Origin of the sequence: Roseivirga sp. BDSF3-8 (genome assembly GCF_041449215.1) — a bacterium.
GTDB lineage: Bacteria > Bacteroidota > Bacteroidia > Cytophagales > Cyclobacteriaceae > JBGNFV01.
In genome coordinates this window covers 57,672-115,342 of record NZ_JBGNFV010000001.1, presented here as the reverse complement: position 1 = coordinate 115,342, position 57,671 = coordinate 57,672, and the positions used below count along the sequence as shown (strand labels likewise).

The 57,671-nt window shown below is 47.5% G+C and carries 10 protein-coding genes (2 of these 10 cut by a window edge); all 10 read left to right on the top strand.

Going from position 1 to position 57,671, the window contains the following annotated elements:
• Positions 1-5,122 carry the 3' portion of an amino acid adenylation domain-containing protein gene (locus AB9P05_RS00210; protein ID WP_371906803.1) on the top strand. The gene continues 3,545 nt to the left of window position 1, outside the view, so only the last 5,122 of its 8,667 coding nucleotides appear in the window; its start codon lies beyond the left edge, outside the window; the stop codon is at positions 5,120-5,122.
• Positions 5,110-10,563, top strand: coding sequence for a MupA/Atu3671 family FMN-dependent luciferase-like monooxygenase (locus tag AB9P05_RS00205; protein WP_371906802.1), 5,454 nt, complete (start codon positions 5,110-5,112; stop codon positions 10,561-10,563). Before AB9P05_RS00210 ends, AB9P05_RS00205 begins: the two co-directional genes overlap by 13 nt.
• Before the next feature lie 4 nt (positions 10,564-10,567).
• Positions 10,568-13,801 carry a beta-ketoacyl synthase N-terminal-like domain-containing protein gene (locus AB9P05_RS00200; protein WP_371906801.1) on the top strand — a complete coding sequence of 1,078 codons (3,234 nt, stop codon included), beginning with the start codon at positions 10,568-10,570 and terminating at the stop codon, positions 13,799-13,801.
• Positions 13,798-32,724, top strand: a complete 18,927-nt coding sequence (locus tag AB9P05_RS00195; RefSeq protein ID WP_371906800.1) for a non-ribosomal peptide synthase/polyketide synthase — start codon at positions 13,798-13,800, stop codon at positions 32,722-32,724. The genes AB9P05_RS00200 and AB9P05_RS00195 overlap by 4 nt, the downstream gene beginning before the upstream one ends.
• A gap of 102 nt (positions 32,725-32,826) precedes the next feature.
• Complete coding sequence (locus AB9P05_RS00190) at positions 32,827-34,431, top strand: MBL fold metallo-hydrolase (protein ID WP_371906799.1); 1,605 nt, start codon at positions 32,827-32,829, stop codon at positions 34,429-34,431.
• Between the two features lie 20 nt (positions 34,432-34,451).
• Entirely contained in the window at positions 34,452-40,898 is a 6,447-nt protein-coding gene (locus AB9P05_RS00185) for an amino acid adenylation domain-containing protein (protein ID WP_371906798.1), read from the top strand.
• A gap of 12 nt (positions 40,899-40,910) precedes the next feature.
• Positions 40,911-50,582, top strand: coding sequence for an amino acid adenylation domain-containing protein (locus AB9P05_RS00180; RefSeq protein WP_371906797.1), 9,672 nt, complete (start codon positions 40,911-40,913; stop codon positions 50,580-50,582).
• Positions 50,579-53,959: an amino acid adenylation domain-containing protein gene (locus AB9P05_RS00175; RefSeq protein WP_371906796.1), complete on the top strand. Its 3,381-nt coding sequence runs from the start codon at positions 50,579-50,581 to the stop codon at positions 53,957-53,959. The genes AB9P05_RS00180 and AB9P05_RS00175 overlap by 4 nt, the downstream gene beginning before the upstream one ends.
• A gap of 125 nt (positions 53,960-54,084) precedes the next feature.
• On the top strand, positions 54,085-57,471 hold the full coding sequence (locus AB9P05_RS00170) for an amino acid adenylation domain-containing protein (RefSeq protein WP_371906795.1): 3,387 nt from the start codon (positions 54,085-54,087) through the stop codon (positions 57,469-57,471).
• A protein-coding gene (locus AB9P05_RS00165; RefSeq protein ID WP_371906794.1) for an amino acid adenylation domain-containing protein crosses the window boundary here: on the top strand, positions 57,468-57,671 show its 5' end (the start). It continues 10,893 nt past the right edge of the window; only the first 204 of its 11,097 coding nucleotides appear in the window; the start codon lies at positions 57,468-57,470; its stop codon lies off the right edge, out of view. Before AB9P05_RS00170 ends, AB9P05_RS00165 begins: the two co-directional genes overlap by 4 nt.

Sequence of the window (57,671 nt, the reverse complement as noted above, 5' to 3'; positions counted from 1 at the left end):
TTTCATATCTCCATACGATATACCGCAGGACACGGCACAGTTCGATATTTCTTTTGCGTTTACAGAAAAAGAAGGCCTTACTCTTCGCCTTACCTACAATTCAGATATCTATAGTGCATCCTTTATAGAGCGGCTGCCTGCACATTTGGAAAACATGTTGCTAGGAGGTATGAATGTACCCAGCCGTGAAATTTCAGATATTAACTTGCTTAGCCAGTCTGAAGAGCAGCAGTTGCTTGATGAGTTTAACCGCACTACGGTGGACTACCCTGCAGAGGATACTTTGCTAAGCCTGTTCCATGCTCAGGCAGGCAAGAGCCCTGAAGCTGTGGCCGTTTTAGCCGAAGAGCGTGCTCTGACCTACCGGGAACTGGACGAAGCGTCCAACCGACTGGCCCGTTACCTGATTACTGAGTACGGTTTAGTTTCCGAAGACCTGGTAGGCGTAAAGCTTGAGCGCAGCGAGTGGCTTCTCATTTCCCTGCTGGCCGTACTGAAAACAGGTGCGGCGTATGTGCCTATCGATCCTAACTACCCCGAGTCACGCATCGCCTTTATGGAGGCAGACAGCAACCGCAAACTTACGATAGACCAGAGCCTTCTGAATGACTTTCATGCTTCTTCCCCGTCTTCAGTACATCCCGGCAAGACTATTAGTCCCGGCGATCTGGCCTACGTCCTGTATACTTCCGGCTCTACGGGCCAGCCCAAAGGCGTGATGATCGAGCATAGGAATGTAGTCGCCTTGCTGCACTGGGCGGTAAAAGAATTTAGCCGGACAGGCGCCGAGACGGTTTACGCCGTAACCTCCCATTGCTTTGATCTGTCGGTGTTCGAATTATTCTACCCTCTTATTACCGGTAAGAAAGTCAGAATACTGAAGGACGGCCTTTCCATTGCCGGGCATCTGTCCGAAGACAGGGCGGTTTTGATCAATACCGTTCCCAGCGTAATGCACAGCCTGTTGCAGACCGGTCTGGATTTGCAAAACATCGTGGCGATAAACCTTGCCGGGGAGCCTTTTCCGCTAAGCATAGCCGACCACTTAAAAGATTCCGGCATAGAGGTACGTAATTTGTACGGTCCGTCGGAAGACACGACCTACAGTACTAGTTACCGCCTGGATGGCACCTACGATACTACTGTACCGATAGGCCGACCGGTGAGCAATACGCAGGCTTACGTACTTTCAGAAGCCATGCAGCTTCAGCCGGTAGGGGTAAGCGGACAGCTTTATCTTGGGGGCAGTGGACTTGCCCGTGGTTACCTGAACCGTGAGGAGCTAACGGGGGAGAAGTTTATAGCCAGTCCTTTCAATCCTGGGGAAAGACTGTACAAAACCGGCGACCTGTGCCGCTGGCTGCCGGGTACTATACTGGAGTACCAGGGCCGTATAGATGACCAGGTCAAGGTACGAGGACATCGCATAGAACTAGGCGAGATTGAGCATACCCTTTTATCCCACCCAGGGGTGAATGAAGCCGTAGTTGTCGTTCGGACAGAGCACTCAGAAGCAAGCCTTATAGCCTATTTAGTAGTATCCGACGACCTGGATAAAGCAGAGGTAAAGGATTACCTGAGCAGCAAACTGCCCGCCTACATGGTTCCTGCCTACTTTATAGATCTGGAGGCTATTCCTATGACTGCTAACGGTAAGGTGGATAAGAAAGCATTACCGGCAGTAAGTTCAGAAGATGTAGTAGTACGACAATATGAAACTCCGCGCAGTAAGCTTGAAGCTGAACTGGTTCAGATTTGGGAAGAAGTTCTTAATGTAGAAGGCGTTGGTATAACCGATAGCTTCTTTGAGTTAGGAGGCCACAGTCTCAGGGCCGTGCGGCTGGTAAATAAGGTACAGCAGTCATTAGGGCTTTCTATGGAAGTTAGGGACCTATTTCAGTATCCTACTATTAAGGTCATCGCCCCCCGGCTAGTGTCCAGAGACAGTAGTAATATTGAGGCAGCTCCTAAAAAGGAACGCTACCGTGCCACACCTTCACAGCACAGGTTATGGGTGCTCAGTCAGTTTGAGGAAGGAAATATATCCTACAATATCCCAGGAGCCTACCAACTGGCAGGAAATATAGACCGGGAAATGATCCAGTGTGCATATAATGCCCTGCTGGCACGTTACGAAAGTCTGCGCACCTCTTTCCGAGAGGAAAAAGGAGTATTGTATCAGTATATCTCCGGCACGGAGGAGATAAACTCAGATATAGCATATTATGATCTTCGGGAAAACTATGCTACAGAAGAAAGCGTGACTCCTCTGCTTAATAAGATTTACCGCCACACATTTGAGTTGAGCCAAGCACCCCTTTTCAAAGTAGCGTTGATCAGAACCCACTCAGACGAATACTTAATGGTGTTCAACATCCACCATATAATAAGTGACGGGTGGTCTATGGAGATCCTGGTTAAAGAATTTTCGCATCTTTATACCGGTATGGTGCGGGACGCTCAGCCTGCACTTCCCGAACTGCAGATCCAGTTCAGAGACTATTCCGAATGGCTGCTAAGCGAAGCCCGGCAGGCAGAGCTGAATGAATCTGAGAAATATTGGACGCAGCAGTTTAGTGGTGATTTACCCGTTCTTGAACTTCCCTCATTTCAGGCCCGTCCTCAAGTAAAAACTTATAAGGGTTCATCTTATACCCATTCATTCAGCAGTTCGTTGACCAGGCTACTGCATGATTTCGGCCACAAGCAGAAAGCCAGCCTGTTCATGCTGCTTATGAGTGGCATTAATGGCCTTTTTAGCCGATATACTAACACAGAAGATATCATAATAGGCACCCCTGTGGCCGGTCGTGACCATGTCGAACTCGAAAACCAGGTAGGTCTGTTCCTGAATACGCTCGCCATTAGAACCAGGTTTGATAAAAATGCCAATTTTGCTGGCTTGCTTGACATTCAGAAGAAAACATTACTGGACGCTTACGCACACCAGCAGTATTCTTTTGATAAACTAGTTGCCCACCTTGACCTGCAAAGAGATACCAGCCGTTCGGCGCTATTCGATGTTTTAGTCGTATTACAGAATCAGCAGGGGCTATTAGGACAAAATGAAATCTCTGAGGGAGAGATCAGCATGACCCCTTACAGGGATTATACCCGTACAGTCAGCCAGTTCGATATCAGCCTTATATTTTCGGAAAAGGAAGGCTGCCTGAGCCTCTACCTGGAATATAATACCGATATATATTCCGCAGATTTCATCAGGCAGTTAGCTATGCATCTGGAAGGGTTTCTGGTAGCAGGTATAGAAAACCCTGAACAGCCGATTGCCACAATAAATTACCTGGGCCAGTCTGAAGAGCAGCAGTTGCTTGATGAGTTTAACCGCACTACGGTGGACTACCCTGCAGAGGATACTTTGCTAAGCCTGTTCCATGCTCAGGCAGGCAAGAGCCCTGAAGCTGTGGCCGTTTTAGCCGAAGAGCGTGCTCTGACCTACCGGGAACTGGACGAAGCGTCCAACCGACTGGCCCGTTACCTGATTACTGAGTACGGTTTAGTTTCCGAAGACCTGGTAGGCGTAAAGCTTGAGCGCAGCGAGTGGCTTCTCATTTCCCTGCTGGCCGTACTGAAAACAGGTGCGGCGTATGTGCCTATCGATCCTAACTACCCCGAGTCACGCATCGCCTTTATGGAGGCAGACAGCAACCGCAAACTTACGATAGACCAGAGCCTTCTGAATGACTTTCATGCTTCTTCCCCGTCTTCAGTACATCCCGGCAAGACTATTAGTCCCGGCGATCTGGCCTACGTCCTGTATACTTCCGGCTCTACGGGCCAGCCCAAAGGCGTGATGATCGAGCATAGGAATGTAGTCGCCTTGCTGCACTGGGCGGTAAAAGAATTTAGCCGGACAGGCGCCGAGACGGTTTACGCCGTAACCTCCCATTGCTTTGATCTGTCGGTGTTCGAATTATTCTACCCTCTTATTACCGGTAAGAAAGTCAGAATACTGAAGGACGGCCTTTCCATTGCCGGGCATCTGTCCGAAGACAGGGCGGTTTTGATCAATACCGTTCCCAGCGTAATGCACAGCCTGTTGCAGACCGGTCTGGATTTGCAAAACATCGTGGCGATAAACCTTGCCGGGGAGCCTTTTCCGCTAAGCATAGCCGACCACTTAAAAGATTCCGGCATAGAGGTACGTAATTTGTACGGTCCGTCGGAAGACACGACCTACAGTACTAGTTACCGCCTGGATGGCACCTACGATACTACTGTACCGATAGGCCGACCGGTGAGCAATACGCAGGCTTACGTACTTTCAGAAGCCATGCAGCTTCAGCCGGTAGGGGTAAGCGGACAGCTTTATCTTGGGGGCAGTGGACTTGCCCGTGGTTACCTGAACCGTGAGGAGCTAACGGGGGAGAAGTTTATAGCCAGTCCTTTCAATCCTGGGGAAAGACTGTACAAAACCGGCGACCTGTGCCGCTGGCTGCCGGGTACTATACTGGAGTACCAGGGCCGTATAGATGACCAGGTCAAGGTACGAGGACATCGCATAGAACTAGGCGAGATTGAGCATATTATATCCCTTGAATCTGCAGTAAGTAAAGTGGTGGTAACTGTGCATAAAGAAGAAGCGGGACATAACCTTGCCGCCTACATAGTGTCTACTGACCAACTGGACAAAACAGCACTGAAGACTAGGCTGGCCGCCAGCCTACCCGGCTATATGGTCCCCGCATACTACGTGAAAGTCGATACTATACCTGTAACTGCTAATGGCAAGGTGGACAGAAAAGCACTACCTGAAATCACACAGGATGATTTACTTGTGAACGAATATATCGCTCCGTCTACCTCTATAGAAACCACTTTGGCAGAGATGTGGAAGAAGGTGCTGCAGGTAGATAAAGTCGGAGTAATGGACGACTTCTTTGAACTGGGCGGACACTCGTTACATATAACCAGAATGCTGTATGAGATCAACGCCATTTTTGACATCAAACTGGAAATTAAACACGTTTTTGCTGCCAGAAATATAAGTACGTTAGCTCAGCTAATAGAAAATGAAGTGGCTTTTAATGAAGTCATAACTGGAAGTGAGAGTAAGGTAGAATCAGCAGAAGAGAGCCAAAATACGGAAGTATGGGAGATTTAACCATAAAGAACAGACTTACCCAGATTATAAGGGCAGGTATACGCTTTGAAGTTTCTGATGAAAAGCTCCGGGTCAAGGGAGATTTGAAGGTACTGACAGATGAGGACAAGCAATTTCTGAAGGCGAACAAGGAAGCCATTATCGGATTATTGCAATCCCGGGACCAGGAACTTCCGCTTATAAAAAGGGCTGATAACGGAGATAATAAAACCCTGTCATTCTCTCAGCAAAGCCTGTGGCTACTGGACAGGATTAACAACGGAAGCCAACATTACAATCTTACTTCCACGCTGAAACTTAAAGGAAAGCTTGATTATGATGCCCTTAATAAGACCTTCCGTACCATACTGCAACGGCATGAAAGCCTTAGAAGCGTATTTTCCACAGATGACTCTGGTAATCCGGTTCAGACTATACAATCAGTAGATTCTTTCCAGGCAAGAACTGACGAAATAGATGCCGCCGAACCTGATGTTACCCGGCTGATTCAGGAAAAAGTACGGGAGGAAGCACAGAAGAGATTTGACCTGTCCGGCGACTTACTGCTTAGTGTACGCCTGATAAAACTACAGGCGGAAGAGCACATCCTTGTTGTAACCATGCATCACATTGCATCTGATGGCTGGTCTATAGGCATCCTCATTAATGAGTTCAGCGTCTTGTACAGCAGCTACATGAAAGGTGAGGGCAACCCTCTGCCGAAACTGGAGTTGCAGTATGCCGACTATGCCCGCTGGCAAAGAGATTACATGGCTGGCGACGTGCTGGAAAAGCACAAAAAGTATTGGAAGGGGCAGTTATCCGACCTCCCCGTACTGCACAGCTTACCGCTGGACTATGCCCGCCCCAATACACAAAGCTTTAAAGGTGATGTGCATCGCTCGCAGCTAGAAAAGGGTGTCGTATCTGCACTGACAAAAATATGCAGGGAAGAATCTGCCTCACTGTTCATGGGACTTCATTCGGCATTCAGTAGTTTGCTGTCACGCTACAGTAATGAGACTGATATAGTAGTAGGCAGCCCTGTAGCAAACAGAAGTCAGGCAGAGACGGCTAACCTGGTAGGCTTTTTCATGAACATCCTGGTGCTACGTACCGATCTGTCCAAAGCCCCCAGTCTTAAAGGCCTGATCCGGCAAAGCAAAGAGGTGTTGGAAGGTGCTTATGAGCATCAGCAAATGCCTTTTGAAAAAGTAATAGAGTCCCTGGATATAAAGAGAAGCCTAAGCCATAGTCCTCTTTTCCAGGTGCTGCTTACCCTTCATAACACCCAGGAGGGGGAACTGGCTATGCCCGGCCTGGTCATGGAAAAAGCGGACTACTCGGAAAGCAAAAGTGCAAGGTATGATCTGAGTCTGGATGTGATTCAAAGATCCGAAGGTATGGACCTAACCTGGGAATACAATACCGACCTTTTTAAAGAAGATACTATAGCACGCCTCGCCGGTGATTTTAACACCCTTTTATCATCATTAGTGGCCCACCCGGATAAAAATATTTTCGAAGTAAATATGGTAGGGGATGAAAAAGAATCCTTGTATGCTTCTCTCAAAGGAGATACTGTATCGCTCGAAGCCAAAGACGGGGCTATCGCATCCTTTATTACAAATACAGAAGAAAAACCGCAGCGGCAGGCAGTAATATGTAATGATGTTCCCTGTACCTATGAAGCCCTCGGAAAGAGGGTGGATGCTATTGCCGAGGCGTTGCTGGCCCAGGGAGTAGCGAGCGGCGACAAGGTAGGCCTTTGCCTGCTTCGTAATGAGGCTTTAGTAGCGGCTATCTTTGCCTGCTTTAAAATAGGGGCTACCTACATCCCCCTCGATCCTGTATACCCGAAAGACAGAATTGGGCAGATCCTGGATGATGCGGACCCTAAATGCGTCGTCACACTAAGTCCATTACGCAACCAGTATCTTAGTAGGGTACCCGCAAATTATATTGTGTGCCTTGATCTACTACCAGAAAGCCCCTCTGGTAATAAATTACGGGTGGCTTCTTATGGAGACGATAATGTTGCTTACATTATTTTTACCTCCGGATCTACAGGCAGACCTAAAGGAATAGAAGTAACACATGGCAACCTGAAAAACCTGCTGAAAGGGTTTGATGTCTCTTTTGGTACCGGGGATCATCAGCGCTGGCTGGCGCAGACCAGTGTGAACTTCGATATATCTGTGCTGGAGCTCATCTGGACAATTTCACGTGGCCAAACCATTGTGCTGCAGCAGACGAATCCATTCAAATTGCTTCCTCCGGAAAAGCTGAAACCAGCAGCCAGGCTGGATTTTAGTGTGATGTTTTTTGGGGCAGACAAAAGCCATGAACAGAAATACGACCTCTTGCTTGACACGGCAAAATATGCCGATGCCCATGGTTTTACGGCCATATGGACACCTGAACGTCACTTTGGTGAATTCGGAGGTGCTTTTCCAAACCCTTCTGTCATAAGTTCTGCACTATCTCTCATTACCAAGAACCTTCAGTTGCGGTCAGGGAGTGTAGTGCTTCCCCTGCATGATCCTGTAAAGTTGGCAGAAGACTGGTCGCTGGTAGATAACCTTAGCAAGGGCCGGATAGGTATGAGTATCGCATCAGGCTGGCAGCCAGATGACTTTGTACTGAATAATGAACACTACCATGACCGCCGCGAAGAGATGCGGGATAAGATCGAAGTTCTGAAAAAATTATGGAAAGGTGAAGGTATTTTGCGTAAAAACGGTATCGGTAAAGACTTTGAGATCAGGATCAGGCCAAGGCCCGTACAGAATGAATTGCCGCTGTGGATCACGGCCGCCGGAAACCCTGATACCTTTAAGTATGCCGGTGAAATTGGGGCTAATGTTCTGACCCACATGCTGGGGCAGTCACTGGAACGCCTGGAAGAGAACATAAAGGTGTATCACCAGGCCCTTAATGAAAGTGGACACAAGGCTGAGGACAAGGTCATAACTCTGATGCTCCATACCTACATTGACGAAACAGAACAATTGGCACTCGGCATCAGCGAGAAGCCCTTTAAAGAATACCTGGGATCTTCTATTAAACTGATGGAGCCTTTGGCAAATGAATTAGGGCTGGACGTAAATACCCAGGCGGAGGAACTGATTGATCTGGCTTTCCAAAAATTCAGTCGCGAAAATACCTTGTTTGGTTCACCTGAGTCAGTGCAGGGAATGCTGCAGGCTGTGAGTGAGATAGGCGTTACCGAACTGGCCTGCCTGGTCGACTTTGGCGTGGAAGTACCCAAGGTTCTGGAAAACCTGGGCAAGATTGTAGAGACCAGGGAGCTATTCGAATCGGGTTCAGCATTTGCCGAAATGCTTAATATCGACAATCAGAAAACCGAGCTGGATCTGATAGACGAATACAGCATCACGCATGTACAGATGACACCGTCTCAGTCAAAACTGACGATGGATCTGTACAAACAGACACCCGGTAAAAAACTGACCTCTGTAAAACACTGGTTCATTGGGGGAGAAGCACTTAATGAAACAGTTGTGGAAGAAGTTGCTTCTATCGCTGAATGCAAGGTTTATAATATGTATGGCCCTACGGAAACTACCGTATGGTCGGCCTGGAGGGAAGTCCGCCCCGGGGATATCCGTATAGGTGGCCCTGTAATTAATACTGACCTGCTATTGCTTAATACATATGGACAAGCTGTTCCGGTTGGTGTAGTAGGCGAACTGTATATCGGTGGCGAAGGCGTTACCAAAGGGTATTATAATAATGAAAAGCTTACTCATAATGCCTATGCCGTAATTGACCATCCTTACTTTGGTAAAAAAAGGTTTTACCGCACTGGAGACCTGATGAAATATAACGGTGATGGTACTTTTGACTATGTGAGCAGGAAGGATAACCAGGTAAAAGTCAATGGTTACCGGGTGGAACTTGAAGACATAGAAAAGACAATTGGTAAGGTGCCCGGTGTTAAAAACTGTAAAGTGGTACCTGCAATCAGTAATAACACCACTTTTCTTTCTGCCTATGTGGTAAAAGAGGCAGTCGTACACGGCAACTATACAGAGCTACCCTTCGAAAAGCAGGCCAGACCATTCTATTTTCCTGATGGCAGCACTATCTACCATCAGTCCGACCGGCAGTTAGGTATGCTTTACAAAGAAATCATCGAAGATGGTATCTACTTCAAGCATGGTATTTCCGTACCTGAAGATGGCCTCGTAATGGATGTGGGGTCTAACATCGGTACATTTAGTATCGATGTCAGCAGAAGGCAGCCCTCTGCCACCGTGGTAGCTTTCGAGCCCATACCTCAGATTTTCAGCGCTCTGAAGAAGAACTTCGAACACCATCAGATTAAAGGGCGCGTACTGAACTACGGGGTATCCGATAAGAAGGAAAATGCTACCTTTTATTATTATCCTGAAATGGCCGGTATGTCTGGAAGATTTGCCGACCAGGAACAGATAGTGGATGCGGTCAGGCAGTACATCGCCAACGACCAGAAGAAGCTTGATGATGGTAAAGAACAACTGTCAGACGAAGAGTATGCCGGCAGACAGGCACTGTACGAAAGGGTAGAAGAAAACAAGGGGCTTACTAAAGAAATGGAGCAATACCTCTCATCTATCTACGCTGCAGAAGAAGTAGACTGTAAGCTTACCACTATTTCAGACGTAATAGACGAGATGGGCATCAGGACCGTAGACCTGCTAAAGGTGGATGTGGAGAAGAGTGAGTGCCTGGTACTGGAAGGTATCCGGTCTGAACACTGGTCTATGATCCGGCATATGGCCCTGGAAGTAGATGGTGATAAAAACTTGGGTATAATAACAAAAAAGCTTCGAGAACATGGCTATGAAGTAAACGTCGAGGACTTGGTGCTGAGCGATGCAGATGTACCAAGGGAAGAAAATACCTATATGCTATATGCTACTAATAATGCATATGGTGTAATGCCTAATAACGGGGCATTATATAATATACAAGCGCAGGCGAATGAAAATGCTATTCGTGAGTATCTGAAATCTGCACTGCCTGAATACATGGTCCCCAAAGATATCAACTTTGTGCCCGCTATTCCGCTTATGGAAAATGGAAAGGTTGATATGGTGAAACTTAAGGCGACAAAGTCCACGGAAACCCAACCGGCACAGAAGGTAAAACTGGCGAACCAAACCGAGCAGGACATCTACGCCCTGTGGTGTGAAGTACTCAAGAAAGATAGTATCCCTTATCACGTAAGCATTTTTGAAGCAGGTGGCAATTCTATAGAGATCGTCCGGCTGCACGAGAAAATGCAAAAGAAATTTGATAAGACCTTCTCCCTTATCGAACTGTTCAGGAACCCTACTATAGCCCAGCAGGCTAAGCTGATACAGAATGCCGGTGGCAGCACTGCAAAGAGTGCCAGTAAGGCTAAGGATAAAGGGGCCGCCAGGAGGAACAGGCGTATAAATAAAATGAAGTAATCAGATGCAAGGAGTTTCAGATAATGATATTGCCATCATTGGCATGGCAGGAAGATTTCCTAAAGCAGGCAATATTTCAGAATACTGGCAAAACCTTGTCAATGGGGTCAATAGTGTAGAGAAGGCGAGTGAGGAGAAAATAGCTGCTTCAGGCATGCCTGAATCTGTATACAATCACAAAAGGTTTGTCAACGCCAGTTCTGTATTGGAAAACGGCAGGTACTTTGATGGTGACTTCTTCAGGCTTTCAAAAACTGAAGCTACCCTGCTGGATCCGCAGATCAGGTTACTTCTCCAGGCCAGCTACCATGCAATAGAGGATGCAGGGTATGACCTTAACAGGTTGGATGTAGCCGTTGGGAACTTTTGCGGTATGTCTACCAACTCTTACCTTATTGAAATTCTGGATACCAATGCTTTAGGTGAGCAAATAGATCCACTTCTTTACAGGATTTTAAATGACAAGGATTTTCTTGCTACCTGGATATCGTATAAACTGAACCTTACAGGACCGGCGATGAGTCTGCAGACTGCCTGCTCTACTTCCCTGCTGGCCGTGCACCAGGCCTGTCAGAGCCTTTTGAACTTTGAGTGTGATATGGCCCTGGCCGGCGGGTCGGCCTATAATGCTTCTGAGACCCTTGGTTATGTCCATGTACCGGAGTCTATTTTCTCTAAAGACGGTATGTGCCGGCCTTTTGATAAGAATGCCAGCGGAACCATAATGGGTGATGGTGTAGGCACTGTATTGCTCAAAAGAGCTGCGGATGCATTGGCCGATAACGACAATATCTATGCACTAATCAAGGGTACAGCTGTAAACAATGACGGAGCTAACAAGCAGGGATATACCACGCCTAGTGTAAACTATCAGCGTGACATGATCCTGGAAGCTATTAGTGTGGCAGATATCAGCCCGGACACTATTGGAATGATAGAGGCGCATGGCACCGGTACCCTGATCGGCGACCCGATAGAAATTTCTGCTCTCAGTGAGGCTTATCGCGAGCATACAGATAAGCTTCAGTACTGTGCTATCGGGTCAGTAAAAGGTAATATAGGCCATTTGGATGCTGCCGCAGGCATAGCTTCCCTCATCAAGACGGCACTGTGTGTAAAATACGGGGAACTTGTACCTAATATTAACTTTAGCGAAGCAAACCCAGCCTTAAACCTTGGGTCTTCGCCATTTTACATAAGTGAGGCCCATACTGCCTGGCCTGACCATTTTGGCATTCGTAGGGCAGGTATCAGTTCCCTGGGGGTAGGCGGGACTAATGTGCATGTGATCGTAGAGCAGCCGCCACAGCGAGAAAGCACTACTGCTCGGGATGACCGCCCTTATGTGGTGGGGCTGTCCTCTATGACTGCCGCTAACCTGCAGCAACAAAAGGTCCGGCTGGCAGACTTCCTGAAGCACCATACGGAAATATCCCTTGCGGATATAGAGAATACCACATTATATGGCAGACAAATGTTTGCTCAGCGTTTCAGTACAGTATGCACCAGCCGCAAGGAACTGATCTCGCAACTGGAGGGTAGCCTGAACGAAGAAATATACGAGGGAAATGGTGAGTTCACCAATCCCGTCTTCCTATTTCCGGGACAGGGAAGCCAGTATCCAGGTATGGGTGTGGGGCTGTATAATCAAGATGAAGGTTTTAGGAAGGACATGGATTTTTGCTTCCGCTACCTGAATGAATTGTGCGGCACTGACTTTAAAGAAATTGTATTCTCTCAGGATGCTACGCTGCTCGGCAGAACTGAAAATACCCAGGTGGCCCTGTTTGTGGTGGAATACTGCCTGGCAAAAACAGTGCTGCGTTACGGCACTGTTCCAGCAGCCCTTATCGGCCATAGTCTGGGAGAATATGTTGCCGCCTGCCTGGCTGGAATTTTTTCCGTAGAGGAGGCACTTAAACTTGTTTACCATCGGGGCAGACTGATGGGGCAAATGGCTGAAGGCACCATGTTGCTCGTTCGTCTGTCTCAGGATGAACTCACGCCGCTGTTGGAAGACCAGGTGAGTGTTTGCGTGATTAATAGTGATAAAAGTATAGTGATTGGAGGGCCGCCAAAAGCTATACAGAAGCAAAGCGGGGTATTTGATATTAATAGTATTAAATATAAAAGGCTGGAGGTTTCTCATGCCTATCATACGGCTATGATGCAGCCTGCTCTGGCTGAGTATGAGGAAGTTTTGCAACAGGCAACCTTTAATACGGCTGAGTTTACTATTATATCCACCTATACCGGGGCTACGGTCGATAGCCAAGAACTGGGCACGCCTCGCTACTGGTTGGACCAAATCACAAACCCGGTAAAGTTTGCGGATGCCATTAAAGAAGCTACAAATACTGTATCTCATCCAGTATTTGTAGAAGTAGGCCCAGGAAACGGACTTTCCTCTTTCGTAAAAGCAATTTTAAACGAAGAGGCCGATACGGTAAACCTGATGCCGAGGACTGATAACCTTGAGGCTTCGGTACTTAACCTTCAAAAGGGGAGAGCTCAACTATACGCGAAAGGCAGCCCATCAGAAAAACCCGGCAGCCACCCCGGTAGAAAGATCTCACTTCCCGGCTATTATTTCTCAAAGCAATACTTTTGGAAACCTTTACTTAATGTACAGTACAGGGATTTTCCAGAAATCAAAAGTGCCTATCATCAAAATCAGAGCCGGTACCTAAGTAATAGGTTGAAGACGTCGGTGGAAGTGCATCTAGAAAATGAAAAGATTTCTCCAGAGCTGCTGGAAGCCATGGATGAATTGCACAAACAATATATAGAAGGCATCCAAAAGCTTTTCTCAGCCTGCAGTGAAAGCCTGCATTCTAAAATCCAGGTAATGTACGACGATACCTCATTTGCCGCTGTAGAGAATGCTTGTGCCGAGCAGGTAATAAATAAAAAAAGACCTGTAAGCACCGTATACGTAGCGCCTGCTACTGAAATGGAAAAGTCGATTGCCGTTTACTGGGAGTCAGTACTCGGATACGCTCCGGCCGGCATAATGGATAATTACTTCGAAGCAGGTGGAAACTCTCTACTGGCCACAAAGCTGATGACACAACTCTCTGACGAATTTGAGGTGGAACTGACACTGAAGGAGCTATCCGAAACATTAAATATTAAAGAACTCGCCACACTCATAACCTCTAAAAAGAATGCTGATAACCTGGTAGATATGATTGCCGGTAGTGAGTATGATGATGAGGAGGATTATATAGAGCTATGATCATAGAAGAACTTTTAAATGAATTGATAGCCAGTCAGGTAAAGCTCTCCGTCAAAGAAGATAAGCTTCTTTGCAAGCTTCCTGAACAAGGTATCGATAAAAACCTGCTTGCTCAGTTAAGAGAGCATAAGGAAGAAGTAAAGCAATTACTTCTTTCCAGGCGGAATGGCGGTACAAAGAAGAGGCTTTCAATAAGTAAGCGTGATGCGAATGGTCCTGGTAAGCTATCATATACCCAGCGACGCCTATGGATGCTGGATCAGATAGAAGGCAGTACCCATTATAATATATCCAATACGCTGCTACTGGAAGGAGAATTAAATGTGGACTTATTCAGAGAGACATTTAATACCATCCTTGTCCGTCATGAAGTACTTCGGTCCACCTATCATGTAGATGAGCAGTCAGAAGCTTACCAGGTGGTACACCCGGCCGAACCTCTGAAAATAGAGCTAGAAGACTACCGCCATTTTACAGAGAGGGAGAGGAAGGAAATATTAAGTACTGCCCAACTTGAAGAATCAACCAAAGCATTCGACCTGCAAAGTGACAGTATGCTTAGGGTGCGGTTACTTCAAACAGAGGATAATACGTTTACCGTAATAGTTACCGTACATCATATAGCTACGGATGGTTGGTCTATAGGCCTTATTGTAAGGGAATTTTGCGTATTATATACAGCGCTTTGCGAAGGCAAGTCCAGCCCACTTCCTAAACTTAGTATACAATATATAGATTACGCCGCCTGGCAGCAGAACTGGCTTAAAGGTAATAACCTGGAGAGGCTACGAAATTACTGGCACAGGCAACTACATCTGCTGCCATCTGTACACAGCTTGCCACTAGACCATAAAAGACCTGCGGAACAGACCTTTAATGGTCATACCATACGGACCAAAATTAATAGCGGCGTCGTACAACAGTTGAAAAAGTTGTGTGATCGTGAGGCAACCACCCTGTTCACCGGGCTGTACTCCGTATTCAGCGTTTTACTCGCGCGTTGCAGTAATGAAAATGATATAGTTGTAGGTACTCCTATAGCAAACCGCGAGCAAGCGGAAGTAGCAGACCTTATTGGATTTTTTGTAAACATGCTTGTGCTACGGTCCACTATGACGGGGCAGATGAGCTTTACACAACTAGTTAACCTGAACAAACAAATGCTATTGGAGGCGTATGCCCATCAGCAAATGCCTTTTGATATGCTGGTTTCTGAGTTGCAGAAAGAACGGAACACCTCCTACAGCTCGCTGTTTCAGGTGATGTTTTCCTTTCAGAATTTTGACAAAACTCATGCGGAACTGCCCGGTGTATCCCTTTCGCTCGTTGATCAGGAAAAACCTTATGCTCTGTATGATCTATCCCTTGTAGTTGAAGAATTAGAAGAGGGGCTTTTGCTGAAATGGGAGTACAACTCCGATCTTTTTACTACCGGGAGTATTGAAAGGATGGCAGAGTACTATACTAACCTCCTTCAGTCTCTTAGCCGGAGTCCGCACCAGCCCCTAGGCCAGGCAAATATGCTGAGTGAATCTCAGACGGAACAATTACTTACATATGCTGAAGGGAAAATAGCGCCTTACCCGGAGGATAAGACATTGATAGACCTGTATTCAGAGCAGGTAAATAGCACTCCTGACGCTACGGCGATCATTTACGAAAACCGTGAACTGAGCTATCGGCAGGTAGATGAACAGGTAAGTAAGTTGGCTCACTTCCTGCTATCGGAATATAAGGTAGTACCGGAAGACCTGATCGGCGTAAAGCTGGAGCGTAGTGAATGGTTGCCAATTTCCCTCTTGGCCGTCATGAAAGCGGGAGCTGCTTATGTACCTATTGATCCTGCCTATCCTGAGTCGCGTATTGCCTTCATGGAAGAAGACAGTAGATGCAGGCTTACGATAGATGAAGAATTGCTGAAGAAGTTCAGTTCTTCAACCGTAGCCGGTATTGCACCCGGAGTAACTATCGATCGTTCGAACCTGGCATACGTATTATATACTTCCGGTTCCACAGGGCAGCCCAAGGGCGTGATGATCGAGCACAGGAACGTGGCTGCGCTACTACATTGGGCCAGGGAAGAGTTTTATAATACCGGAGTGGAAACAGTATATGCTGTAACCTCTCATTGCTTTGACCTTTCCGTATTTGAGTTTTTCTATCCCTTAATTACCGGTAAAAAAGTTAAAGTATTAAACAACGGCCTATCCATACCGGCACACCTGCCGAATGATTCAGGTGTATTAATTAATACAGTACCCAGTGTATTAAACAACCTCTTACAGACTAGCCTGTCACTTGATAATGTGGTCGCCATTAACCTTGCCGGTGAAGCTTTCCCTTTATCTATCGCAGGACAGCTCAAAGATACCGGTATAGAAATACGAAACCTGTACGGTCCTTCTGAAGATACCACTTATAGTACGGGATACCTTTTGGCATCAGATTATAATACTTCTGTGCCTATTGGCCGCCCTATCCACAATACACAGGCCTATATACTATCTGACGCACTGATGCTTCAGCCACTGGGAGTAAGTGGTCAGATTTGTCTCAGTGGTAATGGCCTTGCCAGGGGGTATCTGCGACGTCCGCAGTTGACAGGTGCCAGGTTTATCGATCATCCCTTTAAGGAAGGTGAGAAACTTTACCAAACCGGTGACCTCGGCCGCTGGTTGCCTGGGGGTATTCTTGAGTACCAGGGTCGCTTTGATGATCAGGTTAAAGTACGCGGTCACCGCATAGAATTAGGTGAAGTAGAACATATTATTTTCGGAATTGCAGGTGTAGATAAAGTAGTGGTTACCGTACGGGAGGAAGTATTGGTAGCCTATATTGTTCCTTTTGGACAGTTAGATAAAGCTGCCCTGAAAACAGAGATTTCGACCAAGCTACCCGGTTATATGGTGCCGGCCTATTTTGTAGAAATAGAGGCTGTTCCGTTGACGGCTAATGGTAAGGTAGATAAGAAAGCCCTTCCTGCCTTCAGCAATGAAGATAAGGTACAGCGCGAGTACATTGCCCCCGGCACAGTAACAGAGAAAGCACTGGCAGAACTCTGGTCCGATGTTCTAGGCGTAGAGCAAGTGGGTGTGACGGACAACTTCTTTGAGTTGGGCGGCCATAGCCTTAAGGTAACGTTGCTGGTAAACCGTATTCGGAAAGAGTTAAACCAGGAGCTTGAAGCTAAGGAGATATTTAGCAGTCCCACGATTCGCAGAATTGCCGATAAGCTAACTGAGAAGCGGTACAGTGCTATTCCCCACGTTTCAGACCAGGAGAGTTATGTCGTAACCAGCTCACAACGTCGCCTTTATGGCCTGAGTCAGCTTGCTGAAGTAAACATAGCTTATAATATTCCCGGTGCTTTTGAGGTAAACAGTCCACTTGATAAAGGACTATTACTTGAGACGTTTATCAGCCTTATAGAACGTCATGAGAGCTTACGGACTATATTCAGGAAAGATCGCAGTGGTGAGGTACGCCAACACATACTTACTGCCGGGGAGGTATCTCTTCACATTTTAGAAGATGACCTGAGGTACGATCTTGATCCGGAAAATACACTCACTTCCTTACTAAAAGGATATTATAGTCATCGTTTTGATTTGGGTAAAGCTCCCCTCTTCCGTGCTGGTGTGATCCGGGTATCAGACAAGCGGTCTGTTCTTTGGTTCAATATGCACCATATAATCAGTGACGGCTGGAGCATGGAGGTGCTGATCAGGGAGTTTACGTCAGTGTATGATAGCCTGAGCCAGGGTAAAAACCCCGAACTGCCCGAGCTACCCATCCAGTACAAGGACTACGCCGAGTGGATGATCAGTGAGGAGAAGCAGCAGGAGCTTGAAGCTTCAGAAGCCTACTGGCTCGACCGGTTTAGTGGTAGCCTGCCGGTACTGGAGATGCCTACCGACTATCCTCGACCTAAAGTCAAAACGTACAACGGCAGCTCCCACTATCGAAGATTCAGTAAAGAGCTGACCGGTTCGCTACATAGTTTTGCCAAAGATCAGAAAGTAAGCCTTTTCATGCTGTTGATGAGTGGCCTAAATGGCCTCTTTAGTCGCTATACCAATACGGGTGACGTGGTGATAGGTACTCCTCTGGCCGGTCGGCAGCACCCTGACCTTGAGGGCCAGATAGGGTTGTACCTGAACACACTTGCAATCCGCACGCAGTTCGACCCGGAGAGTAGTTTTTCTTCGCTGCTGGAAGCCCAGAAGGAATCATTGACAGGAGCCTATGCGCACCAGGACTACCCTTTCGATCGTCTGGTAGAGCAACTAGGCTTGAAATCAGATACAAGCCGTTCAGCACTGTTTAGCGTAACGATGACGCTCCAAAATCAGCAGGAGCTTTTCGATGCTTCAGATCTGTCTGCCTCTTCACTTCAGTTAAGTTATTACAAAGATAATCACAGCCGCTCTACCCAGTTCGATATGAGCTTTTTGTTCACTGAACAGGATGAACGATTGAATTTGCAAATACAGTATAATACTGATTTGTACAGCGAGGATTTTATCGCTCAGATAGCCCGTCACCTGGAGCAATTTCTGGGTACTGCAGTGAGTAATGCAGAGCAGTCTGTTTCCACCATTTCTTACCTCGAGGCTTCCGAAAAGGATCATCTCCTGGATGACTTTAATTATACAACCTCCGATTATCCCTCTGACAAAACGATTGTCGATCTGTTTGCCCAACAGGTGAAAAGTACTCCTGATGCTGTCGCAGTGGTTTTTGAAGAGCGTGAATTGAGTTATCGTGAATTGGATGAAGTGTCCAGTCGCCTGGCACATTACCTTTTAAACTATTATCAGCCGGAGACAGAAGATTTTATAGGATTAAAGATACAACGTAGTGAATGGGTACTCATCTGCGAATTGGCGATTTTGAAAGCCGGTTGTGCCTATGTACCCATAGATCCGGCCTATCCTGCCAGGCGGATTGCCTATATTGAAACGGATAGTAAATGCCGTACTACTATTGATGAGGAAATTCTGGAACACTTCAGAGTGGAAATTTCCAACTTTCCTACTCACTATCCTGATGTAGCCACCAGTTCCCGGTCATTAGCTTATATGATGTATACCTCAGGTTCTACCGGAGAGCCGAAGGGAGTGATGGTGGAGCACCGTAGCGTAGTCAGATTGGTGAAGAATAGTAACTACTATAGTTTCACACCTGCTGATATACTTCTCACTACCGGCGCTATGTCTTTTGATGCGACCACTTTTGAGTATTGGGGTCCCTTATTGAATGGTAGTAAACTTGTAGTATGTCCCCAGGCTATTTTACTTAATAATACCTCATTTGCTAAAGAAATAAGCAGAAATGAAGTAAATGTAATGTGGATAACCTCAGGGTGGTTCAACCATATTGCGGATGAAATGCCTGAGTTGTTTAATCCATTAAAAACAATACTAGTAGGAGGAGACAAACTGTCCCCTGCCCATATCCGCAAGGTCAAAAACCTGAATGCCGGAGTGGAGGTGATCAATGGATATGGCCCTACAGAAAATACGACCTTCTCACTAACCTATCTTATTCCTTCAGTGGAGGGGGACATACCTATTGGTACGCCCATCAGCAATAGTACGGCCTATATACTGGACGATCGAATGCAGGTACAGCCCATTGGCGTGGTGGGAGAGATCTGTCTGGGCGGGGACGGTCTTGCCAGGGGTTACTGGCAGGCAGCGTCTCTGACGGCCGAGAAGTTTATCGACCATCCCTACCGAAAAGGGGAGAAGCTGTATAAGACCGGCGACCTGGGGCGCTGGCTACCTGATGGTATGATCGAATTTTCGGGCCGTAAGGACGACCAGGTAAAGATCCGGGGGTTCCGTATAGAGCTGGGTGAGATCGAGAGTGCGCTGACAATGCAGCCGGAGGTAGACCAGAGTGTGGTGGTCGTACAGCGGGAGGAGTCCGGGCCGGTGCTGGCGGCATACATGGTAGCTAGAGAACAGTTGAACAAGGCCCAACTGAGAAACCGTTTGAATGATCTGCTTCCTGACTACATGCTGCCTGCCTACTATGTTCAGGTAGATTCGCTGCCTCTGACTGTAAATGGTAAAGTTGATAAAAAAGCTTTACCGGCATATAGTAACCATGACCTGGTTCAGGGAGAGTATCTGGCACCTGAGAGCAAACTTGAAGAGCAACTGGTCCTTATTTGGAAAGAAGTACTTGACATAGATGAGATCGGCGTTACGGATAACTTTTTTGACTTGGGAGGCCATAGCCTTAAAGCTATTCTTTTGGTCAATCGTATTCTACAGGAATTAGGCCAGGACGTGGATATAGGGGACATGTTCGATAATCCGACGATCCGGGGTATAGCAGAGAAGCTTACCAAAGGGGATTACAGTGCTATTCCGTTAGCTCCAGAAAAGGACAGCTATGCGTCGACCAGTTCACAACGGAGATTATATGTTCTGAGTCAGTTGGCTGAAAGTAGTGTAGCTTATAGTATACCAGGAGCTTTTGAGATAGAGGGTGAGCCCGACATAGATCTTTTATATACTACCTTCGAAGTACTCATCGATCGTCATGCGAGTCTTCGTACGATTTTCAAGGAGAATGCGCAGGGCCGTGTACGTCAGTACATATTGTCGGTAGAGGATATCAGCTTCCGTCCGTCCGAAGACGACATTCGTGACCATACCGAAAGTGAGTCAGCTCTTAGGGACCTTCTGGAGAAATATTACAACCAGCGCATCGAGCTGGACAAGGCGCCGCTGTTCCGCACCGGTGTGATCCGGGTATCTGAGGAGCGTTCGGTGTTGTGGTTCAATATGCACCATATCATCAGTGACGGCTGGAGCATGGAGGTGCTGGTCCGTGAGTTTACGTCAGTGTATGATAGCCTGAGCCGGAACAGGACGCCGGAGCTACCGTCTTTACCTGTCCAGTATAAGGACTACGCCGAGTGGATGGAGAGTGAAGAGAAGCAGGCGGAGCTTGAGGCCTCCCGGGCCTACTGGCTGGAGAAGTTCAGCGGCAGCCTTCCGGTACTGGAGATGCCTACCGACTATCCTCGACCTAAGATCAAGACCTATAACGGCAGTTCTCACTACCGCCGGTTCGGTAAAGAGCTGACCGGTTTGCTTCACGGGTTTGCCAGGGAGCAAGAGGTGAGTTTGTTCATGCTTTTGATGAGCGGTTTGAACGGTCTTTTCAGCCGCTACGCGCATACGGGCGATGTGGTGATGGGCACGCCCCTGGCGGGTCGTCAGCATCCGGATCTGGAGGGTCAGATAGGATTGTACCTGAACACACTTGCGATCCGCACGCAGTTTGACCGTGAAGGCAGCTTCAGTTCGTTACTGGAAGCGCAGAAGCAGACGCTTACGGAAGCCTATGCGCACCAGGACTATCCTTTTGACCGCCTGGTGGAGGAGCTGGACCTGGCAGTAGACACTAGCCGGTCGGCGCTGTTCGATGTGATGGTTGTATTGCAGAACCAGCAGGAGCTGTTTGGCGGGTCCGACCTGAGTACGCCGTCGCTGAAGCTGCGCCATTATGAGGAAGACCACCGCCGTTCGAGTCAGTTCGATATGAGCTTTCTGTTCACCGAGCATGATGGGCGTCTTACCCTTCACATAGAATACAACACCGACCTGTATGGTTCAGGGTTTATTGAGCAGTTTGCCCGTCATCTGGAACAGTTCCTTCAGGAGGCGATAAGTAATCCTTCACAACCGGTATCCGCTATTGCCTACCTGGAGGCTTCTGAGAAGCAAACGCTGCTTGAAGGCTTCAATAATACAGCCTCCGGTTATCCTTCTGATAAAACTATCGTCGATCTGTTTGCTGAACAGGCGAATGCTACTCCCGATACCACGGCGCTGGTCTGTGAAGACCGTAAGCTGAGCTACCGTGAGCTGGAGGAGGTGTCTAACCGGCTTGCCCACTACCTGCTAGCCCACTACGGTATACATAACGGTGATTTTGTGGGTGTAAAGGTTGAACGCAGCGAGTGGTCGGTGATCAGCTTCCTATCGATCCTGAAGGCCGGGGGTGCCTACGTGCCGATCGATGTGAACTACCCGGCCCAGCGTATTGCCTACATCGAGGAGGATACGCGGTGTCAGGTTACGATAGATGAGGATGTGCTGACCACCTTCCGTAACAGCGAAGGGCTATCAGATAGCCGTCCCGACATTACTACCGGTCCTGACCGCCTGGCCTACGTGATGTACACGTCAGGGTCTACGGGCAATCCGAAAGGCATACAGATCGAGCACCGTTCCGTGGTACGACTGGCAAAGAACACCAACTATATCGACTTCAGGGCAGGTCAGCGGATACTTGGACTTAGCAGCTTCTCCTTTGACGGTTCTACCTTTGATATTTACATGTCGCTGCTGAACGGCGGCACGCTGGTTATTGCCTCCAGGGATGTGTTTTTGGAGCTGGACAAGTTGGGCAGTCTGATTGCAGACCAGCAGATCGACAGCTTCTTTATCACCACGGCGCTTTTCAATAAGCTGTCCGAGGCAGAGCTTCCTCAGGCCGGGCGTCTGAAGTACATACTGTTCGGCGGTGAGCAGGTATCGGTTCAGCACGTAAAGCGATTTAAGGCGCAGCATCCTGAGGTGCACCTCCACCACGTCTACGGTCCTACCGAGAACACGACGTTCTCGACCTACTACCCGATAGAGGCAGTAGCAGAGAAGGCCGCGACCATACCGATCGGGGGAGGCATAGCTAACAGTACGTGCTACATACTGGATGAGCATCACCACCTGGTACCCGTAGGCGTGGTGGGAGAGATCTGCCTGGGCGGGGACGGTCTAGCCAGGGGCTACTGGCAGGCAGCGTCTTTGACGGCCGAGAAGTTTATCGACCATCCCTACCGAAAAGGGGAGAAGCTGTATAAGACCGGCGACCTGGGGCGCTGGCTACCTGAAGGTGTGATAGAGTTTGCCGGCCGTAAGGACGACCAGGTAAAGATCCGGGGGTTCCGTATAGAGCTTGGTGAGATCGAGAGTGCGCTGACAATGCAGCCGGAGGTAGACCAGAGTGTGGTGGTCGTACAGCGGGAGGAGTCCGGGCCGGTGCTGGCGGCTTACTTGGTAGCTGGGGGGGAATTGAACAGGAGTTCCCTTCGCAGGCGGCTGGGTGAACAACTGCCTGCCTACATGCTGCCTGCCTATTATGTTCAGGTAGAGGCACTTCCGCTTAATGCGAACGGCAAGGTAGACAAGCGTGCGCTACCGCCTTATAGCAGTGAAGACATGGTCCAGCGGGAATACGTGTCCCCTTCGACTGATACGGAAAGAATTCTGACGGAGCTCTGGTCTGAGATACTGGGTGTAGAGCAGGTAGGGGTTACGGACAACTTTTTTGAGCTGGGGGGCCATAGCCTGAAGGTAACGCTATTGATCAACCGTATCCGCCGTCAACTGAGTCGGGAGGTAGAAATACGGGATGTGTTTAGTGATCCGACGATCCGGGGTATAGCAGAGAAGCTTACCGAAGGGGTCTACAGCGCTATTCCGTTAGCTCCAGAAAAGGACAGCTATGCGTCGACCAGTTCACAACGGAGATTATATGTCCTGAGTCAGTTTGCCGAAGGCAGCGTGGCCTATAACATTCCCGGTGGGTTTGAGGTGGAAGGCAGCCTGGATACCGGGATACTACATAAAACTTTTGAGGTGATCATCGACCGTCATGCGAGTCTTCGTACGATTTTCAAGGAGAATGCGCAGGGCCGTGTACGTCAGTACATATTGTCGGTAGAGGATATCAGCTTCCGTCCGTCCGAAGACGACATTCGTGACCATACCGAAAGTGAGTCAGCTCTTAGGGACCTTCTGGAGAAATATTACAACCAGCGCATCGAGCTGGACAAGGCGCCGCTGTTCCGCACCGGTGTGATCCGTTTTTCTCAGGAGCGTTCGGTGTTGTGGTTCAATATGCACCATATTATCAGTGACGGCTGGAGCATGGAGGTGCTGGTCCGTGAGTTTACGTCAGTGTATGATAGCCTGAGCCGGAACAGGACGCCGGAGCTACCGTCTTTACCTGTCCAGTATAAGGACTACGCCGAGTGGATGGAGAGTGAAGAGAAGCAGGCGGAGCTTGAGGCCTCCCGGGCCTACTGGCTGGAGAAGTTCAGCGGCAGCCTTCCGGTACTGGAGATGCCTACCGACTATCCTCGACCTAAGATCAAGACCTATAACGGCAGTTCTCACTACCGCCGGTTCGGTAAAGAGCTGACCGGTTTGCTTCACGGGTTTGCCAGGGAGCAAGAGGTGAGTTTGTTCATGCTTTTGATGAGCGGTTTGAACGGTCTTTTCAGCCGCTACGCGCATACGGGCGATGTGGTGATGGGCACGCCCCTGGCGGGTCGTCAGCATCCGGATCTGGAGGGTCAGATAGGATTGTACCTGAACACACTTGCGATCCGCACGCAGTTTGACCGTGAAGGCAGCTTCAGTTCGTTACTGGAAGCGCAGAAGCAGACGCTTACGGAAGCCTATGCGCACCAGGACTATCCTTTTGACCGCCTGGTGGAGGAGCTGGACCTGGCAGTAGACACTAGCCGGTCGGCGCTGTTCGATGTGATGGTTGTATTGCAGAACCAGCAGGAGCTGTTTGGCGGGTCCGACCTGAGTACGCCGTCGCTGAAGCTGCGCCATTATGAGGAAGACCACCGCCGTTCGAGTCAGTTCGATATGAGCTTTCTGTTCACCGAGCATGATGGGCGTCTTACCCTTCACATAGAATACAACACCGACCTGTATGGTTCAGGGTTTATTGAGCAGTTTGCCCGTCATCTGGAACAGTTCCTTCAGGAGGCGATAAGTAATCCTTCACAACCGGTATCCGCTATTGCCTACCTGGAGGCTTCTGAGAAGCAAACGCTGCTTGAAGGCTTCAATAATACAGCCTCCGGTTATCCTTCTGATAAAACTATCGTCGATCTGTTTGCTGAACAGGCGAATGCTACTCCCGATACCACGGCGCTGGTCTGTGAAGACCGTAAGCTGAGCTACCGTGAGCTGGAGGAGGTGTCTAACCGGCTTGCCCACTACCTGCTAGCCCACTACGGTATACATAACGGTGATTTTGTGGGTGTAAAGGTTGAACGCAGCGAGTGGTCGGTGATCAGCTTCCTATCGATCCTGAAGGCCGGGGGTGCCTACGTGCCGATCGATGTGAACTACCCGGCCCAGCGTATTGCCTACATCGAGGAGGATACGCGGTGTCAGGTTACGATAGATGAGGATGTGCTGACCACCTTCCGTAACAGCGAAGGGCTATCAGATAGCCGTCCCGACATTACTACCGGTCCTGACCGCCTGGCCTACGTGATGTACACGTCAGGGTCTACGGGCAATCCGAAAGGCATACAGATCGAGCACCGTTCCGTGGTACGACTGGCAAAGAACACCAACTATATCGACTTCAGGGCAGGTCAGCGGATACTTGGACTTAGCAGCTTCTCCTTTGACGGTTCTACCTTTGATATTTACATGTCGCTGCTGAACGGCGGCACGCTGGTTATTGCCTCCAGGGATGTGTTTTTGGAGCTGGACAAGTTGGGCAGTCTGATTGCAGACCAGCAGATCGACAGCTTCTTTATCACCACGGCGCTTTTCAATAAGCTGTCCGAGGCAGAGCTTCCTCAGGCCGGGCGTCTGAAGTACATACTGTTCGGCGGTGAGCAGGTATCGGTTCAGCACGTAAAGCGATTTAAGGCGCAGCATCCTGAGGTGCACCTCCACCACGTCTACGGTCCTACCGAGAACACGACGTTCTCGACCTACTACCCGATAGAGGCAGTAGCAGAGAAGGCCGCGACCATACCGATCGGGGGAGGCATAGCTAACAGTACGTGCTACATACTGGATGAGCATCACCACCTGGTACCCGTAGGCGTGGTGGGAGAGATCTGCCTGGGCGGGGACGGTCTAGCCAGGGGCTACTGGCAGGCAGCGTCTTTGACGGCCGAGAAGTTTATCGACCATCCCTACCGAAAAGGGGAGAAGCTGTATAAGACCGGCGACCTGGGGCGCTGGCTACCTGAAGGTGTGATAGAGTTTGCCGGCCGTAAGGACGACCAGGTAAAGATCCGGGGGTTCCGTATAGAGCTTGGTGAGATCGAGAGTGCGCTGACAATGCAGCCGGAGGTAGACCAGAGTGTGGTGGTCGTACAGCGGGAGGAGTCCGGGCCGGTGCTGGCGGCTTACTTGGTAGCTGGGGGGGAATTGAACAGGAGTTCCCTTCGCAGGCGGCTGGGTGAACAACTGCCTGCCTACATGCTGCCTGCCTATTATGTTCAGGTAGAGGCACTTCCGCTTAATGCGAACGGCAAGGTAGACAAGCGTGCGCTACCGCCTTATAGCAGTGAAGACATGGTCCAGCGGGAATACGTGTCCCCTTCGACTGATACGGAAAGAATTCTGACGGAGCTCTGGTCTGAGATACTGGGTGTAGAGCAGGTAGGGGTTACGGACAACTTTTTTGAGCTGGGGGGCCATAGCCTGAAGGTAACGCTATTGATCAACCGTATCCGCCGTCAACTGAGTCGGGAGGTAGAAATACGGGATGTGTTTAGTGATCCGACGATCCGGGGTATAGCAGAGAAGCTTACCGAAGGGGTCTACAGCGCTATTCCGTTAGCTCCAGAAAAGGACAGCTATGCGTCGACCAGTTCACAACGGAGATTATATGTCCTGAGTCAGTTGGCTGAAAGTAGTGTAGCTTATAGTATACCAGGAGCTTTTGAGATAGAGGGTGAGCCCGACATAGATCTTTTATATACTACCTTCGAAGTACTCATCGATCGTCATGCGAGTCTTCGTACGATTTTCAAGGAGAATGCGCAGGGCCGTGTACGTCAGTACATATTGTCGGTAGAGGATATCAGCTTCCGTCCGTCCGAAGACGACATTCGTGACCATACCGAAAGTGAGTCAGCTCTTAGGGACCTTCTGGAGAAATATTACAACCAGCGCATCGAGCTGGACAAGGCGCCGCTGTTCCGCACCGGTGTGATCCGTTTTTCTCAGGAGCGTTCGGTGTTGTGGTTCAATATGCACCATATCATCAGTGACGGCTGGAGCATGGAGGTGCTGGTCCGTGAGTTTACGTCAGTGTATGATAGCCTGAGCCGGAACAGGACGCCGGAGCTACCGTCTTTACCTGTCCAGTATAAGGACTACGCCGAGTGGATGGAGAGTGAAGAGAAGCAGGCGGAGCTTGAGGCCTCCCGGGCCTACTGGCTGGAGAAGTTCAGCGGCAGCCTTCCGGTACTGGAGATGCCTACCGACTATCCTCGACCTAAGATCAAGACCTATAACGGCAGTTCTCACTACCGCCGGTTCGGTAAAGAGCTGACCGGTTTGCTTCACGGGTTTGCCAGGGAGCAAGAGGTGAGTTTGTTCATGCTTTTGATGAGCGGTTTGAACGGTCTTTTCAGCCGCTACGCGCATACGGGCGATGTGGTGATGGGCACGCCCCTGGCGGGTCGTCAGCATCCGGATCTGGAGGGTCAGATAGGATTGTACCTGAACACACTTGCGATCCGCACGCAGTTTGACCGTGAAGGCAGCTTCAGTTCGTTACTGGAAGCGCAGAAGCAGACGCTTACGGAAGCCTATGCGCACCAGGACTATCCTTTTGACCGCCTGGTGGAGGAGCTGGACCTGGCAGTAGACACTAGCCGGTCGGCGCTGTTCGATGTGATGGTTGTATTGCAGAACCAGCAGGAGCTGTTTGGCGGGTCCGACCTGAGTACGCCGTCGCTGAAGCTGCGCCATTATGAGGAAGACCACCGCCGTTCGAGTCAGTTCGATATGAGCTTTCTGTTCACCGAGCATGATGGGCGTCTTACCCTTCACATAGAATACAACACCGACCTGTATGGTTCAGGGTTTATTGAGCAGTTTGCCCGTCATCTGGAACAGTTCCTTCAGGAGGCGATAAGTAATCCTTCACAACCGGTATCCGCTATTGCCTACCTGGAGGCTTCTGAGAAGCAAACGCTGCTTGAAGGCTTCAATAATACAGCCTCCGGTTATCCTTCTGATAAAACTATCGTCGATCTGTTTGCTGAACAGGCGAATGCTACTCCCGATACCACGGCGCTGGTCTGTGAAGACCGTAAGCTGAGCTACCGTGAGCTGGAGGAGGTGTCTAACCGGCTTGCCCACTACCTGCTAGCCCACTACGGTATACATAACGGTGATTTTGTGGGTGTAAAGGTTGAACGCAGCGAGTGGTCGGTGATCAGCTTCCTATCGATCCTGAAGGCCGGGGGTGCCTACGTGCCGATCGATGTGAACTACCCGGCCCAGCGTATTGCCTACATCGAGGAGGATACGCGGTGTCAGGTTACGATAGATGAGGATGTGCTGACCACCTTCCGTAACAGCGAAGGGCTATCAGATAGCCGTCCCGACATTACTACCGGTCCTGACCGCCTGGCCTACGTGATGTACACGTCAGGGTCTACGGGCAATCCGAAAGGCATACAGATCGAGCACCGTTCCGTGGTACGACTGGCAAAGAACACCAACTATATCGACTTCAGGGCAGGTCAGCGGATACTTGGACTTAGCAGCTTCTCCTTTGACGGTTCTACCTTTGATATTTACATGTCGCTGCTGAACGGCGGCACGCTGGTTATTGCCTCCAGGGATGTGTTTTTGGAGCTGGACAAGTTGGGCAGTCTGATTGCAGACCAGCAGATCGACAGCTTCTTTATCACCACGGCGCTTTTCAATAAGCTGTCCGAGGCAGAGCTTCCTCAGGCCGGGCGTCTGAAGTACATACTGTTCGGCGGTGAGCAGGTATCGGTTCAGCACGTAAAGCGATTTAAGGCGCAGCATCCTGAGGTGCACCTCCACCACGTCTACGGTCCTACCGAGAACACGACGTTCTCGACCTACTACCCGATAGAGGCAGTAGCAGAGAAGGCCGCGACCATACCGATCGGGGGAGGCATAGCTAACAGTACGTGCTACATACTGGATGAGCATCACCACCTGGTACCCGTAGGCGTGGTGGGAGAGATCTGCCTGGGCGGGGACGGTCTAGCCAGGGGCTACTGGCAGGCAGCGTCTTTGACGGCCGAGAAGTTTATCGACCATCCCTACCGAAAAGGGGAGAAGCTGTATAAGACCGGCGACCTGGGGCGCTGGCTACCTGAAGGTGTGATAGAGTTTGCCGGCCGTAAGGACGACCAGGTAAAGATCCGGGGGTTCCGTATAGAGCTTGGTGAGATCGAGAGTGCGCTGACAATGCAGCCGGAGGTAGACCAGAGTGTGGTGGTCGTACAGCGGGAGGAGTCCGGGCCGGTGCTGGCGGCTTACTTGGTAGCTGGGGGGGAATTGAACAGGAGTTCCCTTCGCAGGCGGCTGGGTGAACAACTGCCTGCCTACATGCTGCCTGCCTATTATGTTCAGGTAGAGGCACTTCCGCTTAATGCGAACGGCAAGGTAGACAAGCGTGCGCTACCGCCTTATAGCAGTGAAGACATGGTCCAGCGGGAATACGTGTCCCCTTCGACTGATACGGAAAGAATTCTGACGGAGCTCTGGTCTGAGATACTGGGTGTAGAGCAGGTAGGGGTTACGGACAACTTTTTTGAGCTGGGGGGCCATAGCCTGAAGGTAACGCTATTGATCAACCGTATCCGCCGTCAACTGAGTCGGGAGGTAGAAATACGGGATGTGTTTAGTGATCCGACGATCCGGGGTATAGCAGAGAAGCTTACCGAAGGGGTCTACAGCGCTATTCCGTTAGCTCCAGAAAAGGACAGCTATGCGTCGACCAGTTCACAACGGAGATTATATGTCCTGAGTCAGTTTGCCGAAGGCAGCGTGGCCTATAACATTCCCGGTGGGTTTGAGGTGGAAGGCAGCCTGGATACCGGGATACTACATAAAACTTTTGAGGTGATCATCGACCGTCATGCGAGTCTTCGTACGATTTTCAAGGAGAATGCGCAGGGCCGTGTACGTCAGTACATATTGTCGGTAGAGGATATCAGCTTCCGTCCGTCCGAAGACGACATTCGTGACCATACCGAAAGTGAGTCAGCTCTTAGGGACCTTCTGGAGAAATATTACAACCAGCGCATCGAGCTGGACAAGGCGCCGCTGTTCCGCACCGGTGTGATCCGTTTTTCTCAGGAGCGTTCGGTGTTGTGGTTCAATATGCACCATATTATCAGTGACGGCTGGAGCATGGAGGTGCTGGTCCGTGAGTTTACGTCAGTGTATGATAGCCTGAGCCGGAACAGGACGCCGGAGCTACCGTCTTTACCTGTCCAGTATAAGGACTACGCCGAGTGGATGGAGAGTGAAGAGAAGCAGGCGGAGCTTGAGGCCTCCCGGGCCTACTGGCTGGAGAAGTTCAGCGGCAGCCTTCCGGTACTGGAGATGCCTACCGACTATCCTCGACCTAAGATCAAGACCTATAACGGCAGTTCTCACTACCGCCGGTTCGGTAAAGAGCTGACCGGTTTGCTTCACGGGTTTGCCAGGGAGCAAGAGGTGAGTTTGTTCATGCTTTTGATGAGCGGTTTGAACGGTCTTTTCAGCCGCTACGCGCATACGGGCGATGTGGTGATGGGCACGCCCCTGGCGGGTCGTCAGCATCCGGATCTGGAGGGTCAGATAGGATTGTACCTGAACACACTTGCGATCCGCACGCAGTTTGACCGTGAAGGCAGCTTCAGTTCGTTACTGGAAGCGCAGAAGCAGACGCTTACGGAAGCCTATGCGCACCAGGACTATCCTTTTGACCGCCTGGTGGAGGAGCTGGACCTGGCAGTAGACACTAGCCGGTCGGCGCTGTTCGATGTGATGGTTGTATTGCAGAACCAGCAGGAGCTGTTTGGCGGGTCCGACCTGAGTACGCCGTCGCTGAAGCTGCGCCATTATGAGGAAGACCACCGCCGTTCGAGTCAGTTCGATATGAGCTTTCTGTTCACCGAGCATGATGGGCGTCTTACCCTTCACATAGAATACAACACCGACCTGTATGGTTCAGGGTTTATTGAGCAGTTTGCCCGTCATCTGGAACAGTTCCTTCAGGAGGCGATAAGTAATCCTTCACAACCGGTATCCGCTATTGCCTACCTGGAGGCTTCTGAGAAGCAAACGCTGCTTGAAGGCTTCAATAATACAGCCTCCGGTTATCCTTCTGATAAAACTATCGTCGATCTGTTTGCCGAACAGGCGAATGCTACCCCTGAGGCTACGGCCGTGGTGTGTGAAGACCGTGAGCTGAGCTACCGTGAACTGGAGGAGGCGTCTAACCGTCTGGCCCACTACCTGCTTGCTACCTTCGGACTGGAAGCGGAGGATTTTGTAGGGGTGAAGCTGGAACGCAGCGAGTGGTTTCTGATCAGTGAGCTCGCCATACTAAAAGCCGGTTGTGCCTATGTGCCGGTGGACCCGACCTATCCTGCACAGCGTATTGAATTCATTGAAAAGGATAGTAATTGTCAGGTGACAATAGATGAAGAAATGCTGGCACGTTTTAAGTCGGTCATGTCCACATACCCCTCTGACAGCCCCGAAGTACCTTGCAATGCTGGTTCACTGGCCTACATGATGTACACTTCCGGGTCTACGGGTGAGCCTAAAGGAGTGATGATCGAGCATCGCAGTGTGGTACGCCTGGTGAAGAATACAAACTACTATACCTTTAGTAGCTCAGATGTCCTTCTGGCTACTGGTGCATTATCATTTGATGCGACTACCTTTGAATATTGGGGGGCGCTTCTAAATGGGGGAAGGCTTATTATCTGCCCCCAGTCCACTCTTCTGACCAATGCCTTATTTGCGGAGCAGGTACGTTTGCAGCAGGTAAATGTAATGTGGCTTACCTCAGGCTGGTTTAACCATGTTGTGGATGAGGTGCCGGAGTTGTTTGCCCCTCTGAAGACCATACTGGTGGGCGGTGATAAGCTTTCACCAGTCCATATCAGTAAGGTCAAAGAGCTGTATCCTGATCTGGAAGTAATTAACGGCTATGGCCCCACAGAAAATACGACCTTCTCTCTTACCTACAGGATACCACAGGTAGATGGTGATATTCCGGTCGGAACGCCTATAAGTAATAGTACCGCCTATATACTGGACGATCACCTGCAGGTACAGCCTGTAGGCGTGGTGGGTGAGATTTGCCTGGGTGGCGATGGGCTGGCCAGGGGCTATTGGCAGGCAGTGTCCCTGACGGCCGAGAAGTTTATCGACCATCCCTACCGAAAAGGGGAGAAGCTGTACAGGACAGGAGACTTAGGACGTTGGCTTCCTAATGGCGTGATTGAGTTTGCCGGTCGTAAAGACGACCAGGTGAAGATTCGCGGGTTCCGTATAGAGCTGGGTGAGATCGAAATGGCCATATTTAGCTATAGCGATATTATACAGCAAGTTTGCGTGAATCTCATAAAACACCAGGATGAGAACGTTTTAGCTACTTACCTGGTAGCCAAAGAGGCCATAGATAAGAGAAAACTGCTTAATTATCTACGGGCTGTACTTCCGCATTATATGATTCCAAGTCATTACGTGGAAATGGATGCACTGCCTTTGAGTAATAACGGTAAGGTCGATAAAAAACGCTTGCCAGATATTTCAGAATCTGATCTGATCAGGAAGGAGTATATAGCACCACGCACATCAACTGAAGAGTACCTGGTAGATATTTGGGAGAATGTACTAAACGTTGATAAGGTGGGTATTACTGATAATTTCTTCGAATTAGGAGGACATAGTTTAGCAGCCGTAAAAATTTCTTCTGCTATACAAGAGAAGTTCAATGTGAAGATTGACTTGAGTATAATGTTTACGAAGGCTGATATAGCAAACCTAGCCGAAGAAATAGATAATGCTTACTGGCAGAACGAAGAGATTGAAGAAGATAAAGTGACAGACAGGATCACTATATGATAAACCTGTTATTATATAATATTTATTTGTAAGTACCTGAAGGTCGTTATGTCTGTATAGGATATTCCCATATGCTAATAACCGAATTAAATAGAGTTTGAAATGGAGCAACAGAACGAAGGCTATTATTTAAAGCTTAACGTAGCTTTAGAGGCTTTGATTGACAGGTGGTATGCATGGTCACACCTGGTATCTCCGGCCACTGCCGTAATGAACATCAAAGAGAGGCACCTGAAGATTATGGATTCTTATATAAGAAATCCAAAAATCCATGCTGCAGCCGTAAAAAAACCTGAAATGCTGGGAGGTCCGTTTATAGACTATAATGGCGGCAGGGTTGCTGAAATTAAGGATCTGTACGAAGACACTGTACAGAAAAGAACGAATATGCTCGCGATGTATGCGGCCGTGAAGGAGCTTAACGACCTCCTTCAGAAAGAAGCAAAAGGCTACTCTCTGAATGAACTGTACAAAAAGGTGCCCGATATTCTAAAGGGCTATGTAGAATTATTCTATGACCTCAACAATCAGCCAAACTTCAGATTCTTCGAAGCACTACTGTATAATAGTGAATACTACGATGAGTCAACGCAGTCTATTATGCTACAGTTGGTAGAGTCTGATAATGACCGGTCATTCTGCCTGAGTACACCCCGCCTGAATGACGACCATCTTATCCACCTTGACATTCCATTCAGGAATAATGTGATAGATGAACTGTTTAAAATGAAGCGTACGCCCGGCTCTTATGAAGAAATTAAGAAATTACTGGGCATACCCGATGATAAAGAAGAGCTTTTTGAGACCTTCTTTACGAAGACTCCTCCTCCAAAGCATGAGCCATATACCGGTGATGGTATCAGAACAAGGTATTTCGGACATGCCTGTGTGCTGGTAGAAACGAAAGAAATTTCGATCCTGGTGGATCCTGTAATCAGCTATGACGGCTACGAAACAGATATACCTCGTTATACTATCAATGACCTTCCCGAGACAATTGATTACGTTCTTATTACACATAATCACCAGGATCACGTACTGCTCGAAACACTTCTTCAGTTGCGCCATTGTATGAAAACTCTGGTAGTGCCTAGTAGTAGTAAAGGTAGTCTACAGGACCCTGGTCTGAGGCTGATGTTTGAGAAGATCGGCTTTGAAAATATCATTGAACTTGACGATATGCAGACTATTGAGCTTGACAGATGTACTATTACTGGAATGCCTTTTATAGGTGAGCACTCTGATCTGGACGTTAGAAGTAAGCTTTGCTTTCACGTGGCACTTCATAATAAATTCAAAGTATTATTTGTAGCAGATTCCTGTAATGTGGAGCCAATGCTTTATGATAGAATTCATAAGACAGTAGGCGACATAGATGTACTCTTCCTTGGTATGGAATGTGACGGTGCCCCGCTGTCATGGTTATATGGGCCACTTCTTCCCGAACCTTTGCCCAGGGATCAGGATCACTCCAGAAGACTTGCAGGGTGTAACTTTGAGCAGGGGTATAGTCTGCTGGAGACATTTAGTCCTAAAAATGTATTTGTATACGCTATGGGTATGGAGCCATGGCTGGAGTTTATAAGCTCTATTAAGTATACAGATGAATCAAAGCCAATTGTAGAATCTAACAGACTTCTTGAAAAATGTAAGGAGCTGAATATAGACGGGGAACGTCTGTATGGAGAGAAAACAATTGAGTATTAATTGATTATCACTTCCTATCTATGAAAGATATAAGACTGTTGTTAAACAAGTTTAGAGATCAAAAAGTAAAATTGATCCTCAAAGGAGAGGATTTGGATGTAGTGGCCTATGGTGGAAAGCTATCTCCCGAAATCATAGATGAGATCAGGTCTAATAAAGCTGACATTATATCTTACCTTAAGGACCAGGAGTATAAGCAGGCTGTGTTTGCTAAACCGATCCCTAAGATTGAGATAGGAAGTGATTACCCTTTATCCAATTCACAATTCAGGCTGTGGCTAATCAGTCAGAGTGCAGATGGCTCTGTAGCATATAATATGCCGCATCGTGTTACATTGGAAGGACAATATAATGTAGCGTATTTTCAAAAGGCAGTTAGTACGGTGGTTGAGCGCCATGAAATATTGCGCACAATATTCAGAGAAAATGATGAAAATGAAGTTCGCCAGGCGATTATACCCGCAGAGCACTTTCATTTTACATTTGCTTATAAAGATTACCGGGGTGAAAGTGACCCTGTAGCTGCTGCAAATACCTATGTGGAGCAGGATATGAAATTACCTTTTGATCTATCGGAAGGCCCGCTGTTCAGGGCTGCCTTACTACAGACGGAAGATGAAAGGTATGAGCTTTATTTTAACCTGCATCATATTATAAGCGACGAATGGTCCATGGAAATAGTATCCGGAGAGGTAATGGCCTACTACCATGCATTAATCTCCGGCTCTAATGTGGAAGCTTCGCCATTGCCCATACAGTATAAGGATTATGCTACATGGCTGTTAAAACAGATTGAAGAAAATCGATATAAAGAATACTGGCTGGGAAAGCTTAGCGGGCAGATTACAACTATAGACCTGCCTTCAGCCAAAAGCCGCCCGATATTCAAAACGTATAATGGTTTTAGCATAGGTACCCATATCGAGGCTGAGGTTATATCCAGGTTACGGAACTTTACAGTGGAAAACGGAGGCAGTTTGTTTATGGGGTTGTTATCCGCATGGAATATTCTATTCTACCGGTATACAGGCCAAAAAGATATCATAGTAGGAAGTACTACTGCAGGCCGGGATCATAACGACCTGAAAGGACAGATCGGGTTTTACATTAATATGCTGGCTTTGCGAAATGAGGTAAAAAGTGATGACAGCTTTCATACTTTCTATGAGCATGTAAAACTGGACACCCTCGAAGCCTACAGAAATCAGTTGTATCCCTTTGATAAGGTAGTAGAGGATCTGGACCTGCACTGGGATAACAGCCGCAGTCCGTTATTTGATATTATATTTAACTATCACGGCAATAAAGAAGGCAAAACCTCACTGGATGCAGGTATTACGGTATTAGGTGCGAGCAAGGCTAAATATGACCTTTCTATAAACCTTACGGAAGTCAGTGAGGGTGTTGACCTTGTACTGAATTATAATAAGGACGTATACGATCAGCAGACTATGGAGAGTATGATCGGTCATTTTAGAATCTTACTGAATGATATATTAAATAATACAACCGCTCCCGTTAAAAGCCTGAAGATCATAAATCAGGTAGAGAGGGTTAAGCTAACCCGGCAGTTTAATTCTAGCCGACAGTCTTTCGAAAGCGGCAATATTGTGGACATGTTCCACTCTCAGACTAAGGCGAATCCGGATAAGGTGGCTGTAAGATTTGGGAATAGCACCATTTCTTATATTAAACTGGATGAGGCAACTAACAGGGTGGCTAATTACCTGATAAAGAATAATATACAGAAAGATGATCTTGTCCCTATCTGCATAGAGCGATCTGTAGAAATGGTTATTGGTATACTCGGGGTGCTCAAAGCAGGTGCTGCCTATGTTCCGATAGACCCTTCTTTTCCGGACCAGCGAATTACTCATATGCTAAAGGATACTCATGCAGGTCTGGTTATCAGTAGCAAAGCATCTAAACAGAGCCTGGGCCAAACCGGGCTCCCTGTGGTTTCCCTGGATGAAGACACAGATCTGATAAATAGTGAATCAGACAACCCGGGGCTAAACATAGCAGGCTCAGACCTTGCATACATAGTATACACATCGGGTTCCACCGGTTTGCCTAAGGGCGTGATGGTGGAGCACCATGCGATATACAACCACATTGTGCATCACCGGAAAGAATTTGACATCAGCAAAGATGAAAATTTGCTGCTTTTCTCAAATTTTATCTTCGATGCATCGGTAGAGCAGATGTTTCTGTCTCTTACCAGCGGGTGTACGCTGGAAGTGGCCTCAGTAGAAGATATACAGGATATAGAAAGGTTTACAGGCCTGTTAAGAGAACGTGAAATATCTCACCTGCACGCTACTCCTTCATTCCTGGCGAATGTACCACTGATGGACTATCCTGGCCTGAAGAGGGTGAGGGTAGGTGGAGAGCGCTGCCCGTTAGAACTGGCCACAGCATGGGGAGCTAAGTATACATTTATTAACAAGTACGGCCCTACAGAGACTACGGTGGCACCATTGGGGCACCATTATAACCAAAGTACTGACTACACATCTTCACTACCTATTGGTAAGCCAATATCGAATACTACTGCCTACATACTGGATGAAGACCTGAACCTGATGCCTGTTTTGGCTACCGGTGAACTGTGCATTAGCGGTAGCAGCCTGGCCAGGGGGTACCTCAACAATCCCCTACTTACGTCTGAAAAGTTTGTCCGCAATCCATTTGAGGAAGGTAGTAAGCTATACAAAACCGGTGATCTGGCGCGTTGGCTTCCGGATGGCAATATAGAGTTTGTAGGTAGAAAAGATGACCAGCTCAAGGTAGGCGGTTATCGTATAGAACCCGGAGAGGTTGAAGCCGCACTGGAAAAGATTGAAGGCTTAAGCCAGGCTGTGGTAACGGCCGTTGGTGCGGAGGGCATGTCCTTACAACTCGCCGCTTATATCGTCTGCAAAAACGGTGAGATCGAGCATGATGAGGTTCGCCGGCAATTGGAGAGCGCCCTTCCTCATTATATGGTGCCTAAAGTGTACATTACACTGAAAGCTATGCCGATAACCAAAACTGGGAAGGTAAACAGGAAAGCCCTGCCTGTCCCTGAGTTTTTGTCGAACCAGCACTATATAGCCCCCTCTACTAAAATTGAAGTGCAGTTAGTTAATATTTGGCAGAGGGTGTTTAACCTGGAGAAAATAGGTGTTAATGATAGCTTCTTTGACCTGGGAGGAAACAGCCTGGTGGGAATCAAGCTTGTCAGCGAGTACAATAAAGAGTTTTCGAAGAGTATTACGATAAGAGATCTTTACCGCAACCCTGTTCTTTCAAGCCATATAGCTCTGCTGGGAAACTCTGTTTCTACGCGGTATTCAGAAATACTACCCATAGAATCTGCTGCTGATTACCAGCTTTCCAATTCACAGCTACGTTTGTTCCTGATTAGCCGTGAAAACGAAAGGTCAATCGCTTACAATATACCTCATAGCTTCCCTTTGGAGGGTGAATATGATATAGATACGCTTAAAAGGGCGGTACATTCCGTAGTGGACCGGCATGAAATATTAAGAACGGTATTTAAAGAAAATGAAACGGGCGAAGTGCGTCAGGTAGTACGTAGTACCGGGGAGTTAGGCTTAGAGATACCGTTTCATGATTTTACCGGCAAGGAAAATGCCGAAGAGGCAGCAGCAGAATATATCGCGTCAGATTCCCTTCAGCCTTTTGACTTAAGTAACGGCCCGGTGTTCAGGACCGCCTTACTGAAGGTGGCAGAAAAGAAGCATATCTTTTATGTTAATCTGCATCATATCATAAGTGATGAATGGTCTACGGAAGTAATGTCCAGGGAACTAATGGCATACTACCAGGCCTACAGGACAGAAGAAACGCCCGACTTGGCTCCTCTGAAAATACAGTTTAAGGACTTTGCGGCCTGGCAGCTCAAGGAACTTGAGGGAGAAACCTATGCGAAACACCGGGAATACTGGATGAATAAGCTGGAAGGCGATATTCCTCTTCTGGAACTGCCTTCTGCCAAGGTGCGGCCTCCGGTGCAAACCTTTAACGGTCACCGTACAGGCACTATGCTGGATGCGGATACTACAAAAAAGCTGCGGAAATTTGCGAATGAAACGGGAGGTAGCATATTTATGGGATGTGCCGCAGCATGGCAGGCCCTTATGTATCGCTATACTAGTGAAAAGGATATTATTACCGGCACAATTGTAAGCGGACGTAACCATTCAGATCTGAAAGATCAGATCGGGTTTTATGTAAATATTGCCGTACTCAGAAGCCAGGTGAATCCTGAAGATAAGTTTTCGACATTTTACAAGCAGGTAAGAGATGATGCTTTTGATGCTTACGAACATCAGATGTATCCTTTCGACAGATTGATAAACGATCTTGACATAAGAATCGACGTCAGTAGAAATCCGCTGGTAGATATAGTACTTAGCCACCATGCCGTACCACAGCTCGATCCCTCATTTAAGGAGGAGGTCTTAGTAGATTTAGGAGGAGGGGTGACCAAATTCGATATAGAACTTCATATACTGGAATCAGGGAATAATATCGGTATTGTAGCCAACTATAACACGGATATTTACGAGAAGAAAGTCATAGACAGGCTATTGCTGCACTATAAAGCTATTATAGCTAATCTGATTAAGAACCCCCAGGAGAAGATCAGCAGACTTGACTTCCTGCCTGAACAGGAAAAGCATAAAATACTTTACGAATTTAATCAGACAACCACCGACTACCCTTCGGGCAAAAGTCTGGTAGAGCTCTTTACAGAGCAGGTTGACTCCACTCCGGATGCTATAGCCGTCGAGTTTAAGGAAATAGTCCTTAGCTATAAGGAGCTTGATGTACAGAGTAACCGACTGGCAAACTACCTGCTAACACATTTTGAGGTTAGTCAAAATGACCTTATTGGCATTAAGCTGGGCAGAAATCAGCATGTTATTATCAGTATGCTTGCTATTCTGAAAATGGGGGCTGCATATGTTCCTATAGACCCGGACTACCCCTCTCAGCGTATTGCCTATATCGAGAATAACAGTGGTTGCCTTTTCACCATTAATGAAGATCTGATAACTATATTCCAGGGGGACACAGATTATAACGATCAGGCTCCTGAAATAAATACCACAGCCAGGGATCTGTCATATGTTATGTATACCTCCGGTTCTACCGGCGAGCCAAAGGGGGTGATGATTGAGGGCAAAAGTATAACCAGGCTGGTGAAGGATACGAACTATTATAACTTCACGCCGTCCGATGTTATACTATCTACCGGGGCACTCTCCTTTGATGCTACCACTTTTGAATACTGGGGGCCGCTCCTGAACGGGGCCAAACTGGTAATTTGTTCTAAATCTGATTTGCTGGATAGCCGCTCATTTAAAGAGGCTATCATTTCTCATGGTGTCAACGTATTATGGCTGACTTCAGGGTGGCTTAACCACCTGGTAAACGGGCAGATTGATCTGTTTGAGCCACTCAGTACCCTGGTGGCGGGTGGCGACAAGCTTTCACCATTCCATATCGAAAAGCTCAGAAAGCAATACCCTGGACTGACCATCATAAATGGCTACGGACCTACCGAAAATACGACTTTCTCGCTTACTCATGACATTCAGCAGGTAGATGGAGATCTGCCCATTGGTGCTCCGGTCAGCAATAGTACGGCCTATATCCTGAATGATGAAATGCTTATTCAGCCGATAGGTATCACAGGAGAAATTTACCTGGGGGGCGATGGACTTGCGCGAGGGTACCTGAAAGAACCAGCCCTTACGGAAGAGAAATTCATCTCTCATCCTTACAAACCTGGAGAAAAACTTTATAAAACCGGCGACCTGGGCAGATGGCGGGCCGAGGGTATAGTGGACTTTATGGGCAGGATAGATAACCAGTTTAAGATCAGAGGGTTCCGTATTGAGCTTGGTGAAATAGAAAATGCCCTCATGACCTATTCTACCGTAAGCCAGGCGGTAGTGACCGTCGGCCAGCATGAAAGCGGACCTGTACTGGTGGCCTACATTGTACCCCAGAACGATTTTGATAAACAGGAGCTGCGCAATAACCTAAGCAACGTACTTCCGGACTATATGCTGCCTACCTATTTTGTAGAGGTAGACGCTATGCCACTAAACCCTAATGGCAAGGTGGAAAAGAAGGCTCTGCCGGAGTATGGTATGGAAGATATGGTACAGCGCAACTACCTGGCCCCCGTCACCGATACAGAAAAACGCATGGCTACTATCTGGGAAGAAGTCCTTGATCTTGATAAAGTAGGGATTACGGACAACTTCTTCGAAATAGGCGGCGACTCCCTGAAGCTTATGAATATAGTATGGCAGATAGAGGATAAGTATAATATCCAGGTGCCGGTAAAAGATTTTTACGCAATGCCGACTATTAAGGAGCTGGCCAAAGTAATAGATCTGGCATCCGCTCCCGCTGTAGAAAGAAAGAACTCAATCACGATATAACACAGAGTATTTATGTATTCTTTGATTGAAGAACTAAAAAGAAATAAGATAGATGTCTCTTTAGACGGGGACAACCTGAAGCTTCATTTTGATGGAGATAATATAGACCCTGCTCTGTTGGAAAAGCTGAAGGAGAATAAGGAAAATCTTATTGCCTTTTTTAAGAAATTTTCTCCCCAGGCAAATAAAATCAATATTCAGCCCGTGGAAAAGGCGGACAGCTATCCTCTATCTAATGCCCAAAGAAGGCTATGGCTGGCAAGTCAGTCTGAAGAAAGCTCTGTGGCCTATAATGTACCCAATGCAGTTGAGTTAAAAGGAGACTATGATATAAAGCATTTTGAGAATGCGGTTAAAGCAGTAATAGCCCATCATGAGATTCTCCGTACCGTATTCAGAGTAAATGAAACAGGTGAAGTAAGGCAAATCATCCTATCACCTGAAGAAGGAAACTTTACTATCGACTATAAGGACTTCAGAACAGAAGAAAACCCCGAACATGCGGCCCGGACATTTATAGCCGGTGACTCTCATAAGCCATTTAACCTGACTGAAGGCCCCCTTATCAGGGCTGGTTTGTTTCAGGTAGCTGATGATTCTTATCTCTTCTACTACAACCTGCATCATATTGTGAGTGACGGCTGGTCACAGCGGGTGCTCACGCAGAATGTAATGAAGTACTACCAGGCTTTTGTCCAGGGAAAACAGCCTGTAGTACGCCCTCTGAAAATCCAGTATAAAGACTACGCCGTCTGGCAACTTAACCAACTGGAGACAGAGGACTATCAGCATCACAAAGACTACTGGCATTCGCAGTTTCGAAATAGCGTGGCCCAGTTAGATCTGCCAGCTACAAAGAGCAGGCCCCGGATCAAAACACATAATGGTAGAAAACTGGCTACCCGTGTGTCTCCGGAAATTATCAATAAACTTAGAAAATTCACTACCGAAGAAGGTGGCAGCCTCTTCATGGGTTTGCTTGCCGCATGGAAAGTACTACTATACCGGTATACCGGCGAAACAGATATAGTCATCGGTAATCCCGTTTCCGGCCGTGACCATTCTGATCTGAAGGAACAGATTGGTTTCTATGTCAACATGCTCGCACTCAGAAACCAGGTAGATGGTACAGATGCTTTCAGAAAATTTTTCAGCAAAGTTAAATCCTCTACCCTTAGCGCCACCGAACATCAGGCCTACCCCTTCGATAAGCTTCTCGAAGACCTTAAAATTGAAAGAAATTACGCCAGAAGTCCGCTTTTTGATATAAAAGTAGACTTTCACGGTGTAGCCAACTATGGGTACACCTTTGGGTACGATGAAATAAAGGACCATGGGCCTACAGTAAGTAAATTTGACCTGGAGCTATTTCTGGCAGAACATGAGGGTGGCGTAGACCTAGCGCTGAGCTTCAACCGCGATGTGTATGACCCCGCCCTGATGGAAAAGTTCCTGGTCCACTATAAAGCCATGATTTCCAGTTTGGTAGCAAACCCGGATCAGGTAATAAACAGGGTGGACTACCTTCTAGATGAGGAGAAAGAATTCTTGCTGCAGCATAATCACAAGACCATTGACTACCCTGCGGACGAAACATTTATCGACCTTTTTACAAAACAGGTTAAAGACAGGCCCGAAGCCATAGCCGTACAGTTTGAAGGTAATAAACTTACTTATGCCGAGCTTAACGAGAAGGCTGACAGAGTAGCCAACTACCTACTGAATGATAGTCAACTGAAAAAAGGTGACTATGTAGGTATCTACATGGATATGAGCGAATATTTTATCATATCCATAATGGGTGTACTGAAAGCAGGCTGTATATACGTACCGGTGGACACTGGTTTCCCCACATCGAGAAAACAGCACATTGTAGAAGACTCCGGACTGTCTCTCATCATTACAGACACCTCATTCATGTTCGAAATAGATTTTTATTTCGGAGACATGTTTGCCATAGATGTAGAGCTTGAGGAGGTAGAAATAAAAGAGGCTGATATCAACCTATGTGGTGCGGATGACCTGGCATACGTTATTTATACCTCAGGTTCTACCGGTCAGCCCAAAGGTGTATTGATAAGCCATATCAATGTGGTGGATTACCTACATGGCCTGGTAAAGAGGCTCCACCTGAAAGCAGGCTATTCCTACGGCCTTATGTCTACACCTGCTGCCGACCTGGGGAATACTGTCCTGTTTGGCGCTCTGGCTACTAGTGGAGCACTGCATCTTTTCTCTAAAAAGAACCTGACCGACTCTGTAGTCCTTTCAGGTTACTTCGCAAAAGAGAAGATTGATGTTATAAAAATTGTGCCTTCGCACTGGCTGTCATTGTGCAATGGCAAAAACCTGGTGCTTCCTGAAAAAGTCATCATTTTCGGTGGTGAGGTACTACCAAAAGCCGTCATTCAAAAAATCAATAACAGCCAAAGTGCGGTAACCATATTTAACCATTATGGGCCTACCGAAACCACAATTGGTAAACTGATGTACGAAGTGGAACGGGCCAGAAATTATGAAACCGTGCCTGTTGGTAATGTATTCTCCAATAGTGAGATATTTGTTCTGGATAGCCGTAAGGAACTGCTGCCTGTTGGCGTTTCCGGTGAGCTGCATATTGGAGGTGCCGGCCTGGCCCAGGGCTACCTTAATGCACCGGGACTTACCGAAGCCAAATTTATACCCCATCCTTATAAAGAAGGGAAACGGCTGTATAATACCGGCGACCTTGTAAAGTGGCTTCCCGATGGTAATATTGCATTTGTAGGCAGAAAAGATTTTCAGGTAAAAATTCGCGGCTACAGGATTGAACTGGGAGAAATAGAAGCAGTGCTATCCGGTATAAAAGGCGTGAAGAATGCCGTAGTGCTGGCTTACGAAAAGGAAGGAATGGCGAAACAGCTAGTGGCTTACCTCGCGGTAGACGGCGAAATGGAGCAGGATGAGATACAGAAGCATTTATCCAATACACTCCCCGGCTATATGGTGCCAAACCATTTTGTTCAACTAGGTGAAATTCCGCTTACGGAAAATGGTAAGATAAACCGTAAAGCACTTCCTGACCCCTTTGAAGATGAGGTGCGCGAATATATTGCCCCTGCTAATGAAATAGAATCAAAACTGGTTCAGATCTGGCAGGATACAATAGGCATTGAAAGAGTCGGTACCAGCGACAACTTCTTTAAAATCGGCGGAGACAGCCTGATCGCCATCAAGATGATCAGCATTTACCATAAGACCTTTAATATTAGCATCACCATTAACGATATTTTCGAAAGCCCTGTATTAATAGATCACGTTAAATTCGTGGAGAGAGGGTCTAAGGCCCATATGAAGCAGATAAGCAGAGTAGAAGAGGCGGAAAGCTATCCGCTTTCCAACTCACAGCTTCGCCTGTGGCTCGTAAGTCAGATGGAACAAAGTTCAGTGGCTTACAATATGCCTAAATCCGTATTGCTGGAAGGTAAGTATGATACGGATAAGTTTACGCAGGCGGTATATGCTGTGATAGACAGACATGAAATACTGCGTACAGTATTTAAGTATAACCTGGAAAATGAGGTACGCCAGTACATTCGCAGCAGAGAAGAACTGGGCTTTAATATTCCGCGGGTAGATTTGAGCGGCGAAACAGATCCGCAGAAAGCTTCTGAGTTATATATAGCTGAGGATTCATATAAGCCTTTTGACTTGAAAACCGGTCCGCTCATTCGTGCCGCCATCATCCGTTTGTCTGATGAAAGGCATGTGTTCTATTACAACATGCATCATATCATCAGCGATCAGCTATCTATGCAGGTGATGGCACGTGATGTGTCGGCTTTCTACCAGGCATTTATGGCAGGTGATACCCCTGAACTGCCTGTGCTCAATATCCAGTTTAAGGACTACACCGGATGGCAGGCCGAACAAATGGCCTCTCTTGACTTCCAGTTACATAAAGATTACTGGCTCGGACAGTTCAAAGAGCCTGTATCTGCCATAGACCTTCCTTCGCTGAAAAAAAGACCTGCGGTCAAAACTTACCGGGGTAAATCTCTCGCTGTCAGGGTTTCCGAGAAGACCACATCAAGGCTCAGAGACTTTATGGTAGCCAGGGATGGAAGCCTCTTTATGGGGCTGTTGGCAGCCTTCAAAGTCATGGTGTATCACTATACCGGTGAAAGAGACATTACCGTGGGCAACATAGTGGCTGGTAGAGAGCACGCCGACCTGGAAGACCAGATCGGTTTCTACATCAATACACTGGCCCTACGGAATAAGATAGATGCATTTAGTTCTTTCGACTTCATATGCCAGCAAATTAAGGAAAATACGCTAAGGGCCTTCAAACACCAGGCTTATCCTTTTGATCAGCTTATTGACGACCTGGGTATTCAACGTGATATGGCCAGAAGTCCGCTGTTCGATATTCTGATTGACTATCACGGTGTCTCAGGCAGTCACTATACCTTCTCTCATACAGACGACATTCTTGATCTTGGCGAGTGCATGGTCAAGTTTGATATGGAAGTACACCTCACAGAAGTGGATAACGGGGTAAACGTTGTGATCATGTATAACGACGATGTATACGAGACAGCCGTTATTTCAGACTTCCTGAAACACTATAAAATATTGCTGAACATGATGTTGGATAAGCCCCAGCGACATGTCAGCATTATGAATTTCCTTACAGAAAAGGAAAATGAACTACTGCAGAAAGAGTATAATAATACGGATTTTGAATACCCTGAAGCGCTTACTGTTATTGATGTCATTCAAAAGCAGGCTAAGCAGACTCCCGAAGCTGTAGCCATAGAATACGGAGAAGGTACTCTTACCTACAGGGAGCTTGATAGCTGGTCTGATAAGTTGGCCAAATACCTGTTAGCCAAAGGGCTGAAAAAAGAAGAGCTAGTGCCTTTGTGCCTGGGCCGTTCTCCGGAAATGATTATTTCCATACTGGGTATTATGAAAGCCGGAGGTGCTTATGTACCGGTAGACCCTGCTTATCCGGAACAGCGTATAGCTTTCGTACTGGAAGATACCAGGGCCCGGTTTGCGGTATCTGAAAGGAACGCAGTAAATGCTTTGGAAAACTATCCTACCCTTGAGGTCATAGAAATAGGGAAGGTATTGACACAAACCGTTTCTGAAGAAGCAGAGATCAGCTTACCCTCGACCGGACAGTTGGCCTATGTCATCTACACCTCAGGTAGTACGGGTAAGTCCAAAGGAGTGATGGTAGAACACAAGCCACTCACAAACTTTCTTTACAGCATGAAAGACTACCTGAGTTTTGGTAGTGACCTCAGACTGTTAAGTCTTACCACCTTTACCTTTGACATTTCCATACTGGAGTTTATGTCTCCGCTGATGTGGGGAGGGCGGTTAATACTTATCAGTGACGAAGAACATAAAGATCCTGCGCTTATAGCTTCAGCTATAAAGGCAAAAGCGCCTAACTGCATCCAGGCGACACCTTCCCACTGGCAGATGTTGCTTAATTACGATTGGGGCTATAGCAATATTAAACTTCTATCAGGAGGCGAAGCCATTTCTGACGAACTGAAACAACAGTTACTTTCCAGGACTGACGAGCTATGGAACCTGTACGGACCTACGGAAACCACCATATGGTCATGCATATCAAGGCTGCGAGCAGATGAAAAAGTAACCATCGGCAAGCCTATCGGTAATACGCGGGTGTATGTGCTGAACGAGAGGCTTGCTCTGGCTCCTGCAGGTACTGCCGGAGAACTTTGTATCGGAGGCGATGGCGTGGCAAGAGGATACCTTAACCGCCAGGTACTGACGATGGATAAGTTCGTCAATAACCCCTTCCGCAAAGGAGAGAAAATATACAGAACCGGCGACCTGGTAAAATGGCTGCCAGACGGGCAGCTTGAATTTATTGGTCGTGAAGATAGCCAGGTAAAAATCCGGGGGCATCGTATAGAACTTGGAGAAATTGAGAATGCCCTGGCTACTAAAGAAGAGGTAGGACTTAATGCTGTAGTGGTGAAGGATACGGGAACAGGACAAAAAGATCTTGTAGCGTACTACACGAGTTCAGAGCTTTTAAAAGCCTCTGCTTTACGCACGCATCTGCTCGAACATATCCCTTCATACATGGTGCCTGCCTACTTTGTAGCCCTGGAAGAGATGCCCCTTACGGCCAATGGTAAGGTAGATCGCAAGGCACTACCCGATCCTGCGGAAATGGATATGGATAGTGGAGTCGAATATGTAGCTCCCCGCAATGATACTGAAGCACAACTCGCAACTATTTGGGAAACAGTGCTCGACAGACAGGATATAGGACTAAAAGGTGATTTTTTTGATCTGGGAGGGCACAGCCTCCGGGCCGTTCGCCTGATAAATGAATACTATAAAGCTTTCGATATAAAGCTTACTATGGCTGATGTCTTTGCCAACCGGATATTGGAAAGCCATGTCAGCCTGCTGGCCAAAGCTGAGCGGACTCAGTACGCACAAATCCCGGCATTACCCTCGCAGGATGATTATCCTATCTCAGATGCGCAGCGCAGGCTTTGGGTTATCAGTCAGTTTAAAGAGCAAAGTGCCTCCTACAATATGCCTAACCAGGTATATTTGGATGGGGAATACGACCTGGAGAAGCTCAGGTATGCCGTATTAAGCCTTATGAAAAGACACGAGATTCTGCGTACAGTCTTCCGTGAGGATGAAGAAGGAAATATTCGCCAGGTAGTACTGGATGTAAACGATATGGACTTTGATATCGGATACCATGATTATGCTTCCACAGGAAATTCTGAAGCAAACGTAAGGGAATACATCCGTGAAGATGCCTACAAGCCTTTTGATCTGGCTAACGGCCCCCTAATCCGGGCCGCTATTCTGAAAGTATCGGAAGCCGGGTATGTGTTCTATTATAACATGCACCATATCATCAGTGACGGATGGTCACTTGATATTATTGCACGAGATGTACAGGCATATTACCAGCACTATGCTGCCGAAGCACCTTTGGGCCTGCCTGAGCTTACTATTCAATATAAGGACTACGCTGCCTGGCAACTTGAGCGGCTGGCATCTGACGACTTCTGGGAGCATAAAAAGTTCTGGTTGTCTAGACTGCAAGGTGAGCTTCCGGTATTGGAGATGCCGGGATATGAACAGCGACCCGCCAGGAAGACCACTAATGGCAGACGCATTAGCCTACTGATCGGCGAAGATGATAATAGGGCCATAAACAGTTTTGTTGCAGAACAGCAGGGTACACTATTCATGTACCTTCTGTCATCCCTTAATGTATTGCTCCACCGCTATACCGGACAGGACGATATCATAATCGGTAGCCCAGTTGCAGGAAGAGGCCATAATGAGCTGGAGCATCAGATCGGTTTCTATGTCAATACCCTGCCGCTCAGGACCGGGCTAGACAGCCGTGATACTTTCCCTGCCTTTTTCAATAAAGTGAAAGAAGACGTAATAGAGGCATATGGTCATCAGGAGTATCCTTTCGACAGGCTGGTTGAGGATCTGAATCTGCAGAGGGACACCAGCCGCAATGCAATTTTTGACGTACTGCTGATACTTCAGAATACGTCAGATTCGAATGAAGTAACCCTGCCATTCAGTGAAGGGACAGATCTGATTGAAAGAGGGGATGTAAAAGTAAATTATGACCTTGAATTTACTTTTAAGGAATTCAAAAATGGTCTGAAATTAGACCTGTCTTATAATGAAGACATTTACTCAGATGAATTTATAAAATCTTTTGCAGGACACTTCAGGAGTTTGATAAAACAACTAGGAGAAACGCACAATGTACAACTCGGCGCTGTAGACCTGTTAGGTGCTGAAGAGGCAAAAAGGTTAGCGGAACATAATCACACCACCGTTACCTACCCTGAGGAACAAACTGTGATAGATCTTCTGAGAATACAGGTACAGAAAACACCTGACCAAAGAGCCGTGGTATCTGAGCAGGCAAGCCTGACTTATAGTGATATCGATAAGATGTCAGATTCACTGGCAGGTCGTTTGTCAGAAACAAATGATCAAACGCCCGTAGGCGTCCTGCTGGCCAGATCTGCCGAAAGCGTAATCAGTTTGCTAGGTATCATGAAATCCGGAAGAGTGTATGTTCCGATAGATTCTACCTACCCGGTTGAGAGGATCAAATTCATACTGAAAGATGCAGGGATTACTCAACTGGTTGCCGATACTTCGCTGGAAGTAGTGCAGACTATAAAAGAGGATGTAAGCTTTATAGATAGTACATCACTGCAAAACAGAAGCGACAATATTGTTAACCATTGCAACCTGAATGATAATGCTTTTATCATTTATACCTCAGGTTCTACCGGAACACCAAAGGGCGTGGTTCAGACGCACAAAATGCTGCGCAACCTCATCAACTGGGAGTCTTCCGCTTCGGGGATTGACCGAAGAGGTAAGCACCTACAGTACAATTCGTTCAGTTTTGATGTATCTGTGCAGGATGTATTTGCTTCCCTTACCAATGGCGGCGAGTTGCATATTGTCAACGAAAACCAGAAGCTGGATTTTATTGCCTTACGCCAATACGTGATACAAAACAGCCTTGAAGTTCTTAGTTTTCCTTACTCTGCTATGGTTAGCTTCTATAGTATCAACCAACCGGATGACTTTGTAGGGCACAGCATCAAACAGGTAATTTCTTCAGGAGAACAACTTGTACTTACAGAGGGGCTTAAGGCCTTTTTAGAAGACAACCCCGAGGTCGAGTTGCATAATCATTATGGCCCTTCAGAAACGCACGTTGTGACCCATTATGTTTATACCTCTTCACAAACTCAAAAGGTCAGCCATCATCTGCCTATAGGTAAGCCAGTTTCTAACACGGCCGTCTATATACTGAACAATATGTTCCAGCCACAGCCTGCAGGGGCTATCGGCGAAATATATATTGGCGGACATAATCTGGCCGATGGATACCTGAATCGTGAAGAGCTTACCTCGCAGCGCTTTATAGAAAACCCTTTCAGGACAGGAGAACTCCTTTATAAAACCGGCGATAATGGTCGCTGGCTTCCTGATGGTAATATCGAGTACTTCGGCCGGATAGATAAGCAGGTCAAAGTGCGCGGATACCGTATAGAGCTAAGCGAAATCGAAGCCGTACTGGATCAGATAGATAATATCAAAAAATCCATTGTGGTTGCTGTGGAGGGGCGCGAAGGTCTGAAGCAATTGATTGCCTATGTAGTGACTGATGAAGCGCCAGACGGAAAAGCGCTGCATGCAAAGTTACAGGAATACCTACCCGATTATATGATACCGCGTGTATTCGTTCCTATTTCTGAAATACCCCTTACTTCAAATGGTAAGATTGACAAAAATGCTCTTCCTAAACCTCAGGCCGGAATAGGTACTCAAGAGAAATATGTAGCGCCTTCTACCGAAACCGAAGAGAAGATCACCGCCATCTGGCAGGAAGTGTTGGGTATCGATAAAATAGGGGTTAAAGATAACTTCTTCGAACTGGGCGGTAACAGCTTGGATTTGGTGAAAATCACATCAAAGATCAGGAAGAAGCTGGAGCTGGTCATCGAAATTCAGACCCTGTTTGAATTCAGTACTATCAGCGACCTGGCCTTCCATATTGATTACACCCTCAAGCAGGATGACATCGAAAATTCTTATCAGTCCCTTAACGAGATTGAACTATGATAGAGCTATTAAAGAAAATTGATAGAGAAGGTATCGTTTTAAAGGTCGTTGAGGGCGAACTGAAACTTTATGCCTCCAGTGCTGACATTGATAAGCAGTTGCTGGCGGAGATTAAATCCAATAAACAACAGCTTACCGATTACCTGGATAAAAGCCGAAAGCATACAGTCAGAGCAAAAAAATACACCGAAATTCCGGTGTGTGAAAAGAAGGATAGTTATCCCCTTTCCAATGCACAGTACCGCCTTTGGGTAGCCAGCCAATCCCCCGAAAGTTCTGTGGCCTACAACATGTCTAAGCAGATCATGCTGGACGGCACCTATGATGTAGAGAGCTTTCAGAAAGCGATACATGCTGCTATAGAAAGGCATGAGATTCTCAGGACCGTTTTTAGAGAAGACGAAAAAGGAGAAGTAAAGCAATTTATACTTTCTCCGGATGAACTGAGCTTTACTATTGACTACATAGATTTCAGAGCAGAGCTTACGCCACAGCCGGCTATCCAGGCATATGTTAAAAAGGATATTAGTATACCATTCGATCTGGATAAAGGGCCATTGATTAGGGCTAGCCTCCTTCAATTATCAGAAGAGCAGTATGTGTTTCATTATGTAATGCACCATATCATAAGTGATGGTTGGTCTATGGGCATATTATCCAGGGATGTAATGGCATTCTACAATGCCTTCCTGAACAGTACCGCGCACAACCTTTCCCCACTGCGGATACAGTATAAAGACTATGCAGCCTGGCAGGTAGCTGAACTGGATGGTAAAACCTATGAAGGACACAAAAAGTACTGGCATGAACAACTCAGCGGAGAGTTGCCCAAACTAGACCTCCCCTCAGGTAAAATGCGGCCTGCAGTAAAGTCATTTAACGGAAAAAGACTTGGGACACATATTTCTCCTGACATTGTCAATAGCCTGAGAAAATATACTACTGCTAAAAACGGAAGCCTGTTCACCGGATTGTATACTGCCTTTCAGGCTTTGTTTTATAGGTATAGCCGGGAAGAAGATATTGTGCTCGGCAATGCAGTTGCAGGCCGTGACCATGCCGATCTTGATGACCAGATCGGATTTTATGTCAATACTCTTGCTCTGAGAACACGTGCTGAAGCTACAGACAGCTTTGACCAGTTGTTTGAGAAGTGTAAAGATACAGCTACCAATGCTTACAAGCACCAGATGTATCCTTTTGACGAACTGCTGGAAGGCCTGGATACAAAGAGGGATGCTGCCAGAAATCCTATATTCGATGTACTGCTGGACTATAACGGTCCCGTACCCGCCGGCACAAAGTACCCCGATGACTTCCAGGACTTTGGTAAAGGTAGCGTGAAGTTTGACCTGGAGCTTGACTTTTCAGAAGTACAGGAGGGTGTCAACCTGACCATCGGCTTCAATACAGACGTATATGAGCAGTCAGTTATAGAGCGCTTCATTCTGCACTATAAGCAACTGCTGGAGGCTGTGTTGCTTGAGCCTGGAAAGGCTGTGGGTATGGTAGACTTCCTGGCCGAAGATGAGCGTGAGAAGCTGCTGAACACCTTCAGCACCGGTGAAAGTGTGGCCACAGAACATCAGGACCTGGTGACCATGTTTGCCGCACAGGCCAAAGCCGTCCCTCAGTCTACGGCGATCATCTGCGAAGGCGAGGAGCTCACCTACCAGCAACTTGATGAGCGCAGCAACCGGCTGGCTCACCTGTTGGCAGAGCGCGGGGTAGAGACCGATACCCTGGTGCCCCTGTGTATGGATCGCTCCCTGGATATGTTTGTCGCCATCCTGGGTATACTCAAAGCCGGGGGCGCTTACGTACCCGTAGACCCCAGCTACCCGCAGCAGCGTCTGGACTTCATCTTCGAAGATACCGAATGCGCGTACATGCTCAGTGATAGTGATCTGTCTCACATCTATGAGGACTACGAGGATGAGATAGACGTGATCTGCCTGGATGAACTTGCAGAAGAACTGGAATCCTATCCGTCATCCGCTCCTGAGGTAAGCATCGATGGTGATCAGCTCGCCTACCTTATTTACACCTCCGGTACCACGGGTACTCCCAAGGGCGTGATGATCGAGCACCGCAGCATCGCCGGCTACCTGACCACTCAGAGTGCCTATTTTGGTGTAGACCGTGCCGATACCTTCATTCTGTTCGCCAACATAGCCTTTGATGCCTCGGTAGAGCAGGTATTCCTGGGCCTTGTGAACGGTGCCAGGCTGGTAGTGCCCAGGAAAGCGGATCTTCTGGACAGTCAGAAGTTTACCCGTCTGCTGGCCGACTACCGGGTGACCCACCTGCATGCGGTCCCCTCTTTCCTGCGTGCGCTGGTGATCGATTCCGCCTTCAGCCTGAAGCGGATTGTATCGGCCGGAGAGTCCTTTGACCGGGAGTTGTATAAAGAATGGGAAGGCAAAGTAGCCATCTATAACAAGTATGGTCCTACTGAAGCGACTGTGTCAGCCACTGAATATAAAGTAACGGCCGACAGCTACCTGCCTCTTTCCATAGGGAAGCCTATAGGGGACACAAGAGTGTACATTTTGAATGAGATGGATGCCCTGCAGCCGGAAGGAGCGATAGGGGAGATATGCATCGGTGGCCCCGGCCTGAGCAGGGGCTACCTGAACCGTGAAGAACTCACGGCCGATCGTTTTATCGACAATCCGTTTGCCGAAGGTAAGAAGCTGTACCGGTCAGGTGACCTGGGGAGCTGGCTGGCAGATGGTAGCATAGCCTTCCACGGGCGTAAGGACCACCAGGTAAAGGTACGGGGCTACCGCATAGAGCTGGAAGAGATCGAGTCGGTGCTAAATGAGTTATACAACATAGACCAGGCGGCGGTGCTGGCCGTAGATGACCACACGGGCTCCAGGCAACTGGTAGCCTATGTGGTATCAAACGAACTGGTAGATGCCAATAGCATTAAGGAAGGGCTTACGCTGGTACTGGAAGAGAGTCTTCCGGAGTATATGATTCCGGATTTATTCATCAAGCTGGAAGAGATGCCGCTGACCGCCAGTGGCAAGATTGACCGCAAGGCGCTGCCGGTACCTCAGACCCTGTACCGGCAGAAGGACTACGTAGCCCCGTCTACCGAAACAGAAGAAAAACTCGCCGGTATATGGCAGGAAGAGCTCAACCTGAAAAGGGTAGGAACGGAAGACGACTTCTTTGATTTGGGGGGCAACAGCCTGAAGGCCATTCGTATAAGTACCAGAATTAAAAAAGAGCTTGGACTTACCGTAGAAATGAGATCTCTTTTCAATCTCAGGTCTGTAAAAGATCTCTCTTCTCATATCGATTTTTTGCAAAAGCAGAAGGCCATGCGCGAAAAGAAAGTAAACATGAAGAAGATTGAAATATAGTATCTGCCTCCTGGGCAGGGTTATATAGACTAACAGGTCTAGCCACCTACTCATCACTAAAAAACACGGTATTTTATCTGCCATAGATAACAGCTTTAAACCATCTGAGCTGAAACAACTGAATTATGAATGAACTGGTAAAAAGAATATCAGACAGCGGAATTTTGCTGGACGTTGTGGGCGGAGAGTTGCAGCTATTTGCATCTGATACAGAAGTAGATAGTTCACTGATTGCTGAGATCAAAGCCCATAAGCAGGACCTTATTGCCTACCTCACTACCCACCAGAGTACAATGGCTGAGGAGGAAGCTTATGAGGCAATACCAAAATGTCCCGAAAGCAATGACGGGTACGTTCTTTCTAATGCCCAATTGAGACTATGGCTGGCCAGTCAGCTAAAAGAAGGTTCGATAGCTTATAATATGCCAAACTCTACCGTACTCGATGGCAGCTATGATGTGGCCTTGTTTGAAAAAGCCGTTAAAACAGTGGTAGACCGTCATGAGATATTACGGACAGTCTTCAAAACAGAAGAAAGCGGTGATGTAAGGCAATATGTGCTTACACGCCAGGAGCTGAACTTTACTATTGATTATAAAGACTACCGTGAGTCTGCTGATGCCGTGGCATCTTCGAGGAGTTATATACAGTCGGATGCATTAAAAGCCTTCGATCTGGAAAAGGGCCCATTAATTCGGGCGGCCCTACTTCAGTTGTCTGATGATCAGTACGTCTTCTATTACAACATGCACCACATCATCAGCGACGGGTGGTCCATGGATATCATCAGTCAGGATGTAGCCAGGTATTACCAGGCCCTTAAGAGCGGCTTAGAAAATAAAATTAAGCCCCTGAACATTCAGTATAAAGACTACGCCGCGTGGCAGGTAAAACAGCTTGATGAGGGCGATTTGAAAAAGCAAAAAGAATACTGGCTGTCAGTTTTTGAAACAGAAGCGCCAAGTATAAATCTGCCTAAACAGAAGAAAAGACCACAGATCAAAACCTATAATGGTAAAGTCCTTAGCTCGTATCTGTCAGCCGCCATTACTCAAAAGCTCAAGAAACTTACCAACAGCAAAGGCACAAGCCTGTATACCGGCCTGGTGACTGCATGGTATGCCCTGGTCTATCGCTATACCGGTGAAACTGATATCACCGTAGGCAATCCGGTAGCTGGTAGAAATCACCCTGATCTTAAAGAGCAGATAGGCTTCTATGTAAATGTGCTGGCCCTGCGAAACCAGGTAGATCCTGCTGATTCCTTTAATACCTTATTTGATAAGGTAGACAAAAGCATTCAAAAAGGTCATGACAACCAGATGTATCCTTTTGACAGGCTGGTAAAAGACCTGGACATCCCTGTGGATAACAGCCGTAACCCTCTGTTTGATATCGTATTTAACTACAACGGCGCTTCTCAAAGAAAGGCAGATAATAACAGCAGTGAAGATATAAAGGACCAGGGAGAAGCCAAGGTACGGTTTGATCTTGAGTTTCATGTTGCTGAATTACCGGATAATGTTCATATTAAAATTCACTACAACACAGATGTTTATGAGCATGATATGGTCAGTCGCCTTATCATACATTATAAGTCGCTCCTGAATGTGATGCTTGATTATGCTAGCGATAGCATAGCCGCCCTCAATTATCTGAACGCAAAAGAGCAAAGTATGCTGCTCAGCGACTTCCAGTCGCCGGTTAATGATTACAGTGGGGACAGCATTGTAAGTCTGTTTAAAGAGCAGGTGATCAAAGCGCCACATACTATAGCTTTAGCATTTGAAGACTATACCCTTTCGTACAGTGAACTGGATGAACGTACGGATCGCCTGGCAAATAAACTTCGCAGCCTCGGCGTAAAGAAAGAGGTGATGGTCCCTGTTTGTGTAGACAATTCACTTGAACTGATGGTGGGCGTACTGGGTATCATAAAAGCCGGCGGGGCTTATGTACCCATTGACCCAGGCTACCCCCAGGAAAGACTAGAAGGGATATTTAAGGATGTGAATGCCACCGTATTGCTTACCCAGTCTGCCTTGAGGGAGAAACTCAATAGCCTTGTAGCTGATACCTCTGTAATTTACCTGGATGAGCCTTTAGCTTCCGCTAACACCCAAGGAAATGAAGATACACTAAGCCAAACGCCGGACCAGTTGGCTTATATCATGTATACCTCTGGATCGCTTGGTAAGCCAAAAGGGGTAATGATAGAGCAGAAGAGCATAATAAGGCTGGTAAAAGACTCTTCCTTCTATAATTTCTCTGAAAAAACCAAGCTATTGGCTACCGGCTCATTCTCTTTCGATGCCACTACTTTTGAGTATTGGGGGCCTTTACTCAATGGCGGATGCCTGGTGCTTTGTCCTAAAACGACTCTTCTGGATAGCGAAAAGCTCAAAAGCCGGATTAACGACAGTAACATCAACGTTATGTGGTTTACTGCAGGTTGGTTTAACCAATTGGTAGATACAGATATTGAGCTATTCAAAAATTTGAAAACAGCAGTGGTGGGAGGCGACAGGCTATCCCCCACTCATATAAATCAGGTACGTGAAGCATACCCTTCTATGGAAATCATAAATGGATATGGCCCTACAGAAAACACTACCTTCTCCCTGACCTATAGTATTGGCAGAACTACCGAAAACATCCCTATAGGAAGTCCGGTAAACAATAGCAACGCCTATATTTTAAACGAAGCTCGGGTGCCGCAGCCGGTAGGTGTCAGCGGAGAGTTGTACCTGGGAGGTGACGGACTGGCTAGAGGTTACCTGAATAGCCCTGAGCTAACTGCAGAGAAATTTATTTCACATCCATTTAAAGAAAATGAGCGCCTGTACCGCACCGGAGACCTTGGCAGGTGGCTGCCCCAGGGAGATGTGGAATTTATTGGGCGTGCCGATAACCAGGTGAAAATTCGCGGTTATCGTATAGAAATGGGCGAAATCGAAGCAGTTATCGATAGATTTGAAGGGGTGAACCAGTCCGTAGTTCTGGTGATAAGCGATGCCAGTGATCTGAAACAGTTGATAGCCTACATTACGGCAGAAACTATAATAGACAAGATGGAACTGCATAAACATCTGGATGCCAAACTACCTGATTATATGGTACCTAAAGCATTTGTCATCTTAGATGATTTCCCGCTTACAACTAACGGAAAAGTGGACCGGAAAGCACTGCCTGCCCCAGACGATAGCGCTTACATCACTAAAAAGTATGTAGCACCTTCCACCAAAATGGAAGAAAGGCTGGCCGCCATCTGGCAGGATGTACTGGGAATGAAAAAGATCAGTGTGCAGGACGATTTCTTCAGATTGGGAGGCAATAGCCTTAGTGCTATAAAGGTCATCTCCAGAATAAGAAAAGAGTTAGATATCCAGATAGATACACGATGCCTCTTTGAATTCAATACGATTAATAGCCTGGCCTTCCATATAGACTTCCTCACTGAGCAGGAAGAAATTAAATCAAAAAACCAAAACCTGGTAAAGATAGAACTATGAACGAGCTGTTAAGGAGAATATCTAAAGAAGGCATTCTTATAGACGTTGAAAATGGCGAGCTGCAACTGTTTTCTTCTAAAACAGATCTGGATAGGGGGCTACTATCTGAGATAAAAGAAAAGAAGCAGGAACTTATTGCCCACTTGCTCAGGCATAAAAAGTCTGATACGAAGAAGGCAGCTTACCAGGAGATACCTGTT

Coding starts and splice junctions, on each gene's coding strand:
- AB9P05_RS00180 (WP_371906797.1), top strand. CDS start 40,911: ATGTATTCTTTGATTGAAGAACTAAAAAGAAATAAGATAGATGTCTCT.
- AB9P05_RS00200 (WP_371906801.1), top strand. CDS start 10,568: ATGCAAGGAGTTTCAGATAATGATATTGCCATCATTGGCATGGCAGGA.
- AB9P05_RS00185 (WP_371906798.1), top strand. CDS start 34,452: ATGAAAGATATAAGACTGTTGTTAAACAAGTTTAGAGATCAAAAAGTA.
- AB9P05_RS00190 (WP_371906799.1), top strand. CDS start 32,827: ATGGAGCAACAGAACGAAGGCTATTATTTAAAGCTTAACGTAGCTTTA.
- AB9P05_RS00195 (WP_371906800.1), top strand. CDS start 13,798: ATGATCATAGAAGAACTTTTAAATGAATTGATAGCCAGTCAGGTAAAG.
- AB9P05_RS00175 (WP_371906796.1), top strand. CDS start 50,579: ATGATAGAGCTATTAAAGAAAATTGATAGAGAAGGTATCGTTTTAAAG.
- AB9P05_RS00170 (WP_371906795.1), top strand. CDS start 54,085: ATGAATGAACTGGTAAAAAGAATATCAGACAGCGGAATTTTGCTGGAC.
- AB9P05_RS00205 (WP_371906802.1), top strand. CDS start 5,110: ATGGGAGATTTAACCATAAAGAACAGACTTACCCAGATTATAAGGGCA.